Source organism: Saccharopolyspora soli, from assembly GCF_022678645.1.
Lineage (GTDB): Bacteria > Actinomycetota > Actinomycetes > Mycobacteriales > Pseudonocardiaceae > Saccharopolyspora > Saccharopolyspora soli.
This window is the reverse complement of record NZ_JALBWV010000064.1, coordinates 1-49,621: the sequence shown is the minus strand read 5'-3', so window position 1 is coordinate 49,621 and position 49,621 is coordinate 1. Positions and strand designations below refer to the sequence as shown.

Below are 49,621 nucleotides of genomic sequence, written 5' to 3'. Positions count from 1 at the left end.
GTCCACATGATGAACCCTCAACACCGTGTCGGACAGATTTCGACGACCTACGCGCAAAGATCACCCAGGAGAGGGTGACACGATCGTTCTGCGCTGCGGTTTCGAGGTGGACGCGGTAGTTGTCGCCACGCATCCAGATCCTCGGACCGTGCGCTACCTCGCCGAACGGGCTTCCCGCCGCAATGAGCGTCGCTTCGAGGCAGCGGTGGCTCAACCCTGACCTTCGACTACGTTCTCCCGGCAGCGGTCGGCTCCGCGACTGCGTGCCCAGGAGCCTTGGTCCGGGCGATCGAATCGGTTGGTGTCAATCGCCGGTGGGCTGCACTCCGGCTTGTTCGATCATGAGCATGGTCGTGCGTTCCGGCGCGATTGGCCGGTGCTGGAGACCTTGGGGAACGGTGACCCCTTGTCCTGGCAGGAGCTCAACGCTGTCTCGTCCGTCGAGTTCGATGATCAGCCGCCCGTTGACGACGTAGAAGAACTCGTCTTCCGCATCGTGCTGGTGCCAGTGGTACTCACCCTCGACGACCCCGAGTCGCACCAGGGAGTCGTTCACCTGGCACAACGTCTGGTTGAACCACGGCTCGGTGACCGCCCGTGCCAGTGCTGGGACGTCGATGTGGTCGAGCGGCCGGAATTTCGGATCCATGTGAATGGTGTACGGCGGTGAATCAGGCACGGTTGGCCTCCATGTCCCGTCGGATCTCGTTGTTGGCAGGTTCGGTGGGACGCTGGGCGATCGGGTGCACCCGCGGCTGGGCGATCCGGCGGTAGTCCTCGGTCGCTAGCGCCAGGGACCGGTCCAGGCGTGCGGCGTTGAAGAAGATCACGTCATGGCGCAGCAGCAACGGATCGACGACGAGTTCAAGTTCGTCAGTGAACGTCACGGGCAAGATCGTGCCGCTGACGCTGGTGGCCAGCCGTTCGGCGGTCGCGTTGTCGGCGAACCCGGCGTACCGCCCGTTGTAGAGCGCCTTGAGTGCGTCGAGGTCCACGCGGACGTGACCGGGTACGACGGCCAGCACGTACTTCCGTGTCTTCTTGTCCACTTTGACCAGCACGACGACGCACTTGGCGGCCTGTTCCACCGCATGTCCGCGCAGACGGCTGACCAGGTCCGTCCGCCCCTCCGGCGCATGGTCAATCGTCCGATACGAGGCGCCGTGATCATCCAGCAGGTCGATGAGCCGCTCATACGTACTCACATCAGCACGATCGATAGACACATCCACGTCCCATCACCAATCACGTTGGAAGGCTTGCTTGACTTCCCGGATCCGGTCCTCGTTGCGCCGGTAGAACACCCACTGCTTGATCCTTTTTCCCTCGATCAGCCCTGCTGCGACCAGCACTTTCAGATGCTCCGAGGCTGTCGGCTGACTGACGTGCAGCTTCTCGGCGATCAGAACCCCGCAGACACCGTCGGTTTCCAGATCCCCGTCCACCTGCGGCGGGAAGTGCGTGCCCGGGTCCCGCAGCCACTCCAGAATCTGCAGCCGCCGCTGGCTGGCCAACGCCTTGAGAACCTCAACCTCCATCACTTAGAGAGTTTCCTAAATCCCTAAGTCTCTCGTCAAGCGACGGAGTGCACGACCAGGCATCGGTCGCCGCGGCCGTGCCCAAGATCGTCGAGACTGCGGCGCGGCTGCGCGCCGACGGAGCCACCGCGATGCTGATCAGCTGTGCTTAGCAGCAGTCGGGTCCGCGCGATGCGGGCGCGGCCCGCCCTGTGCTGACCTCGAAACCGGGGAGCCGGACCGATGTGGTCGTGGCGGGCTGAGCGCACCTGGGTCCCGACCGCAAGCGGTGTTGCCTGCGGCTTGTTCCCGATCCGGACCCGGCGTTGTAGCGTGAGGACGCCGACCGCAGTCCGCAGGAGGTGACGTGCGTCCCACACTGACCTGGTTGCTGGGGCGTCGCGAGCTGGGGCTGCACAGCGCGGTCGACGTCGACCTGGCCCGTTCGGTCAGGTGGGTGCACACCAGCGAACTCGCCGACCCCACTCCGTTCCTCTCCGGCGGCGAGTTGCTGCTCACCGTCGGCATGGTCGATCCGGACGATGGTTGGGCCGAATACGTCCGTCGGCTCGCGGAAAGCGACGTCGCCGGGCTCGGGTTCGGCATCGGCCTCGGGCATCGCGAGGTCCCGGCCGAACTGCTCGAAGCCGCCCGGCGACACCGATTACCGGTGCTCGTGGTGCCGCGGACCACGCCGTTCATAGCCATCAGCGAAGCCGTCGCCGGGGCCATGTCCGGTGTGCAGGAGCGGGCGCTGACCGCCGCGGTGGAAGCGCAGCGCACGCTGATCATCGCGGCGCTGGGCAAGGGCGGGCCGCGGGCCGTGCTCGATGCCTTGGCCCGCGCCCTGGACTGCTGGTGTCTGGTGCTCGACGAGCGCGGTGCGCATCGGCACGGTTCGCCGCCGCACGCGCGGCGGCATGCCGACCTGGTGCGGCTCGATCTGGCGCGGCTCGGGTCACCGCTGCACAGCGCCTCGCTGAACCTGGGCAGCGAACAGGTCGCAATCCTGCCGATCGGCTCGGATGGCCGCGTCGACGGTTACCTCGCCGCCGGTCGACAGGACGCGTTGACGCCCGCCGAACAGTCCGTGCTGGCCAGCGCTGCCGGGCTCCTCTCGCTCGATCTCGCCGGGCAGAACGCGGTGGCCGGGGCGCGACGTAGTGCGCGGTCCGCGGTGTTGCGGCTGGCCACCGGCGAGCACGCGGAACTGACCGAAACCGTGGCCGACACGCTCGGGGTGCCGTTGCCCGCCGCGCCGGTGCGGGTCGCGGTGTTGGGCACCGACCGGCCAGACACCAACGACCTGTTGCGGGCGGCCGAGAACCACCAGGCGCTCGACCAGGCCAGCGCACTCATCGCGGCGCACGATCAGCACACCGTGGTCCTCGTATTGCCTGTCGCGGAAGGGGATTCGCAAGCACTGGAAGAGGTGCTGCACCAGATCTCCGGGGCACGCGGCGCGATCACCGACGGCGTCGCCTACAGTGCGCTACCGGATGCCCTGCGGCTGGCGAGATCCGTGTACTTCGGCAACGCCAACGGCGCCGCGCGGCTAGTACCGGCCACCGCCGTCTCCACGGCCGGGCTACTCGCCCAGCTCGACACGCCCGGCGCGCGGGGCTGGGCCGAGGCACTGCTGGAACCGCTCGATCGGCACGCCGCTCGGTCCAAACTGGACTTGATCGCCACGCTGCGGATTTTCCTGGCCAACAACGGGCACATCGACGCGTCCGCGGCGATGCTGGGAATCCACCGGCACACGCTGCGCTACCGGCTCGGGCGCATCGTCGAACTGCTCGGCGCCGACCTGGACGACCCGACCGCCCGCGCCGAGCTGTGGCTGGCGCTGCGCCTGCGGGAGAACCGGTGAGCCGCCCGGCAGCGCTGGGTACCTTCAACCCGCCGCACGGGCCGGTCGTGACCTACCGGCCCGCCGGAGACCAGTGCGTGTTGATGGAATACGGCAGTGCGGAACCGGATCTGGCGCTGAACTTCTTCGTGGTGCGCGCGCTGGCCGGGCTGACCGCCGATCCGCCACCGGGTTTCATCGAAGCGGCCCCCGGATTCCGGTCCATACTGGTGAAGTTCGACCCGACCCGATGCTCCCGCGCGCTGCTGCTCGACCACCTCACCGTGCTGCACGAGCGGCAGCCGGACATCTCGTCGCTGGTGGTGCCCAGCAGGCTCATCACGCTGCCCATCGCGTTCGACGACTCGGAGACCCGGCGTGCCGTCGAGCTGTACGCACGGACCATCCGGCCGGACGCGCCCTACCTGACCGACGACCGCGGTATCGGATACAGCAACACCCAGTACATCGTGGCGCAAAACAGGCTTTCCGGACCAGAAGAGCTCTACCAGCGAATCCTGGGCACTGAGTGGTGGACCGCGTTCATCGGGTTCGCGCCAGGGTTGCCGTTCACCTTCTCGCTGCGCGATCCGACCGGGCTGTCGGTGCCGAAGTACAACCCGACCCGGGCGTGGACTCCGGAGGGCGCGGTCGGGATGGGCGGTCCGTGCCTGGCCGTCTTCCCCGTCGAATCACCCGGCAGCTACCAGTTGCTCGGCCGCACGCTGCCGATCTTCGACATGCTCGGCCGCAACGCGGTGTTCCGGGACAGCCCGTTCCTGGCCCGCGCCGGTGACCGGCTGCGGTTCGTGCGGGTCGAGGAGGACGAGCTGGCCGACGTTCGCCGACAGGTGCTGGAGGACCGCTACCGCTACCAGATCGAGGACGCGCCGTTCGTGGTCGCCGACTACCTGGCGGGGACGCGGTGAGCATCGAGATCATCGAGGCGGCCGAGCAGATCGGCGTGCAGGACCACCCCGGCCGGATCGGGCTGCAGGCGCACGGTCTGTTCCCGGCGGGACCGCTGGACAACCTGGCCTTCCGGCTGGCGAATGCCCTGGTGGGCAACGATCCTTCCGCGGCGGGGTTGGAGATCCCGATGGGCCGGTTCACCATCCGCGTGCACTTCGCCGGGCTGGTCGCGCTATGCGGGGCGGACGGTGCCGAACCGACGATCAACGACCGACCGCTGCCGATGTGGGAATCGGTCGCCCTGGAGCCCGGCGACGTCCTGGCTTGCGGCGCGGTGAAAGGACCGGGTTTCCGTCTCTACCTCGCGGTTTCCGGTGGCATCGACGTGCCGCCGGTGCTCGGCTCGCGGGCTCTGCACACGCTCGGCGGCATCGGCGGACTGGATGGGCGGGCGCTCATCCGCGGAGATCTGCTCCCAGTCGCCAGCTCCGCCGGGCCGCCGCGCAGGCGGCGGGTGCCGCAGGCGCTGCGGCCCGGCTACCACCGGGACTGGGAGATCGAGGTGGTGCGCGGACCGCACGCCGATCCGGAGTTCCTGACCGCCGCGGACTGGCGGGAGTTCACCACGGCGCGGTGGCGGGTCAACGTCAACGCCGGTCGCCTCGGTGTGCCGCTGAACCCGCACCGGTTCCAGTGGGCGCGCGCCGGTGCCGGTCCGGCCGGGGACCACCCGTCGAACGTGCTGGACGCGAGCTATCCGCTGGGCGGGATCATCGTCAACGGCGACGTACCCACCATCCTCGGCCCGGACGGCCCGACCTCCGGCGGGTTCACCGTGATCGCCACCGTGGTGCACGCGGCGCTGTGGAAGCTCGGGCAGCTGCGCCCCGGCGCGGACACCTTGCGCTTCCGCGAGGTCGGCCTCGACGAGGCCGACGCGCTCGCCCGACACGTCGAATTTCCCTTGACCCACCTGGAGATCCTGCCCTGAAGTCAGGACAACCGCGGGTCATCCGCGCCGGGACAGGACCTCGGCGATCGGGGCGATGGTGACGCGGGCGGCGGCGAGACGCTCCCGGATGGCGTTGGCGATCTGGACCGCGTTCGGCCGGTCACCGTGCAGGCAGATGGTGTCCGCGTTCACCGCGATCCGCTTGCCGTGCACCGAGGTCACGCTGCCTTCCAGGATCTGCAGCACCCGGTCGGCGCAAGCCTGCGGATCTTTCGCCTTCGGCTCCGGCTCGATGATGATGTTGCCCTCGCCGTCGTAGTCCAGATCGGCGGATGCCTCCCGGGCCACCCGGAAACCGCCCGCCGCCACCCGATCCGCGGTCGGACCGGCCAGCAGCACCACCGGCAGCTGCGGATCCACCGACCGCACCGCCTCGGCCACCGCATCGGCGATCTCCGGCTGCCGCATGGTCAACCCGTAGAACGCGCCGTGCGGCTTGACATGCGTGACCGGCACCCCCAGCGCATCGGCGAATCCGCGCAGCGCCCCGTACTGGTACAGGCACGCGTCCGCGGCGTCGGCCGGTGACAGCGCCATCGACCGGCGGCCGAAACCGGTCAGGTCCGGCAGCCCGGGATGCGCGCCGAGTGCGATCGAGTTGTCCCGGGCGATCTCCACCGACCGCCGCATGGTCGCCGGGTCCCCGGCATGCCAGCCGCAGGCCACGTTCACCGAACTGACCAGCGGAAGCAGGTTCTCGTCGTCACCGAGCCGCCAGCGCCCGAAGCTTTCCCCGGCATCGGCGTTCAGATCGATCAGCGTCTTCACCTCGCCACCCTCCGGCCCGGCGGACGGGCCCGGCAATTCGCCGAGTTGGCCAACTCCACCGCCCGCACCTGTCCCGGATGTCCAATAGCCCCCCGGCCGGTCAGCGACGAGGGTGAGCACACCGTGAAACCGGGCGTGCCCCGAAGGGATCCCTCGAGTCAGGAGGCGTCGTTGACCCCGACAGAACTGGTGATGCCCGCAGCGCGCTACGAATTCGGCGGCGACGAGTTCGTCTTCGTCGAAATCGACCAGGCGATGAGCCTGGAAGCGAACTTCAAGGCCATGACGATCACCGCGGCGCTGCGGGAACGCGCCGTCGACGGCGTGATCGACATCTGCCCATCCAACGCGTCGTACATGATCCGCGTCGACCCGGACGTGGTGCACCCCGCCGAGCTGGTGGAACTGCTGCGGTCGCTGGAGAGGTCAGCGGCTCGGCTGTCCGCCGACTTGGTGCTGCCGACCCGTGTGATCGACGTTCCAGTGCTCTACGACGACCCGTGGACCCGGGAAACCCTGATGCGCTTCCGCGACCGGCACCAGGACCCGGAAGCCACCGACCTGGAATACGCGGCCCGGATCAACGGCTATCCCGGCGTGCCGCAGCTGATCGACGCGCTCTCCGGCGCGCCCTACATCGTGACCATGCTCGGTTTCGTGCCGGGACTGCCGTTCTGCTACCAGATGGTGCCCCGCGAGCGGCAGATCGAGGTGCCCAAGTACGTCCGGCCGCGCACTGACACCCCGGAGCGTGCTTTCGGCTACGGCGGCGCGTTCGCCGTGGTGTACCCGGTGCGCGGCGCAGGCGGCTACCAGCTGTTCGGGATCGCGCCGGCGCCGGTGCTCGACCTGTCCCAGACCTTGCCGGACTTCAATGAGCACGCGGTGTTCCCGAAGGCGGGCGACATCATCCGCTACCGCTCGATCGACCAGGCCGAGTTCGACCAGATCCGCGGCCAGGTCGAGACGGGCGAGTTCCGCTACCGGATCCGCCAATTCGAGTTCAAACCGGGCGAATTCCTCGCCGACCCGGATGCGGTGAACAACGAGCTGCTGGAGGTGCTGTACCGGTGAGCGAAGTGATCGTGCGATCGCCTGGCCTGTACACGACGGTGCAGGACACCGGCCGGGACGGGCACTACGAGATCGGCATGCCGCCATCCGGCGCGATGGACCAGTTCTCCTACCGCGCGGCGAACCTGCTGGTCGGCAACGCCGAGGACGCCGCAGCGCTGGAGGCCACCTACATCGGGCCCAAGCTGGAATTCACCGACGACCGGGTGGTGGCGGTGACCGGCGCGCAGGCTCCGGTGCGGCTGAACGGCGAGCCGGTGCCCGCCTGGCAGGCATTCCCGGCGCGCGCCGGTGACGTGTTGTCCTTCGCGATGCTCACCGCGGGGTGCCGTATCTACCTCGCGGTCAGCGGCGGTATCGATGTGCCGCAGTACCTCGGTTCCCGGTCCACCTACACGCTCACCGGGCTCGGTGGTTTCGAAGGCCGCAAGCTCGCCGAGGACGACCGGTTGCCGCTGGGCGACGGCACGGGTGTTCCCGGCCCTGGTGTTCCTGAGGAGCTGCGGCCGGAGTTCGCGGCGGTCACTGAGCTGCGCACGGTGGTCGGCCTGTGCTCCTACCGGCTCACCGAGTCCGGGATGGACTCGTTCCTGGGCACCGACTGGAAGATCACCAAGGACGCGGACCGGGTCGGCTACCGGCTGCGCGGCGGACGGCTGGACTTCGTCGAGCGCGAGCAGCCCTTCGGCGCGGGCGGCGACCCGGCCAACGTCGTCGACCTCGGCTATCCCATCGGCTCCATCCAGGTGCCCGGCGGCGACGAGCCGATCGTGCTGCTCAACGACGCCGTCACCGGCGGCGGTTACGCCACCATCGGCACCATCATCTCCACCGACCGCGACCGCATCGCGCAGACCAAGACCGGCGACAAGGTGCGGTTCGTCCCGGTCGACCTGGAAACCGCCCTGGCCGCCCGCCGCGACCGCCGAGCACGCCTGGAGAAGATCCGGGCTCTCGTGTCAGTTTCCTGAGCGGCGAAGGCGCTTTCTCCTTTCGCCACGTGACCGACTCGCACCGCCGCTGGCGAGGACAGCCCTGACGCCGTTGGCATACATAAGGAAAGATTCCCGCGGCCAGGGGGCCGCTGACGTTCCGCTACCACTTTCTTCGAGAGCAAGGAGAACCATCCATGCAGACGATCAAGGCGACCATGCCCGGTGTGTTCTACCGCCGTCCTTCGCCGGATGCTGACCCGTACGCCACCGAGGGCGGCATCGTGAACACCGGGCAGACCATCGCGCTGATCGAGGTGATGAAGACCTTCAACGAGCTGAAGTCCGAAGTGGACGGAAAGATCACCAAATTCCTGATCGAAGATGGGGACGAGGTGGAGATGGGGCAGGACATCGCGGAGGTCGAGGCGTGAGTTCGCTGCGCCGGGTGCTGATCGCCAACCGGGGTGAAATCGCGCTGCGCGTGCTGCGGGCCTGCCACCACGCCGGAATCGAGGCGGTCGCGGCCTATTCCGACGCCGACAAGGCCGCGCGCTGGGTCGAGCTCGCCGATGATGCGGTCCGCCTGGGCGGATCACCAGCTGCGAAGTCCTATTTGGACCCCGATGCAGTGCTGCGGGCGGCGCACGAATCCGGGGTGGACGCGGTGCACCCCGGGTACGGATTCCTCGCTGAGAACGCCGATTTCGCCCGCAAGGCGGGGGAAGCCGGGCTGGTGTTCATCGGGCCGCCGCCCGCCGAGGTGATCGAGCAGCTGGGTGACAAGGCCACCGCACGCCGGATGGCCGAACAGGCCGGGGTCCCGGTAGTGCCGGGCAGCGGCCCGCTCACCGATCTCACCGCGGCCACCGAGGCTGCCGCGAGCATCGGTTTTCCGCTGCTGGTGAAGGCATCGGCCGGTGGTGGCGGTCGGGGCATTCGCCCGGTGCGCAACGCCGCGGAACTCGCCGAGGTGCTGCCCACCGCGCAGGCCGAGGCCACCGCGGCATTCGGCGACGGCACGGTGTACCTGGAACGCCTGGTCACCAACGCCCGGCACATCGAGGTGCAGCTGCTCGCCGACGAGCACGGCACCGTGCTGCACGCCCTCGAACGGGACTGCTCGGTGCAGCGGCGCAGGCAGAAGCTCGTCGAGGAGGCCCCGGCACCCGGGTTGGCTCCGGAAACCCGGGCCGCGATCGCCGATGCGGCGGTGCGGCTGGCCCGGCACGTCGGCTACCGCAATGCCGGCACTGCGGAGTTCTTGCTCGGCGAGGACGGCGAGTTCTACTTCATCGAGATGAACACCCGCATCCAGGTCGAGCACCCGATCACCGAGTGCATCACCGGTCTGGACCTGGTCGCCGAGCAGTTGCGGATCGCAGCCGGTGATCCGTTGCGCGTCACGCAGTCGGACCTCACGCCGGACGGGGCGGCCATCGAGCTGCGGCTCAACGCCGAGGACCCCGACCACGGCTTCCGGCCCTCGCCCGGTGAGCTGACCCGGTTCGACCTGCCCGGCGGGCTGGGCGTGCGAGTGGACTCCGGATTCACCGCCGGGGACCGGATCAGCCCGTTCTACGACTCGATGCTGGCCAAGCTGATCTGCTTCGGCGCCGATCGCACCGAGGCACTGGCCAGGGCACGGCAGGCGTTGGCCGAGTTGCGCATCGACGGGCTGCCGACCACCGCGAGCATGCACGCCCGCATCCTCGCCGACCCGGAGTTCAACGCGGGCCCGGTGCACACCGGCTGGCTGGAACCCTGGCTCGCCCGCGAGCGCTGACTGTCGATCTTGCCGATGCCGAAAACGGCGTGTACTTCCCTGATCGTCGGCTTCGACCTGTTCGGCTGTGCCCGGCACGCCGCCGTCTACAGGGCCCAGCGGATCCGGTGAGGATTTTGGGATCGGGTGTCGAGATACGGTCGGTCCGTTCGTCATCCTCTTCGACCGACCGTGACCCGGGTGAGTGGAGGACGAATGCAGTACATGCTGTTGATCTACGGTTGTCAGCGGCCCGAGCCGGACGATCCGGGTTTCGCCGAGGCCCTGGCCAGGGTGAACGCGTTCGCCGACGAGTGCCGCCGACGCGGCGTGTTCGTCTCCGGGCATCCCCTGCAGGCCGAGCACACTGCCACCACTGTCAGCGTGCGGGACGGTCGGACGCTGATCACCGACGGTCCGTACGCCGAAACGCACGAGCACCTCGGCGGTGCCTACGTCCTTGACTGCCGCAACCTGGACGAGGCCCTGGAGTTGGCCGCGATGTGCCCGATGGCCGAGCAGGGCGGGATCGAAGTGCGGCCGATCGCGGGTGTGCCCGGCCTGGACCACCGTCCGGCGAACCTGGGGGCCACCGGCGAATGAACGCCGCGCCGGTCCTGCAGCAGGTCTACCGCGAGCACCGGGCCCGGATGCTCGCTGCCCTGATCCGCGTCCTCGGCGACTTCGAACTCGCCGAGGACGCGCTGCAGGACGCGTGCGCGCTCGCGCTGCGCACATGGGGAGAACCGGTGCCGGACGACCCGGTGGCGTGGCTGCTGACCACCGCCCGCAACAGCGCGATCGACCGGCTGCGGCGGGCCCGGCTCGGTCGGGAGAAGCTCGCCCAGCTCAGCGTAGCGTCCGAGGCGGTGACGACGATGACGAACTTCGGCGAGGACAGCCTGCTTAGCATGGGTGACGAGCGGCTCAGCCTGATCTTCACCTGCTGTCACCCCGCCCTGGCCGAGGACGCGCGGGTCGCCCTGACCCTGCAGGCCGTGGCCGGGCTGACCGCCGGGCAGATCGCCCGGACGTTTCTGGTCAGCGAATCGACTCTGGCCCAACGCCTGGTGCGCGCGAAACGGAAGATCCGGGATGCCGGCATCAGCTTGGAGGTCCCCGCCGACCCGCTGCTGCCCGAGCGGCTTTCCGGCGTTCTCGCAGTGATCTATCTGATCTTCACGCAGGGCTACACCGCCGCCCACGACCGGCCCGAACACCGCACGCTGCCCCGGGAGGCGATCAGGCTCGGTAAGCTCGTCGCCGCTCTCATGCCCGACGAGCCCGAAGCGCTCGGCCTGGTCGCATTGTTGCTGCTGCACGACTCGCGCAGCGCCGCCCGCTACAGCGCCTCCGGTGATGTGGTGCTGCTGGCCGACCAGGACCGGTCCCGCTGGGATCACAAGGAGATCATCGAAGCCGTCGGTCTACTGGACCGAGCGCTGCGCCTGGGCAGCCCGGGCCCGTACCAGTTGCAGGCAGGGATCGCCGCGCTGCACGCCCAGGCTGTTTCCGCCGATCAGACGGACTGGCCCGGCATCGCCGCTCTCTACGCCCAACTGCTCGTGCTGACCCCGTCGCCGGTGGTGGCGCTCAACCACGCCGCCGCCGTGGCTATGGCCACCACCCCGGACGAGGGACTGGCGCTGATCGACCGGATCGATGGGCTCGACCGCTACCACCTGCTGCACGCCACTCGCGCGGACCTGCTGCGCCGTCTCGGCCGCACCGTGGAGGCGGCGTCGGCGTACCGGCGTGCCCACGAACTGGCCACCAATCCCGCCGACCGGCGATTCCTCGCCCACCGACTGCACGACCTCGACGTGACGGAGTCCCGATGAGACTGTCCATCCTTGACCACGGCCACCGCCGCCGCGCCAAGCTGTTCCTGGCGCTCACCTCCGCGATATCACGTGTGGACAGCCCGGACATCGTGAAAATGCTGCTGTACCGGCCTGGCTTTCTCACCCGTCCGCTGCTGGAGCTAACCGCCGACGCGATGCGCGGGCCGTCGTACTGGACCGCGGGGGAGCGCGAATTCCTCGCGATGTGCACCGCGCAGCTTCACCAGTGCCCGTTCTGCATCGACTCGCACGCCGAGCTCACCCGCATCGCTGGCCACGGCGAAATCGACCCGGACGATCCCGCGTCTGCCCGGCCGCACCTGCGCGCTGTCCGGGAGTTCCTCGACCTGACCAGCCGGACGCCGGACCGCGCGAACGCCACCGAGGCCACTGCCGGGGTCGCCGACCTGCCCGAGCACGCGTTGCACGAAGCGCTGCGCGTCAACCTGGTGTTTAACATCGTCAACCGCCTAGCCAACGCGTTCGGCTTCACCCTCCGCGAGGGCCAACTGCACAGCGGTACACGCGCGCTGCACCGGTTCGGCTACCGCTTTCCGTCCTTCCTGCTCGCCGACGGCTCTGCCACCGATCACGGTGACGTGGTGGCCAACCTGCGCCACGCAGTGCTGGACGCGCCCGCCATCACCGACCGGGGGCTGCGCGCCGCCGCCGCGGTGGGTGAAACGCTTCCCGAACCGTGGCAGTCCTACGCCGCGACCGTCCGCGACGCCTCGTACCGGATCACCCACACCGACATGGACCGGCTCACCACTGCCGGATACTGCGAAGACGAGATCTTCGAGGTCACCGTCGCGGCGGCGGTCGGCGCGGCGCTACGTAGCTTCGATGCCGGCCAGAACGCACTGAAGCGGAAAGCCACAGGCTGAAGCGAACGGGCCTGTCGAGAACGGCTACCGCTGTTCGTCCTCCGGTGCGTCAACCGACGATCCACCGAAAGGACCAAGCAATGCCTGGACAGATCAACTGGGTCGAACTCCCCGCCACCGACACGACCAAGGCCCGTACCTTCTACAGCGGCCTGTTCGGCTGGGGCACCAGCGAATTCGGCGGCGACTACCACGTAATCGACAACGGACCCGCAGGCGCGATCGCCCCCCGCGAGGATGGTTTCATCCACCCGCGGGTGTACTTCGGCACTGAAGATATCGACGCCTCGGTCAAGCGTGTCCACGAGCTCGGCGGCACCAGTGAGGGGGTCCACACCGTTCCCGGTGTCGGGCGGATCGCGCACTGCCACGACGATCAGGGCACCCCGTTCAGCCTCTACGAACCCGCCCCGCAGAGCTGACCGACCCGGTGTGGGAGAACCCGGTCAGGTTCTCCTACACCGGTGCTCTCACGCCGGTACCGGCTGCGCCTAACAACGCGCCAACATGTCGGCGAGTGCAGCTTTCTCCGTCGGATCAAGGGTCAGCTGGTAGTGGTGCTTGACCTGGATCCACGACTCGGCATACGTACACCAGTAGGACTCCAAGGGCGGTCGCCAACTCCCCGGGTCTTGATCACCCTTTTCTTGGTTGACATTGTCGGTAACGACGAGAAGCTGCGGATGTTCCAGGTCGTTGGCGAACGCCTCACGCGCGTCCTTCGACCACTGCGCCGCACCGGAACGCCAAGCTTCGGCTAGCGGAACCACATGGTCGATGTCAACGTCGGACGACTTGGTCCACGTCGCACCGTCGTAGGGACTCCTCCAGGACCCATCAGTCACGGCACACGTTTCCGGATTCACCGTGGCGCTTCCAGGTTCAGCTGCGCGCTTGAGCGCCTCCTCCCGGGTGTCGCATGAGCCCGCCACGGTTTCCCAGTGCGGGAAGGCATCCCGGTCGTATCCGTCGGCGGAACCTTCTGGCGCGACCGCCAGTTCGTCGAGGAGGCGTCTGCCTTCAGCAGGCGCAGGGGTCGCACCGGTCGGGTCCGCGACGTCAGCCGAAATACCGCAGGCCGAGACGAGGACGGCCGCAGCAGTAGCCACTGCAACGGATAAGAACGGTTTCAGCGTCGGGTGTTTCGGTTCGCCCAATGTCGTTCTCCTCGGTGTTGATTCAGCGACTCACCCCGGCTAGCCGCACACAGCCCGCAGCAGGTAGTCACGCGCCGCTGCCTTCTTTGACCAGAACATCAACATCTCCGATGTATTTCAATGTTCCGCGTTGTCGAAGTCCCGACGAGCACTTGCCCCGATCATCACCAGCAGACAACGTTTCTCCTGGTCCACAGGCACCCTTCAGGTGGATGCCGCCGACCCGCTCGCGGCAATGTTCGGCGACCCGCACGACGCAGGCAGGTGACGTATCAGCGCCCGGATGATCTCCTTGAACCGGGGGCGGTGGCGCACTTCGTCTCGGCCAGCACCGCCGCGGTGAGCTGCTGCTCGTCCTGGATGATCACTTCGGTCTTCTCGCCCGGCAGTGCGTGCTCAGGCCAGCTCGACGCGGACCGGGAGCGATTCCCCGGCGCGCAGCGTGTTGTTGTGATGGCGTTTGACCGGTCCGACGGTGTCGATGCGTTCGGCCCGGTTGGCGAGTGCCGTCAGCAGTGCCTCGGCTTCCAGCCGCGCGACGTGCTGGCCGACGCATTGGTGCAGCCCCATACCGAACCCGACATGACCGGAGGGATCGCGGGAAAGGTCGAAGGAGTCCGGATCGGCCCACTTGCGAGGGTCACGGTTCGCGGCGCCGAGGAACATGAGGATCTTCCTGCCTTCGGGATGACGGTGCCACCGATCTCGACGTCATTGGGTTCTCGATCGGCTTCGTACGGGTACAAGAACGGATGTGGCGAAGCGGGTGATGTCTTGTGGGCCGAGTGGCCGGTACGCCTACGACGCTACGGTACCCGCGCCTGAGACAGGTTTCCCGGTCGCGCACCTGCTGGTCTCGGTGACACGCCGGGCATTCAGCATGACCTGGCCGTCTTCAGCGACGAGTTTATCCACTTTGGACATTCCCTGGCGGTCGACCACAGCTCGGTCATAGCGTTGGAGCTGTCGATCATTTGCTCCAAGTCGCACGGCCAGCGCTGCCAGCGATTCGGCGGCCGTCGGAGTAGCCGATGAGGACGGTGCCTCCGGGCAGTTTCGCGGCGATGTCTCGCGGAAGAAGGGCAGCACGACCACGCACACCGGCCCAGTGCTTCACCATTGTTGCAGCAGGAGACCAATTGCCGTGGCGGCGGTCGCGGTGCCTGCCGCGATCATCCAGCCATGCGGCAGCAGCGGCCTGGCCCCGAAGAAGTGGCTCAGGCCGGGCGTCTGGACGACGGCCGCCAGCGCCACGAGGGAACCGAGCGCACACCCCACGACCAGCGGTGTCCGCCCGCGCACCACGAGTGTCTGTCCTAGTTGGGCGGCGACCAGTGCCACGAGTGCGACAGTGTTTGCCTGGCGCAGGGTTCCGGTCGCGCGGCCCAAGACCCACGCCACGATCGCAGCCCCAGCGGTCACCGCGGCGCGCCGGTAGATGTCCCGGGTCAGTGCCGTTCCCAAGGAGGCTTCGGGGCCTTCGGCCAGCAGCATCTCCGCAGTGATCATCGGAGGCGGGCGCACCGCGATCGCCATCGCGGGCAGCACATCGGTGAGCAGGTTGACCAGCAGCAACTGGCGGGCGTTGAGGCTACCGCCGGCGCTGATCAGCCCGGAGACGACGGTGAAGCCGATCTCGCCGAGGTTGCCGCCGAGCAGAATGGCCAGCGCGTCCCGGACCGACGCCCACATGGCGCGGCCCTCCACGATGGCGTCGACGATGGTTTCGATCCGGTCGTCAGTGACGACAAGGTCGGCGGCCTCCCGAGCTGCTGGGGTGGCCCGCTCCCCCAACGCGATCCCGATGTCTGCCAACCGGATCGCCGGAGCGTCGTTGGCACCGTCTCCGGTCACCGCGACCACGCGGCCATTGCGCTGCAGAGCGTCGACGATGCGTGCCTTCTGCGACGGGCTCACCCTCGCGAACACCGCGACGGAGTTGACTTCCGCCTCCAGTTGGTCGGCGTCCAGCGAATCCAGTTCGGTACCGGTCATGACGCGGCGACCGTTGAGCGCGTTGAGCTCCGCGGCGATCGCCTCGGCAGTGCTCGGATGATCACCGGTTACCATCACCACCTCGACCCCCGCCTGCTGCAGCTGCGCCACAGCAGCGGCTGCAGTGGGACGGACCGGGTCGGCCAGCGCGACGAACCCGATCAGCCGCAGGTTCCGGATCCGGGACTCGTCCAGATCGCGGCGGTCCGAGGCGGCTCGCTCGGCGACCGCCAGCACTCGATATCCCTGCCTGGCAAGGTCTTCGGCGACGCGCTCGACATCTCGACGAGCGGTTTCGTCCAGCGGGATGTCGCCGTCCTCCCGGCGCCAGCGGTTGCACTGGGCCAGCACGATCTCCGGGGCGCCTTTCACGCTCAGCAGGTTGCCGCCGTTCCAGTTGCCGAGCACCGCGTGGTAACCACGGGAGGGTTCGAACGGCATCTCGTCGATCGGCATCCAACCCTCCTTGCCTTCGTCCGGGTTCGCTCCGGCGCCGCGCGCACCGTCGACCACTGCGCGATCGGTCGGATGCGGCAGCAGTTCTCCTTTCTCCACCAACGGACTCGCCCGCAGCACACCCGCGAGCACTCGACTCTCCACTGTGGACCTATCTTCCAGCAACCGGCTCGACGCGCCGTCCGACACCCGCCGCAACGCGATCCGACCTTCGGTGAGGGTGCCGGTCTTGTCGAAGCACAACACCTGCGCGCGGCCCAGCGTTTCGATCGTCGCTGAATTGCGCACCAACGCACCGCGTTTGGACAGCCGCCGGGCGGCGGCGAGCTCGGCGACGGTCGCAACGAACGGCAGCCCCTCCGGAACGGCCGCCACCGCCAGGCTCACCGCCCGTCCCAGGGACGTCCCGAACGGACGCCTCCGCAGCAGATCGGTGACCAGCAGCACCCCACCCGCCCCCACGCAGATCGGCACCGTCACCTTGGCCAGCGACCGCAGGCGGGCTGCGACGCCGTCGCCGTACCTGCGGACGTCGGAAACCACCGCGCTGCTCGCCTCGGTGTCGGGGCCGGTCGCGACCACGACGCCCACGGCCCGTCCCGCGGCTACCGCCGTACCCCGATAGATCATGCACGTCCGGTCTGGCACGGCCACCGCCGGAGTCGCCGTCACTTCCTTGGTGACCAGCAGCGACTCGCCGGTCAGGCTGGACTCGTCGACTTCGAGCCCGTCGGCCTCCAGAAGTCGGCAGTCGGCCGGAATCGCGTCTCCGGCCAGCAACTCCACGACATCGCCCGGCACGAGCTGGTCAGCGGGCAACTGCGTCGTCTTTTCCCTGCGGCGCACCGAAACCCGAAGGGCGCTGGCCTCGAGCAGCTTGTTCAACGCGCGGTCGGCGGTGACCCGTTGCACGCCACCGATCAGCGCGTTCATCGCCAGCACCCCGATGATGATCGTCGCGTCGGCGACGGCACCGATGCTCGCCGACAACGCGGCCCCACCGGCCAAGGCGGGCGTCAGCGGACTCGCCAGTTCGTCCAGCGAAGCCCGCAGCACTCCCAACCGGTGACGATCCGCTCCCGCATCCCCGTCCTGGAAACGCTGTCGCGCCGCATCATCCGTCAGGCCCTCCGGCGAACTGGCGAGCAATTCCAGGACCGTGCTGGGAGACATCGCGTGCCAGGGAGTACGCGGCATGGCACGCGGAACCGGGCGCCAAGCGGCCTGCATCCCCCACCAGGTCCCAGCGCCGAGGGCGATCGCCGCGCACGCCGCGACCGGGACTCCCGCGCGGAGCTGACTGCCGGCCTCCGGTCCGATCGCGGCGAGCACCGCGCCGCTCACCGAGCCGATCACCGACAGCTGTGCGCTGCGCGTGCTGACGTGGCGAGCCATCCGAACGGAGCTCAGCAGCGCGCTGCACTCGCCCAGGCTGGGGCCGCAAACCAGATCCGCACCCCACGGTGTCTCGACGCCGCGCGTCACACCGAAGCCGATGTCGGCGCTCACCAGCGCCGCTCGTGCATGCGAGGACACCAGGGCGACGACGCGGCCCTCCTGTTGCATCTCCCGCACTGCCGAAGCCAGGTGCGTTCCGCCGGGGACCACGCGATCGACACCAAACCGCGCCCCCAACCCGCTGTCCCGGCCAGCGAGGACCACCGATCCGACCGCGCGGGCCGCCGAGACCAGCTCGTCGGCGAGGGGATCCAATTCCTCGGTGGCGAGAACCCACGCGGCGGTGCGCGAATCGTGGCGGAGCGCGAACACCTCAATGCCCTGCCGCGCGGCATCGCGCACTTCGCGGGGCAACTGCGGCCGAATCACCGGCGACAGCGACCAACCGTCCCGCGCCGTGCCGTCCGCTCTGGTCACGCCGACCAGTTCGTGCGCGCGCTCCCACAGCTCGACGACCGTTCCAGTGCCATCAGCGGGAATCACATCGTCCACGAGCCGGGCACCGGTCCGCAGTACCCCGGCGTCGATCACCACGGTGTCGACCCGGTCCAACCGCCGCAACACCTGGGGTTCGAATACGAGGGTGGTGCGCTCGGACAGGCCGTACCCGAGCTGAGCCGCGAACGCGTCCCGTCCCATCCGCGCGGCACGCGGAGCTCCCGCGACCAACATCGCTTGCGCACGCTGAAGGCTCCGGGTCAACCCGAACGCACCCGCGAACGCCACCGGTCCGGCGAGGGCAGAACCGTTCGCGACGCGCTCGACCGGACCTGCAGGCAACGGCCGCGGGCGCGGCCGGACCTGCACCGGGGAACTGCGGTGGCTGGCCGGGTGCGCTCCGGCCGAGGACTCCCAACGAGACCAGCTCCGCTGCGCAGCCTGCGTCTCCCGCAACAGGCAGAACCGGTACGCCGACTCCGCCAGCAAGTTCATGGGACGCTGCGCAAGGGTGTTCGCCGCCGCGCTGGTCATCCCGAACAACAGATCGGTGGCGGTCTTCCCGAGCCGCGCTTCCAGCGGTTGCCGAACCCGTGCGACCGATTCCCCGGTCGACACCACGGCCGGAACCGACGGCGGCACGGCAGGCAGCGACAGCAGTCGGGCGCCGCCCGCGAGCACAGCGCCAGCCAGGTTCGCACCCAGCATCGTCACCTCGGCGACCACCTTGACCGGGTTGTCCGGGTGGGTCGCGCTTACCGCGGCGAACGGTTCGTCGTCCAGGCCCGCTTCCGCTTCGGCGCCCTCAACCGCGCCCACCAGCTCGGCGACCCCGACGAGGTCCGGATCGTGTCCGATGACCACCCGGCCCATGACGGCGTTGATCTCGGCCCAGTCGACTCCCGGCACCTTCTCCAACCGCCGGACGATCTGTTCCCCAGCATCCTCGGTGCCGGGCTGGTGAACGCCGCGCAACTCGATGTGCGCACGACCGCCCGACGACCACGCCCGCCGACCGCCGTCCAGGCACGCGAAGCTCTTCGCGGCGTCCGCGAGCGGGGCCACGATCTGAGCAGCCAACGCGCTCAGGCCGCGGAGCATCGAACGCGCTCAGTCGGGCTGTACTGGCTGCGCGTCTGCACATTCGTGGCCACGACCTGCCTCCCGCCCCATTTTGCACTTCGGTGAACCACGAGCGTAAGGCAAGCGAACTCGAAGCGAATCTCAAAACAACCCGAGTGGGTCGTACTGGTCGCGACGGGGAGCCCGCGCTCCCGCTGGAGATCGAGAACTCAAGACCAACAACTGACCCCGAACCAAGTGGTCAGGGCCGCCCGAAGAGAGTCCCGATCCGGTTGGGCGGCATCCGAGGCCCAGGCGACGGAGCCGTCCGGGCGCAGGAGCATCGCGGTGGTGGAGGTTCCGGCGCGGGCGCTGATGACGTCCACCCGGTCCGCCCAGCCGACGACGTCTTCGGCGAGCGCGTCGGTCAGGTCCAGCAGCAGCGGTCGTGCGCCTGCGCCGCAGCCAGCAGATAGTTGTACCGGGTCGTCTCCGGGTGGTTGGCCGAACGCAGGCTGCGGTCCCAATCCCGCAGATACCCCGCCCACACCGTGGACAGGCCCACACTCAGGCGATCAAGATCAAGAAGCGGCATCGCGAACCTCCGAAGTCAAGGTGTCCAACAGCGGCGTGCTTGACTCCGAAGAACCGACCCACAACATCAAAAAAGGGCCTCCGCAGGCAGTGACCTGCGAAGACCCTTCCGACCGTCGGGACGATAGGATTTGAACCTGCGACCCCTTGACCCCCAGTTCTGTCCACAAGAGACACCCGACCGCGAAAACTCAGAAACCGCAGGACAAACCAGTGCAACTCACTACCGTTCGGCGCAGTACAACGTGGTCGTGCCAACAGGATCCTCCCGATATCCTCCCGTCGCAAAGTGTCAAAACGGTCCGTCTGAACCCGGGGCGTGGTCGAGTCATCCGGCCTCAGAGTTCATCGCGGTCGCAGCCTTTGGGCTCGGCTCCCTTCACGCAGGCCTGCCGGGTGTGCCACGGGCCGCGCCGACAATCGAGTCAGGCGCGGCGTGCGCGCTCGACGACCTCAGCCTCCTGCAGCGGCCCAGTATGGTGGCTGAGGCAGATGGGCACCTGGATCTTGATGAATCTGGTTCCCTCAGCTGCGGCATGGAAAACACCGCGAGAAAGTCCTCCGAGGTTATCGAGGACTGAATTGCGCGACTGCGCCATGCCCTGGGCCGCGTCGATCTGAGCGTTTGCGGGGCTCACGAAACGAGCTGATCCTTCGCCGGAGAGGCCTACGAAACTGATCACCGAGACACGCGCGGCCTTTCCATGCCGGTGCCCAGCGGACGGTGCAACCTGATCTTTACGCCTGCGTGAGCCGACGCGTCGTCCTACTCTGAAAACTCGTTTGCATGGCTACGGTCGTCACCAACGTCGTCCTCGATGGCATCGCGACCGATGCCGACCTCATGCGGCTCGGCGTCCCGGTCCTCGGCACCCGCTTGGTGCTCCCGACCGAGGTGGGCGCGGCGTGCGGCTGCCACCTCTCGGGGGCCGAGCACCGGCCCCTCGTCACGCGGTGGTCGGGTGCGACCGTTGGCGGACGCACCGGGGACAGCGGCAGCGTCTTTCGATCTCTGGCTTAAGGCTGTTCAACACGACGTCATCGCCGCCCCCGCCCCGGTACACCATGCTTTGCGCGCCTCCGACAACGACACGACCCGGATTGGCATTTCTCTCATGAATCTTGCGGCCCCAACCGGTCTGCCCCACGCGGAATTGGTGATCCGCAGTGCTCGCTTGCGAAACCAGCCCGGCCTGGTCGACATCGCCATCAGCAGCGGAACGATCGCATCGGTCACCCCGAGCAACGACGCAGTCCCAGGACTATGGACTCAGGCGCTGGACGCTGACGGAAAGCTCATCGCCCCGGGCCTGATCGAGTCGCATCTGCACTTGGAGAAGGCTTATCTCCTGGACCGTTTACCGTTCGACGCAGCGACCTTGGATGACGCGATCATGTTGACCGCGCAGCTGAAGAAGGAATTCACCCCGGCGGACATGCGCGAGCGCGCACTCAAGGTGCTGCGCAAGGCCGTCACGCACGGCGTGACGCACGTGCGGTGTCACGTCGAGATTGACGACACGCTCATGATGAGCGCGATTGAGACCATGACCGCCCTGCGCGCCGAGGTCGCCGACTTCATCACCTTGCAGATCGTCGTCTTCCCGCAGGACGGCATTACCACCCAGCGACACGGTCGAGACTTGATGCGGCAGGCCGCATGCGAGGGCGCCGACGTGATCGGTGGCATTCCCTACAACGACCCGGACAAAGAAGCCCACCTCGACTTCGTCTTCGATCTGGCTGTCGAACATGGCATGCCGTTGGACTTCCACATCGACCTGTCCGACGACCCGCAGCAACGGGACATTCTGCTGGTCATCGAGCGAACGATCGCCGCTGGCATGCGTGGGAGCGTGACCGCGGGGCACCTGACCTCCCTCGGCTCAATCCCTGCGGCCGAGGCGAGCGACATCTGCGCCCAGATCGCCGAAGCCGGCATTAACGTCGTCGCACTGCCGGCCACGGACGTCTACCTCAACGGCCGTGGCGATGCCCAGGCCGCTAGACGAGGCTTGACGCCAGTGCAGATGCTCCGTCAGGCCGGTGCCAACGTGTGCCTGGCCACCAACAACATCCAGAATCCGTTCACGCCCTTCGGGCGCGGCAACATCCTGGACACCGCCCTCATGCTCGCCGAGATGTGCCACCTGGGTACCGCCGAGGACGCCAACTATGTCTTGGACATGATGACCACCAACTCGGCCACCACCCTCAAGCTGCCCCACCACGACATCACGGTGGGGGCACAGGCCGACCTGGCCATCTTCGACGCCACCACTGCCAGAGGCGTCCTGAACGACTGCACCCGCCCGGACATGGTTGTCAAAAACGGCCGTGTCGTGACCGCGGAGGCGATGCCGCGATGACCGCGCCCTCCAGCGTGACCATGACCGAGTCGACGGCCAACGCAGTCTTGGTCATCGCCGGAGGTGATGCCTGTTGTTCAGCGGGCTTGCGAACTCGCATATCGCACCCAGGCGATCGGCTTCGTCGGCGATGCTCCGTCCTCACCCGCCTTGGACCGCTGAGGCTGGTCGCGTTGTCGTGGTGCTCGAGGCTCGCACCACGAGTGTGGGACGCAGGCGCTCGGACTGGCCGTCCTCGCCCTTCATCAGGCGGACGAGCAGCTCGAGCCCGCGTCGTCCCATCACGTGCATGGGTGATTTCACCGTGGTCAGCGGCACCGGGAGTTCCGCGGCCAGTGGAGTGTCGTTGAAGCCGACCACCGCGACATCGGTGCCGGCCCTGAGGCCATGGTCGCGCAGTGCGCCGATGGCGCCGATGGCGGCGAAGTCGTTGACCGCGAAGATCGCCGACGGAGTCGGTCCGCCGGCCAGCAGGTGCTCCACGGCGGCCCGGCCGCCCGGCGCGTCGAAGCGGGAGTGGACGACCCACTCCGACGAGATCTCGATTCCGGCCTCGGCGTAGGTGTCTATGAATCCCCAGCTGCGGTCTATAGCGGTGCTCGTGTACGGCTCGCCCGCGATGATGGCGACACTGCGGTGGCCCAGAGCCAGCAGGTGCTCCGCGGCCAGGTGTCCGCCGAGGTAGTCGTCGCAGGTCACCGACGGATGGTCACCGGCGCGGCGGCTGACGAGCACGAACGGGACTTTCCGCGCGGCGAGGGCGTCGAGAAACCGCGAATCGATGTAGGCGTCGCCAAACATGAGCCCGTCGACACGCCGGCCCAGCACCATCTCCGTCCATGCACGCTGCACCTCGGGCTCGTCCCGGGTGTTGGTGACGAACGTGGACAGCCCGTGCTCGGCGGCGGCCTCCTCGATGCCCTCGTAGATCGTGGCGAGAACGATGTCGGATAGCCGCGGCACCAGAACGCCGACCAGGTTGCTCCGCCGCGTGCGCAGGCTAGTCGCGGCGGATTCGGCTGGTAGCCGAGCTCGTCGGCCAGTTTGCGGATTCGCGGCACGGTCGCGCCCGACGCTGCACGCAGGCTTTCATCGGGCTTGGCGTGCAGCACGCGCGACACGGTTGACACATGCAAGCCCAGCTGGTCCGCGAGGGTCCGGAGCGTGACCGGTGACCTGTTCCGGGTGTCCGCGGCTTCGCTCGCCCTCCAACAGTCCCACGGTCTTTCCCGAGCGTAACAGCGCGTTAATTGACTCTGTCCGCCCGTCATGACCAGGACACCCAAACGTTTGGTCCAATCTTTAGGGTAACGATTGGTCCCACTCCCAACCTCCAGAAGCCCGATCGACTACATCAGCGGCCACGAGGGCGTGCGCAGGTCGACCTTCGACGAGATCGCCGAGGATTTCCTTTGCTCGTTTCCCCCGATCCTGACCGGAATTCTCCCTTGAGAAGGGAAGCAGACCATGTCCACTGTGTCCTCGGCAGGCACGCGCTCATTCCCCCGAGTGAGCGTCAAAGCGACCCGCCAAGCGACCGTCATCGCGTTCCTCGCGTGGCTGCTCGCCGTCTACGACTACATCCTCTTCGGCACCCTGTTGCCGGAGATCGGCGATCACTTCGGCTGGAGTGAAGCCACCGCATCGCTAGTGTCCACTTTGGTCTCCGTCGGCACCGCGATCGTCGCGCTGGCGGTGGGTCCGATCGTCGACCGGATCGGCCGCCGCCGCGGCATGATCCTCACCGTTTCCGGCACCGCGCTCGCTTCAGCCGCCAGCGCGGCGACACCCGGCGCCGGCTACCTGGTCGGGGTCCGGGCGTTCGGTGGGCTCGGCCTGTCCGAACAGGCCGTCAACGCCACCTACCTCAACGAGATCTACGCGGTTACCGAGGACGAGAAGATCAAGAAGCGCCGCGGTTTGGTGTACAGCGCGGTGCAGGGCGGCTGGCCGCTCGGCGTGCTGCTGGCGGCGGCCTTCGTCGCGATCTTCCTGCCGCTGGTCGGCTGGCGCGGCTGCTTCCTGCTCGCGGTGTTCCCCGCGGTCGTGATCGCGCTGGCCCGCCGCGGGCTCAAGGAAAGCCCGCAGTTCCAGCTGGAACTGCAGATGCGCGAACTCCGCAAGCAGGGTCGAGCCGACGAGGCCGCCGAGCTCGCCCGGGAATACGGCGTCGAAGAGCAGCCGTCGGCCCCGCTCCTGTCGATCTTCAAGGGCAGCGCGTTACGCAACACGCTCGTGCTCGGTTTCGCCTGGCTGGTCAACTGGTTCGGCATCCAGGTCTTCGCCGTGCTCGGCACGACCGTGCTCACCGAAGGCAAGCAGGTCAGCTTCACCGGATCACTGATCATGCTCATCGTGATCAACGCAATCGGTTATCTCGGCTACCTCTTCCATGGCTGGATCGGCGACCGGTTCGGCCGCCGGAATGTGATCGCGGTCGGTTGGCTCATCTCGGGTGTGCTGTTCGCGCTCACCCTGACCGTGGCCAGCGGGACCGTGGCCGTGGTGACGCTGTACTCGCTGGGGATGTTCTTCCTGATCGGCCCGTACGCGGCGCTGCTTTTCTACATGGGTGAGTGCTATGACACCCAGTGCCGGGCGACGGGCACCGCGTTCCTGAACGCGCTTTCACAGCCCGGCGCGATCCTCGCCGGCGTGATCACCACCGCGATGCTGGCCTCCGGTTCGAACTGGAGCTCGGCCGCCCTGATCGTCGGGGCCGTGGGGACGTTCGTGTCGGGGCTGGTGATGTTCGCCGCCCGCAAAGTGCAGACGCTGCAAGGGTGAGCGGGAAGGCTGCTCACCGGCGCGCGGCGCGCCGGTGACAGCTGAGCGCGGCCTGCCGGGGGTCGCGTGCACTACCGCACCAAGTCGAAAGGGGTCCGAAATGGACAGCGACGTGGCGATCATCAGTGGGGCGGCCAGCGGGATCGGCCGCGCGCTCGCCGTCGCCTATGCCGAGCGGGGCATCCGCTCGGTGGTCGGTACCTTCCCCGGCGACCCGCATGATCCGCTGGAGACGGCCGCCGCGGTGAAAGCCGTGGGTGGGGAATGCGTTGTGCACGAGGTCGATGTCCGTGATTCGTCCCAAGTGGACTGGTTTGCCCAGCGGGCGGTCGAAGAGTGGGGCCGGCTGGACATCGCCGTGGCGAACGCCGGAGTCCTGCGCAAGGCCGCGCTGGCCGAACTCGACGACGAGGCCTGGGACGACTTGCTGCAGGTCGATCTGACCGGCGTGCTGCGCGTGCTGCGCTCGGCGGCAGCGCGAATGTCCGGGCCTGGCGCCATGGTGGCGATCTCCTCGATCGCCGGCGGGGTCTACGGCTGGGGCGAGCACGCGCATTACGGCGCCGCCAAGGCCGGTGTGTTCGGGCTCTGCCGCAGCGTCGCGGTCGAGCTCGCCCCGCGCGGGATCCGGGTGAACAGCGTCGTGCCCGGCTACGTCGTTACCCCGCAGTCGCTGGACCCGGTCAATTCACTGGGCCCGGAGGGGCTGGAACGAGCCGGCCGCGACATCCCGCTCGGCCGCACGGCTCAGCCCGAGGAGATCGCCAGTGTGATCCGGTTCCTGACCTCGTCGGAGGCCTCCTACGTGACCGGACAGTCGATCGTCGTCGATGGCGGGCTCACCGTCCGGATGCCCGCCTGAGGAGGAATCCCTTGTCACTGCTGGAAAACCGGACCGCGTTGGTAGTCGGGGGCGCGAGCGGGATCGGCCGCGCCATCGCCGAGGCCTACGTCAAGGAGGGCGCCAAGGTCGTCGTCGCCGACCGTGCCGAAGCCGGCGGGATCGGTGTCGGCTCGGTGCCGATCGACGTCACCGACGAAGCTTCGGTATCCGCGGGCGTCGCGGCGGCGACCGGGCTGGTCGGCGACATCGACATCCTGGTCAACTCGGCGGGCATCCTCACGGAGGCACCGCTGGTCGAGATGGATCTGGCGACCTGGTCGCACACCCTGGCTGTCGACCTGACCGGTGTGTTTCTCTGCTGCCGGTACGTCGTGCCGCGGATGGTGGAACGAGGACACGGCCGGGTCATCAACATCTCGTCACAGCTCGGTATCAAGGGCGGGCACGCGCTCTCACACTATTCGGCGGCGAAGGCCGGGGTGATCGGGCTGACCAAATCCCTCGCGCTGGAGGTGTCCGGTCGCGGTGTCCTGGTCAACGCGATCGCCCCCGGGCCGATCGAAACGCCGATGGTGGCGGGCATTACCGAAGAGTGGAAGACCGTCAAGCGGGCGGAGTTGCCGCTCGGGCGCTTCGGCCGGGCCGACGAGGTCGCGCCAACCGCCGTGCTGCTGGCGAGCGACCCGGGCGGGAATCTCTATGTCGGGCAGACGCTCGGGCCCAATTCCGGTGACGTGATGCCCTGACGACAGTGCTTGTCGCGAATGGACAGTCCTGATGTGTGGCGGTGCGGCGAGCGGGCCGGTTTTTAGCCTAGTTGTCGTATCAGGGTTTGGGAGGCAGTGTGCGACTCACAGTGGCCTGGTTACTCGGCCGCCGGGAGCTGGGGCTGCGCTCGCTGGTCGACACCGACCTGAGCCGCCCGGTGAGGTGGGTGCACGTCAGCGAGCTGGCCGATCCCACCCCGTTCCTCTCCGATGGCGAATTCTTGCTTACCGTCGGACTGCGCGAACCGACCGGCGGCTGGGGCGAATACGTGGAGCGCCTCGTGAACCACGGGCTTGCCGGGCTCGGTTTCGGAGTGGGCTTCGGCCACGACGAGGTGCCACCGGACCTGATCGACACCGCGAAGCAACAGTGACGCCGTGCTCGACGCCGCGAAGGCCTCCGGTGCCGACGCGATCCATCCCGGCTACGGCTTCCTTGCCGAGAACGCCGCTTTCGCCCGCCGGGTAACGGAAGCCGGGCTGGTGTTCATCGGCCCCCCTGCCGAGGTCATCGAGAAGATGGGCGACAAGGCGACCGCGCGCAGGCTGGCCGTAGAAGCCGGGGCGCCGGTGGTTCCCGGCAGCGGCCCGCTCCTCGATCTGGCCGCCGCCGAAGCGGCCGCCCGAGAAGCCGGCTTTCCCTTGCTGGTCAAAGCCGCCGCGGGTGGCGGTGGCCGCGGAATCCGGTCGGTCGCCGACGCGAGCGAGCTCGCCGACGTCCTGCCCACGGCCCAGGCGGAGGCCGCGTCCGCGTTCGGCGACGGGACGGTGTATCTGGAACGCCTCGTCGAACACGCGCGGCACATCGAGGCCCAGGTGCTCGCCGACGAGCACGGCAACGTAGTGCACGCCTTCGAGCGGGCCTGCTCGGTTCAGCGCCGCAGGCAGAAGCTGATCGAGGAAGCGCCGGCGCCCGGACTGGATCACGACACCAGGTCCGCGATCACCGCAGCCGCGATCCGGCTGACCGGGCACGTCGGCTACCGCAACGCCGGAACGGTCGAGTTCCTGCTCGCCGACGACGGTGCGTTCTCCTTCATCGAGATGAACACCCGGATCCAGGTCGAGCATCCGGTCACCGAATGCTTCACCGGGCTCGATCTCGTCGCGGAGCAGCTCCGGATCGCCGCCGGCAGCCGCTCAGCGTGTCGCAGAAGGACATCGCGCCGACCGGCACCGCGATCGAACTACGCCTCAATGCTGAAGACCCGGACAACGGGTTCCGCCCCGCACCCGGTGAGCTCTCCAGGTTCGACCTGCCCGGCGGGCCCGGGGTCCGGGTGGACACCGGCTTCACCGCCGGCGACCGGATCAGCCCGTTCTACGACTCGATGATCGCCAAGCTGATCTGCTGGGGCGCTGACCGCGATGAGGCTCTCAACCGGGCGCAGCAGGCGCTCACCGAGCTTCGCATCGCCGGAATCCCCAGTACGGTGGGATTGCACAGCCGGAACCTGGCAAACGCCGACCTACGCGCGGGTGCCGCGCACACGCGCTGGCTCAAGCGTCTGCTCGGACCATCCTGACTCGGAAGCCGCAGCTTGGATTGTCCTCTATGGACGACTGGTCCAGCAGGCACACTACCCCTACGCGATCCTTGATCGTCAACATGCGCAATCGGATGTTTACGATCCTACTCCAGACCGCAACAGCCGACGGCTAGATTCGGTGCCATAGCCCGACGGGCGCAGTTGCCCTACCCGTTCTCGCCCTTGGTGATCGAACGGCGGCACCCCGCACGGCACATCCCCAGCCCGATGAGGAGCGATATGGACATCGGTGTGTTCATCCCGATCGGCAACAACGGTTGGCTAATCTCGAAGAGCTCCCCGCAGTACCTGCCCAGCTTCGAGCTGAACAAGGCGGTTGTGCAGAAGGCCGAAGAGTACGGGCTCGACTTCGCACTGTCGATGATCAAGCTCAGGGGGTTCGGTGGCGAGACCGAGTTCTGGGACCACAACCTTGAATCGTTCACGCTGATGGCAGGCCTGGCCGCCGCCACGAAGAAGATCAGGCTCTACGCGTCGACGCCGATCCTCGTGCTGCCCCCGGCGATGGTCGCGCGGATGGCGGCGACAATCGACTCCATCGCCCCGGGGCGGTTCGGCGTCAACATCGTGACCGGTTGGGCGCCGGGCGAGTACACGCAGATGGGCGTGTGGCCGGGCGACGAGCATTTCGGCAACCGCTACGCCCGTGCCGCGGAGTACGTCACCGTCATGAAGCAGCTGTGGGCCGACGGCGTCAGCAACTTCAAGGGCGAGTTCTACCAGATGGACGACTGCGTGCTCTCCCCGCGACCGGCGAACGGGCGCATCGACGTCGTGGCCGCGGGCCAGAGCAAGACCGGGATGACGTTCGCGGCCGAATACGCCGACTTCAACTTCCTCTTCGGCGCCGGGGTGAACACGCCGTCCGCGTTCGCCGGCTCCGCGGACACCCTGGTCGAAGCCTCGAAGAAGTCCGGTCGGGATGTCGGTGCGCTGCCGCTGTTCATGGTCATCGCCGATGAGACCGACGAAGCCGCACAGGCGAAGTGGAAGGACTACCACGACAACGCCGACCTGGACGCGCTGGCGTACATGGCGGGCGAGTCGGCGACCGACAAGACGGCCGACGACGCCTCCACCGCCAAAACGATGGTGCTGGCCGAGGGCGCGGTGAACTTCAACATGGGCACGCTCGTCGGCGCCTACGCCACCGTCGCAGCCATGCTCGACGAGATCGCCGAAGTCGAGGGCACCAAGGGAATCATGCTGGTGTTCGACGACTTCCTCGAAGGCATCGAGAACTTCGGCAAACACATCCAGCCGCTGATGAAGTCCCGCAACCGCGACGCCGTCGCAGTCTGAGCGAACTGGCGGGCCACGGAATTCACTGCCGCCACAACAGTTTTCGCTAGCCTTCGCCCGCCCGGCTCATGACGGAAGCCCACGATGCCGACCGCACCTTCCCTCGGATCCGCACCGGGGCGGCGGTGTTTAGTGAGGCATGAGGAGTTCGTATCGAGCCGACTGATTTCCACCAGGACGCCGAGTAACGTCCCGGCAACCGTCGAGCCCGTGCTACAGGCACTTTCTCTCCCGATCGACCCATTTTCCCTGTTCAGAAGCCTGCTGATGGCGTCTCGTGCCCGCGCAAAGCGGCCGGAACAGCGCGCGACCGCTGACGAAACACGAAGCGGGTTTGCTCGATACACCACGGACCGTTCGGGAGGACTCGATGATCGAACTGCACCCCATCACCCCGGATCCGGCAGTGCTCAAGCAGGCCTACGGTTGCTTTCCCAGCGGCGTGACCGCGGTCTGCGCCTACCGCGACGGTGGTCCGGTCGGCATCGCGGCCAGTTCGTTCACCTCGGTGTCCATCGATCCACCGCTGGTCTCGCTGTGCGTGCAGCGGACGTCCACCACTTGGCCGAGGCTGTCGAACGGGCCGCGGCTAGGCGTCAGCATGCTTGGCGAGACACACGACGCGGCCTGCCGGCAGATCTCCTCCCGAACCGGTGACCGCTTCGCCAGCATCGAATGGGAGCGCACCGCAGAAGGCGCGGTGCTGCTGCGCGACGCCGCCGCCTGGCTGGACTGCTCGGTGGACACGGTGGTTCCGGCCGGTGACCACGAGCTCATTTTGCTGCGGGTGCATGCCCTTCAAGTGCGGACGGACGTTGCGCCGCTGGTGTTCCACGGCAGCAGGTTTCGGCAGCTGGCCGCCTGATGGCCGCTCCCCAGATGCCGAATGGCGGTTCCACCGACCCAGCCTCGGAGGCGCTCGCCGTGCTGCGTTCCGGGCGACCGGTGCTGGTCGTCGACAAGACCGCCGGCCAGGTCGTGCTGCCAGCGGCGCTGGCCACCCCACGCTGGACGTCCTGGATGGTGCGGCACACCTCCGGCCTGCTCTGTGTGCCGCTACCGGCAGAGCGCGCCGACCGGCTCGACCTGCCGCCGATGGTGCCGGGCAGCGGCGCGGCCTACGCCGTTGCGGTGGATGCCCGCAGCGGGGTGAGTACCGGTATCAGCGCGGCCGACCGGGCGCACACGGCCACGGTGCTGGCCGACCCTGAAACCACACCCGACGATCTGACCCGGCCGGGGCATGTGTTGCCGGTGCGAGTGGCCGAGGGCGGGTTATTGGAACAGCACGGCCACGCGGCGGCGGCGGCGGATTTGTGCCGTCTGGCGGGCCTACCTCCGGTGGCGTTGACCGCAACGATCGTCCACGACGAGGGTGCTCTCGCGCACGGCGCCGAGGTTGCCGATCTCGGTCGTCGCACCGACCTACCGGTCCTCGACATTTCGCGGATCGTGTCGTACCGCCATTACCACGGTGACGGTGATAGCCGCCGGGTGCGCCGGGTTACGCAGACCCAGCTGCCGACCCGGTACGGCCGGTTACGCGCGATCGGCTACCGCGATGAGGCCACCGGTGCCGAACACCTAGCCCTGGTCAGTGAGCCTGCTCCGGTATCGGTGCCACTCGTACACGTACACACCGAATGCCTTGCCGGCGAGCTTCTCGGTTCGCTGCGATGCGAATGCAGTGCGCGATTGGATGCTTCGCTGGACAGAATTTGCTCCGACGGTGGTGCCGTGGTGTACCTGCGACGGACCAGGCACCTCGGCGGCTTCGAAACGCACACCACTCCCACCTGTGATCACGGCGCCGCTGCGGCCGTTCTCACCGACCTCGGCATGACCACGATTCGCTTGCTGCCGGGCACCGCGACGGCCACCGGACTGTTGCCGGGCGGCGTTAACGTCGTCGGCACCCGAACGCCTGAGATGCCCTCGCCCACGTCAAGGACCGTTTCGACCAAGGAGCGCACGTGAGCACAACCGTCGTCGCCGGCAACCCCAAGCCCGCATCCCGCACTCTGGACGCCGGGCGGCTGCTCGCCGAGGCGCTCACCGGCGGGCCGGTCGATCACGAAATCGACGTCGTCGAGTTCGGCCCCGGCTTGCTCGGTTGGGGGGACGAGGCGGTGGCCGCCGCGGTACACACTGTGCGGGAATCGACTCTGGTCGTCTTCGCCAGCCCGACTTTCAAGGCCACCTACACCGGCCTGCTCAAGCTGTTTCTCGACCAGTTCGCCGGCGGCACCGGTCTTCAAGGCGTGGTGTCGGTGCCGTTGATGCTTGGCGCGGGCCCCGGCCATGCGATGGCACCGGACATGCTGCTCAAGCCAGTGCTCAGCGAGCTGGGTGGAACCTGCGCGTTACCCGGCCTCTACCTGATCGACGCCGGCTACGCCGACGACCCGAAGCTGAAGGAGTACGCCGAGCGCTGGTCACCGACCGTCGCAGCACTCATCGGGTAGCCGCAAATTTCCGCCTTGGCGGATACGCGGGTTTTTTTGCGTGGCGGTGTGGATGACGGAACCTCAGACGCCGCCTCGACTGCAGGATCCCCGACTCAAAAGGGGTCGTGAGTGTTGATGGTCGCTATATAGCAGCCTTCACCACCCACGACACACCACGTCGGGGCTGTCCACGTGAGACGACGCCTGAAGACCCGAGGCGGTGCGAGCTGCTTGCGCGTTAGAAGCGGCTGCGCCGCGTACCTGGCGCCACCGCACAAGTGAGTACGAGTACTCCCCATTCGCGCAATCCCTCATACATAACAAAACCCAAAGGGACGCACATGTCTGATTCCCCATTGCGCATCGTGGCGGCGACTCCGCCTGCCTCCGAACTAAGCGACCTGGTGAAGGCAGTGGATTCGTCGATTGAATTGGTCATCGACCACGAACTGCTTCGCCCGGAACACTACGCCGGCGATAATCCGACCGACCCGCGATACACCCGCACCGCCGAGCAGCAGCAGGCTTATGAAGACCTACTGATCAGCGCGGACGTCATCTTCGGCGTCCCCGACCAGAGCCCGCGTCTACTCGGCCATGTGGTGCGCACCAATCCAAGGCTGCGCTGGGTTCACACGATGCCGGCCGGCGGCGGTGCGCAGGTGCGGGCCGCTGGGCTAAGCGCCGACGAGCTGACGCGGGTCACGTTCACCACATCGGCGGGCGTGCACGGCGGTCCGCTCGCGGAGTTCTCGTTGTTCGGACTACTCGCGGGCGCGAAGGACCTGACCCGACTGCAGGAATTGCAGTCCCAGCACGTGTGGGCGCCGCATTGGGCGATGCGTCAGCTACGCGAGCAGACGGTGCTGATCCTCGGACTCGGCGGGATCGGCATGGAAACCGCACGGCTGGTCAGCGCGCTCGGCGCCCGGGTGATCGGGATCAAGCGACGACCGGAACCAGTGCCCTACGTGGATTCCGTGCACGGCATCGAGGAGTTACCCCGCCTGGTCGCGCAGGCCGACGGGATCGTGATCACGCTGCCCGGCACTCCCTACACAGAAAAGCTGGTTGACGCCGACCTGATCGCGGCCATGAAACCGGGCACGGTGATCATCAACGTCGGTCGAGGCACCGTCATCGACGAACCGGCGCTCATCGACGCGCTGCGCTCCGGCCACATCCGCTCTGCCTGCCTCGATGTCGCCGCCACCGAACCACTTCCAGCCGATAGTCCACTATGGATGATGCCGCAAGTGCTGATCAGCCCGCATACGGCGGCGGAAGATCCAGGCAAGCCTCGTCGCATCGCCACGCTGTTCGCGGCGAACCTGGAATCCTTCGTCCGCGGCGAGCCAATGCGCAATGTCGTCGACACCAAGCACTTTTACTGAGCTGGCGGGCGCCCCGAAACGGGAGCGACCGCCACATCGGACATGACCGGTCAGGATCCGGCGGATACCTTCAGATTCGCGAAATCCACCGCGTTTTCAGAGCGATAAGTGTAGCCCTGCACGGTATTCCGGTAGACCTGCGAGGGTTGCAGGTTCGCCACGAAGATCTCCGGTGCGGAGTTCAGCTCGATGGCCATCGCCTGGTTCCAGAATCGGCCGGCCTCCTCGCTGAGCGAGTCCGGCACGGCGATACCGGCGTCGACCGTGCTGTAGAATTGCTGGTTCTCCCAGCGCGAAGGATTCGAGCTGTCGTTGTTCGGCTTCCAGAAGATCGTCAACGCATATGTCGGCGACTGGGTCTGCGACCGGTTGCGGTACATCAGCGCCTGGTAACTCGCCTGCGAGCGGCCCTGGGCGAAGGCCGCCGCCGACTGCTGCGAAATGTTGATGTCGAACCCGGCGTCGGCGGCGAAGGACCGCATCATCACCGCGACGTCGACCAGGTCGGGCACCGCGTTGGATACCGTCAAGTCGAAGGAGATCCCGTTCGGGAAACCCGCCTCAGCAAGTAGTTGCTTGGCCTTGGCGGGGTCGTAGTTGAAGGTGGGCAGACCATTCGTGGTGTAGCCCTTCGTCTTCGGGTTGATGCTGCCCACCATGCGCGTGGCGCGTCCGGCGTAGATCTGCTGGATAATCTGGTCGTAAGGAATCGCCAAAGCCATTGCCTGGCGCACCTTTTCGTTGTTGAACGGCACCTTGTTCGTCACCAGCGTCAGGTCGATGAATTCGATCGCGTCGTCCTGCTGCGGCACCACCACACCCGGCGCATTGCTCAACTGCACCTGATCCACGGGCTTGATGCCCTCGGCCAGATCGACGTCACCGCGCATCACCAGGCTGGCCCTGGTTCCGGCGTCCGGCACCACGCGCAGCGTGACCTTCTTGACGCTTGGCTCCCCGAACGCATAGTGCGGGTTCGCGGTCAGCACCATCTCCTGCCCCGGGGTCACCGAGGTGATCGAGTAGGGACCGAAACCCCAGCCGGAATTCGTGCGGCTCCACGCGATGGCGTACGGGTCATCGGGCGCCGCATGCTGCTTGAGGAACTCCATGTCGTAGATGTGGCCGTTCAGGTTGGCCAGCAACCCGAGGAAGGTGAACATGTAGCCGGGCTGGTTGATCGTGAAGGCGACGGTGTGCTCGTCGATCTTGCGTATCTGCGTCTTTGGATCGGTGAGTGCCGGGGCATAGATCGAGGCGGATCCGGTCGGCGAGGCGAATTTCCGCTCGAACGACCACAGCACGTCGTCGGCGGTCAGCGGATTGCCGGACTGGCTCAGCAGATTCTGCCGCAGGCGGAAGGTGACCGTCTTGCCGTCCGGGCCGACTTCATAGGATTCCGCGAGATATCCCTGGTAGTTGTTGAAGTCCTGCATGACGGCCGCCGGGGACTTGCCGGGGATGTACGGGTTTCGCACCAGGCCCGCCTGTGTGTTGGCGTTGATCTCGAACGCCTCCAAGGACAGCGCGTTACCGCCGTCCTGGCCACCAAAGGTCGGGGTCAGCGCTGGAACCGCGACGACGATCTCCTGCTTCAACGGCCCGGCGTCACCCTGGACCGCGCCGACATTGTTCGGGGTGCAGGCCGCCAACGCGAACGTGACCGCCGCAATGGCAGCTGCCATGCTGCGAGTTCGATGTCGGCGCGCGAACCATCGGCCGCGCCCCCCTGGCCGGGCGCCACCGAACCACTTCTCTGTTGCCACGACGTGCCTCCTGAGATTTTCCTTGTCGAGGTGGGAAAATGAGCTCAGCCCGCCGCCGCCCCACGGCTGAGCCGGGTTATCGTGCCGGCGGCGCCGGCCGCGCTGGCCACCGCGACACACAGCGCGGCGGCCGGGAAGAGAGCGGTCCACCAGCGGCCGAGCATCACGTCCGACACACCGAGTGCGACCATCGCTCCCCATTCCGGCGTGGGCGGGCGCAAACCGAGGCCGAGAAACCCGAGCGAGGCCGAGACGATGATCGAAAGGCCGAACACGAAGGAGGCGTTCTCCAACGCAGGCCGACAAGAGTTCGGCAACACGTGCCGGAGCGTGATCCGCCCCTCGGAAAGGCCGGCCATCCGCGCCGCGTCCAGGTAGGCGTCGTGGCGGACCTTGAGCACCTCGACTCGGGTGAGGCGGATCTGGTTCGGCATCAGCACCAGGGCGAGTGCGACCGTCAAGCTGAGCAGCGAAGCGCCGAAGAGGCCGACAACGACGACACCGACGATCAGCGCGGGCACCGCGTCGGAGAGGTCGACGATCCGGTTTCCGCCGCGGCCGAGCCAGCCTACCGGGCCTCGGCGCGACTCGTTCATGCCGATGATCAGGCCGAGCAGCACCCCGAACACCGTCGCCGACAGCGTCACCAGCAACGCCAGCAACAGATTGATCCGGGTCGCCCCGATGGTGCGGGAGAAGACATCCATCCCGGTGGCGTCGGTGCCGAACAGGAAATCGCCGCCCGGTGGTTGGCTGGCCGCACCGGCGACGCGCTCGGGGTCGAAGGGGATCAGCATCGGGCCGACGGCGGCGATCAGGATGAGGAAGGCGAACGGGATGAACGGTGCCCAGCCGAGTCGAGTCTTCACGATCGAGTCCTTTCCACCGGTCGTCAGACCTCGGTACTCGCACCGGGACGCCGCCGCGGATCGAGCAACATGTTGACGATGTCCACGATGAAGAAAGCGACCATCGAAACGGCCGCCAGAACAACTAGAAAGCCTTGCAGGCCAAGGAAGTCGATGGAGTTGACCGAGTCGACGGCGAACTGGCCGAGGCCACCGAAGCTGAACAGTTGCTGCAGCACCACGACGCCGCCGACCAGAGCGCCGAACATCGCGCCGACCATCACCACCGCACTCGCTGCCGCCCTGCGCAGGATGCTGAGGTAGATCGCCGCACGGGTGGCACCGGAGGCGATCCGGAACAGTGTCGCGGCCGACGCGGCAGCCTCATCCAGCCCGAGGGCGAACTGCTTCCAAATGATCGGGGTATAGACCGCGATCATCACGCCGACCGGAAGCACGAGGTGGCCGAGCATCGACCCGAGCACCTGCCAGTAGCCGGTCAGCACGCAGTCCAGCAGCGGGAAACCGGTCACCTCGGGGATCACCATCCCGGCGTCCACCCGACCGATCGGTGCTGGCACCACCTGCAGGAGGCTGTAGAACAGCACGAGCCCGAGGATTGCCAGTGCGAAGTCCGGGATCGCACCGGCCATCCGCGCGTAGCCGCGCAAGGCCTTGTGCAGCACGCCGCTCTGCACGTGCAGCAGCACCGCGGCGAGCACCAGCGACAGCGCCACGGCACCGCCGAGGCCGAGGAACACCAGCTCCAATGTCGCAGGCAGTCGGGTCCAGATCTCTTCCCAGATCGACCGGCCGGTCACCACCGAGATGCCGAGATCGAGTCTGATCAGGTCGCTCCAGAACCGGCCGAGCTGCTGCCAGATGCTGCCGTCGAGCCCCATCGAGGCGGCCACCCGGTCGTAATCGGCCTGGGTGATCGTCTGGGTCGTGTCCAGAGAGCTGAGCACCGGGTCGCCCGGCACCAGCCGCACCATGAAGAAGGCGAAGGTCGCGAACCCAGCCACATGCACCGGCAACGCCAAGGTCCGCGTGATCCACCAGCGGTGCCGGTTGAAGAACTCGTTGTTCATCGAGCCACCTCCGCGCCAGAGACGGCGATCCGCCGGTTGCGGCGGTGCGCGTCCAGCAGCCGGGCCGTGTACGCGTGTTGCGGGTCGTTCAAAACCTGCTCGGTCTCGCCGCGTTCGACGATCTCGCCGTGCTGCATCACGACCAGCTCACGGGAGACGAACGCGGTCGCCGGGAGGCCGTGTGACACGAATGCGAGGCCGACCTGGTTGCTCTCGCAGTAGTCCTTGAGCATGTTCAGCACCGCGCCCTGCACCGAGACGTCCAGCGCCGAGACCACCTCGTCGCACAGCAGGATTTTTGGCCGTACCACCAGCGAGCGGGCCAGTGCGAACCGTTGCCGCTGGCCACCGGACACCTCGCCGGGATAGCGCTTGAGATGTTTGGGATCCAACCGCAACAGCCGAAGCACCTCGGCGATGCGGTCCTCAGCCTCGCTTCCCGTGCTGTCTCGAAGCACGCGCAGCGGCGTCGATACGGCGTCGGCGAGCGTGCGGCGCGGGTCGAAGGAGGACGAGGTGTCCTGGGCGACGAACTGCACAGCCCGCCGGAAATCGATCCGGCCGGTGAGGGATCGGGTGAAGCCGGCGATGTTCGCGCCGTTGCAGGTGACAGCGCCGGAGGAGACGCTTTCCAGCCCGACCAGCATCCGGCTCAGTGTCGACTTGCCAGACCCGGATTCGCCCACGATACCGATCGCCGAATCGGAGTTGACCTCGAAATCCAACGGCTTGACCGCGGTGAACCGCGCCCTCCGCGAGCCGTATACCCGACTGATCCCGTCGCCGCGAAGGGCGACGTACCCGCTCGTCTCGCTCATGCCGCGGCCGATCCCGAGCTCGGGTCGCGGACGAACTGCTCCAGCGTCGGCAGCCGGTCGAGCCCGACCGAGTTGAGCGTGGGCACGCACGCGAGCAGCGCCCGCGTGTAGGGGTGGGTGGCCTCCTGCTCGATCCGCTCTGTGTGGCAGATGTCGACGATCTCGCCGCGGTACATGACGATCATTCGGTCGGCGTACTGCCGGCACAGTTCGATGTCATGCGTGACGATCAGCAGGCTCGCGCCTTCCTGATCGGTCATCTCCACCATCAGGTCCATCACGTCGCGGCTAACCGAGGCGTCCAACGCCGAAGTCGGCTCGTCGGCGATGAGCAGCTGCGGCCGACCGCACATGGCCAGCGCCACCATCACCCGCTGCCGCATGCCGCCGGAAAGCTCATACGGCCGCAGGTTCATCACCCTGCCGGTGTCCGCCATGCCGACCCTGGCGAGCCATTCGGCGGCGCGCTCACCAGCCTCGCGGCGGGAGATCTTACGGACCCCGCGCAGCACCGACCGGAATTGGCTGCCGATGCTGGCCACCGGGTCGAGCGAGGTCATCGCGTCCTGGAACACCATCGACAGCCCCGGTGTGCGGAAGGGAACCTTGCGCGGCCGTTCCCGCTTGAGCTGCTTGCCGGCGAACACGATCTCCTCGGTCGTGATCTGCGCCGACCCGGCGGTGAGCAGCCCGGCCACGGCAAGGGCCATCGTCGTCTTCCCGGAACCGGATTCCCCGACCACCGCCACCCGCTCGCCTCGGCGGACGTCGAAACTGGCCGCTTTGACGGCCGCGCTCTCGCCGTCGCCGTAGGTGACCGTCAAGCCACTCACCTGGAGCAGCCCCTGCTCCGGATCCGACGACGCGGCGCCGCTGCCGCTCTGCTTGCTGAGAACTGCGAGGTCGGTCATCAGGCCTCCTGTGTTGAATGGTCGATCCCGGCCGGGCCGTGCTCGCTGGCGCCCGAAGCTCGCGTCGCCTTCATCGCCCTGGAGTGTCAGAACTCAAGCAGGTTGTCCCGGAACAGGGTGTGCGTGTATTCGATGCGCACCAGGCCACGTCGCTGTAGCGCCGGCACGAGACCGTCGGTGATCTCACTGATGTAACGGCGGTTGAGATCGAAGTTGGAGATCAGGAAACCGTCGCCACCGACCTCCTGCATGATCTCGTCCATCTGGGCCGCGACCGTGTCCGGCGACCCGACCATCTCCACCGCACCCTGCGTACGGCGGAGGAATTCGCGTGGGGTCAACCCGATGGCCTGCTGGAGCATCTGCTGGTGGCCGTTGGTTCGGACGTTGTCGGGGATGGGTTCGTCCAACGGGAACACCGAGAAGTCGATACCGCTGTGCCGGGAAAGGTGCAGCAGCCCCAATTCTGGGTGCGACTCGGAGAAGGCGGTCTGCCGTGCCCGCTTCTCCTTCGCCTCGGCGTCGGTCTCCGCGACGACCGGGGAACACATAAACAGGACCTTGCACCCACTGGTCGGCCTGCCGAGCCTGTTCATCCGCTCGTGCACGTCGTCGCGAAACTTCTTCATGCCCTCGATACCGCCGCTGGTGCCGCAGATGATCGAGTCCGCGGTTCCGGCGGCGAACTCGCGACCCCGGTCAGAGCCGCCGGCCTGGGTGAACACCGGCCGCCCTTGCGGCGAGCGGTTGCCGTTGAGCGGACCGCGGGATGAGAAGAACTTCCCCTCGAAGTCGACGGTGTGGACCTTGGTGTAATCGGCCCAGACACCGTTGTCCTCGTCCATGACGACAGCATCGGGGTCCCAGGAATCCCAGAGCTTGCAGGCCAATTCGAAGAATTCGTCGGCCATGTCATAGCGAAGGTCGTGCTCGATCTGCTGATCCCGCCCGTAGTTTTGGGCGGCCCGGTGACTGCTGGAGGTCACGATGTTCCAGCCAGTTCGCCCGCCGGACATGTGGTCCATTGTGTTGATCTTGCGGGCCAGCATGTACGGGTGGTACTCGGTGACTGACAGTGTCGGCACGATCCCGATCTTCGAAGTGGCCTGCGCGAGCACCGGTGCCAGCACGGTCGGGTCGAGCTTCGGCGTGGCGGTTGCGCTGGCCAGGTAGGCCTTGGAATTGCCGCCGTATGCGTCCGGGACGTAGGAGGAATCCTCGATGATCAGGTAATCGAAGCAGGCTCGTTCCAGTGCCCGGGCGAGATCGATGAACAGTTGCGGATTCGTCCAATCCTTACCGCCATTACCGGACCATGTCTTCCGCCAGGATTTGACGCCGAATCCGCCCGCACCGAACCACGCTAGGTGGAATCGATTCGCTGACATTGGCAAGGCTCCTCACCGGCCCGGCGGGCCGTACGACGAAGGGGGTCAAAAGGCGAGCAGGTTGTCGCGGAAGTGTTCGTGCTCGTAATGCGTGCGGGTCAGATCGCGCTTCTGCAATTCGGGCACCAGACCGTCACAGATCTCCATCACATACCGTCGGCTGAAATAACTGTTGACCATGAGGAATCCGTCGCCGCCGACTTCCTGCATGACTTCGTCCATGACCGCGGCCACGTCCTCGGCGGTACCGACGAACAGATCCGAGCCGAACCGCTGCGCGCGCTTGAGCATGTCGCGCAGGACCTTGCCTTCGAGTGCCTTGACCATTGACTGGTGGCCGTTCGATTTCAGTTTCGGCAACGGCTCGTCCAGGTCGAACTTGGAAAAATCGATACCGCTGAGGCGGGACATATGGGCGAGACCGTACTCGATGCGATCATCGGTCAACGTCAGGTCCGCGGTGAGGCGGGCCTCCGCGTCGGCACGGGTGTCGCCGATGATTGGGCAGGCCAGGAACAAAACCTTGATGTCGTCCGGGTTCCTGCCGGCATCCGCGGCTCGCGCGCGGACGTCGTCACGGTAGGCCTTCATCTGTTCCGGCGTTTCCGCATTGGCGATGATGGTTTCGGCCCATTGCGCGGCGAACCGGCGACCTCGAGCCGACCCGCCCGCCTGACAAATCACCGGAGAACCCTGCGGCGATCGCGGAGAACTCAACGGACCCCGACACCGAAAATACTTCCCCTCAAAATCGACCGGGTGCACCTTCGAGCCATCGGCAAACACCCCGGCTTCCAGATCGAGTACCACCGCATCCGGCTCCCACGCATCCCACAACCGATGCGTCAACTCCAAGAACTCGTCCGCCATGTCATACCGCTCATCATGCGGAAACTGCCGCTCCCTCCCGTAGTTCTGCGCACCCCCATCATTCGACCCGGTAACCACATTCCACCCGATACGCCCATCCGACACGTGATCCAAGGCATTCATCTTCCGTGCCAACATAAACGGGTGATATTCCGTAGTCGAACACGTCACCACCACACCCAAATGCTTCGTCGCCGCCACCAAAAACGGCGCCAACACCGTTGGATCCAATTTTGGCGTATCCACCGAATTCCTCAAATACGCATCATGCGACCCCTGAAACGTATACGGCACATTCGACGAATCCTCAATCATCAAATAGTCAAACCCAGCGCGCTCCATCGCCCGAGCCAGATCCACCGCCATATCCGGCTTCGTAAACCGATCCACAGCGGACCCGGCCCACGGATGCTTCCACGCCTTCGGACCGAACCCCTTCGAATAAAACCAACCCAGATGAAACCGATCAGCAGACAACGACTTCACACCTCCGTGGGTGGCGGTCTCGGCGCTCGGCCTCGTGCGCGTACGACCATGGTGGACGGAACGTGTTACATGCGGCGCGCGCCACATCACTCACCTATTGCGCCGTCATGTGCCTGTCGAGCCGATCTCAACGACATCGCGCTGACCTGTGATGACGCCGCATCGGCTAGCTGGGGGCGACGCGTGTTGCGCCAGCTTTCACGGCGACGTCGATCACGAGGCCGACGGCGGCGATTCCGGCGATGTAACGGGTGCGAGGCCGAGGTGCTCGCGGACCGTGGCACCCTCGTAGTCCTGCCGGACCAGCCCGCGACGCTGCAACTCCGGCACGACCTCGGCGACGAATGCGTCAATCGTCTGCGGCAGCATTGGAGCGACAACCGCGAAACCGTCCGCCGTTCCCGCCTCGAACCACTTCTGCATTTCATCAGCCACCTGAAGACTGGTTCCGGTGACCACCCATTGCATATTCGCAAGGCCGCCGACATAGGACCGTCGCGCGGTTTCCGCGATGCTCAACCCCTCCTCCCGAGCCATGCGGGTGAACAGCGTCGCTTGGCTGACGCTGGCCGACTTAACCTCGGGCAACTCGTCGAGCGGGAGCGGTCCATCAGGGTCATAGCCGGACAGATCGAATTCCAGCAGGCCACTGAGATGCCGGATGACATCAGCCCCTTCGAGGTGGTAGTCATCCAGCATGCGGTGCAGATCGTGGGCGGCTTGCTCGGTCTCACCGATGAACGGCATGACGCCCAGCAGGATCTTGATGCTGCTCGGGTCCCGTCCGTAGGCCGCAGTCCTCGCCTTGACGTCCCGGTAGTACTCCTGTGCCCGCTCCAAAGTCGAACCACCCGCATAGATGGCGTCCGCCCAGCGCGCCGCGAGGTCCCTGCCGTCCGGCGAAGACCCGGCCTGCACGATCAACGGGCGGCCACCGTCCGGTCGCAGCACGTCTAGCGCTCCGCGCACCTCGAAATGCGGTCCAATGTGGTCGATGGGTTTCGGCGGTACAAACCGGTCGCCTGCGCCCTCCCACAGTTCGGTGACCACCTCAAGGAACTCGTTGGACCGAACGTAGCGCTGATCGTGTGGCAACTGGTGGTCCAGGTTGAAGTTCCAGGCGGTGGCGTCGCCGCTGGTGGCGACATAGTTCACGCCGAGGCGACCCCCGGAGAGCAAATCGAGCGAGGCCGCCCGCCGTGCCAGGTCGAACGGCTCGTTGTAGCTGGTGGAAATTGTCGCGATCATGCCGATGTGCGAGGTCTCGGTGGCCACTGCGGCCAGCAGCTCCAACGGGTCCAGCCGGGTACCGGTGACCATGGTTCGACCGGCAGCATGTGACGGGGTGTCGGCAATGAACACCAGGTCGAACTTGCCACGCTCGGCCGTTTTGGCGAACTCCACGTAGCGATCGATGCTCGGCACGCCGGATACGTCGCTGTCCGGATGCCGCCATGCACCGGAATGCCGGCCGAATTCGGAAAGGTTCAGGCTCAAATGCATACGTGGACCCGGTTCGTAGGTGCTCATGCCGCGCTCCGATCCAGCTCGGCCGCCCTGCTCAGCCCCAAGTTGTCAGCCAGCGTTGCCCCAGGACGAAGCGGTGTGAGCAGGCCACGCAGTTCCGGGAGCACCTCATCGGTGAGTCGCTCCACCCAGTCGAGCGTGCCGTCACCGACGAGCGTGACCCCGTCAGCGCTGCTGTGTCGCACGAGTTCGCCCAGTCGCTGCGGCATGTCCGCACCCGCCCCAACCGCAAACCCGTCCAACCCGGCGAGTACGCCGACCGCCGGGAGCACGACGAGCTCGGCGGGGTCCCGACCGGCCTGCACCGCCTCGGATCGCACCCGCGCCACCGCCTCGGCGAAGTCCGATTCGCTAATGCACCAAGGCACGACGACCTCGGCGAACCGGCAGGCCAACGGAAGTTCGTCGGGGGCCTGCACGGCCTGAACGACGACTGGCTTGCCCTGCGGGCAGCGCGGCACATCCAGCGGGCCGCGCACGGTGTAATGGGTGGAGCGGTGTTCGATCGGGTGCACGCGGGTGTCGTCCTGGTAATCGCCCTTGGTCTTGTCCGGCACCTCGGCGCCCGGCTCCCAGCATTCCCACAGCGCGCGCACGACCTCGGCGAACTCCGTCGCGCGGGCGATGCGCGCACTCGCGTCACCGACCACGAGTCCGTAGCGGGCCTCCGCTGCCGGATCAGCCGCCGGTACCACCAGCCAGCCGGAGCGTCCGCTGGTCAGGTGGTCTAGGGTCGCCAGCCTGCGGGCGGTGTTGTACGGGTGACCGAACAGCGCCGAATCCGCGGCTATGAGCCCAATCGTCGAGGTAGCCCTTGCCAGCGCGCCGGCAAGGGTGAGCGGTTCGAAGGTGGCAACAGAATCCGGCTCGGCGGGCGCGAGTACCACCGCCGTGACGCCCGCATCCTCCAGCGACGTCACCGCCGCGGTGAGTCGGCTGAGCATCCGCGAAGGCGTGTCCCGCCCAGTGTCTACTTCGGATGGTGGTTTAATCACAACGTTGAGTCTCATCAGGATGCACACATCCTTTCTCCCCACCGTGCACGTCAGAAGGCAAGCAGGTCGTCAATGAAACCGATCAGCAGACGACCGCGACGCTTTCACTCACCCTGACAAGCGGGTGTTACCGGATCCGCGCACATCGGTGAAGCGACCATTGCGCCGGTCGAACGGGTCCGCTGAGCCGGGAAAACGCACCGACAAGCGGTGACTCAAGCCTTGTCGGCGGGCAACGGCTCGCTGGGAAACACCGTCGTCGTCCGCAGGGACACCTTGGCACCGGGGAAGAATGTGTGGTTGCACTCCCGCGGATTCCCGTCGGCGTCGATCATCAACCGTTCCCTGAACAACAGCGGCGATCCAGGTTCGACGCGCAGTGCGCGGCCGGTGCGTTCATCACAGGTCAGTGTTTCCACCGTGGTGTCGATCCGGCGTAGCTCACAACCGTAGGTACGGCGAAAGATCGCCTGCAGCCCGTCCGAGGACGAATCGGTGCCGAGTTCACGCGCGCTGTCACCAAGCGAGTAATTGATGTAGATGCAGAACGGTTCACCACCACGCAACGTGATCCATTCCGTCAACCAAACCGACGATACGTTGGTGCGCAGCCTGTTCTGCAACAGCGGGGTGATCGGGATGCGGGTCGTTTCGACCTCGATGTTCTCGAAGTCGTCGGGATTGTCGAAGTCCGCGAGGCTGCCGCGGCGCGGCGACATGTCTTCAAGCGCCAATTCACGGATCATTCCGACGATCACCGTGCCGCGACGGGGCCGACGGGAGACCAGCCCTTCCTCGGCGAGCAGCGACATTGCTTCCCGCACGGCGTTGCGGCTGGTGGCATAAGCGTCGATCAGCTGTCCCTCGCTGAGTTGATGCCGGCTTGGTAGCAGACCGAGCCTGATGGCCGAGCGGATCAAACCGTGTAGCCGCAACGAGGAGCGCTGGCGAACCGTGCCTGCAGACCGCGCCCGCTCACGTACTCGTGCCATGTACTCGTGTTCGTCGATGCGTCCCAAAGTCACGGCGCGCCTCCGTACAGACCGAGTCCGCCGCGAACTCGAACACGACACAGCGACGGCGGAGCATCCCCAGTGTCACCAGAAAACGTTGCCGGTGTTGGCGATGCACGTAAACGATCGATTGCGCTGCCGGACGGGGCCGGCCTGCTGCCAGCTCGACTGGCTATCTGATCTTCGGCGCGCCTTCAAGCTAAGCCCGGATCCACCGATTCAGTTTGGTGTTGATCTTTGGGATTGCGTGTGGGGTTCCAGAAGTTTCTCCGCGTGTCCGACCTGCGGTGCTGGGTGCGCTCGGCGGGCAGGGAGGGCATGATCGCGAGCTGTGTCACTGCGTCTGGTTTATCTGATCTTCGTGCGGATTGCGGGCTGGCTGGTGTTGCTCGGCCGTTCGTCGGCGTCCAAGGACGTCGAACTCCTGGTACTGCGTCACGAGGTGGCCGTGCTACGCCGAGCCAACCCGAAACCTCGGCGTGCGAACCAGTCTCGGGCGTACCGGGGTTTGCTGGGACAACGCGGCCGCCGAGTCGTTCTTCGCGAGCCTGAAAAACGAGTGCTACCACCGCGAACCGTTCGCCACGCGTGCCCGTGCGCGTTTCGCCGTCGCCGAGTACATCGAGGTCTTCTACAACCGTAAACGGCTCCACAGCAGCCTCGGCTACCGCACCCCCGCCCAGGTGCTACATGACCACCACAACGCCGCTACCGCGGCCTAACCAGCCGAAACCAAAAGCACTGTCCAAGATCGTTGACACAGCTCAGACCAAGACCTGCCCTGTGTTGGGCGGCTTGATCAACGAGTACGAACGCGTCGCTTAAACTGCTGGTCAACGACCCTGACCGACTTCTGGAACCCCACAGGCTATTCGGCTACCGCAGGCTCACCATCCGCTACGAACGCCACGGCACCCTGTTCTTCGGGTTCCTCACCCTCGCCGCCGCGCTCACCTGCTACAAGAAACTCACCAAATGAGAGACACGCTCTTAGCGTAGTCCCTGACCCCGCATCCGGTGACTATGATCCTCCAGCGGCGGGTAACTCGTCGTTGATCGACCAGACGACCCTGCGGTGGACTCCGAAATCGAGCGCATCCGTACCGAGCAAGGTGCGATCGATCCGAACCCGGCGGAGTTCCTGCGCGACGCCGTCGGAGAGCTCGACACTCGCCAGTCGATGACGAACAGACGGGTGGGTGCCAGTTCCTAGGGCTGCTCGTGTGGTCACTGTTCTGATCGGGTGTGGAGTTCCACGCTTTCCATCGCCGTCCAGTAGCGACCGGCATCCTTGACCGCCTGGGCGAGCAGATCATCCAGCCGCGACATGTGCATCCCCGCTACGCGGAGCTTGTCGACCGGGTCGTCACTGACTGCGGCCTGTTCCACCTCATCCTCGTCGAAGGTGCCCACCTGGTGGCTCAGGACTGTGCTGAGTTGGCCTAGTCCTGCCAGCGTGGACACGATCGCCGAGCCGAAGGCATGAAGCTCACTGAGTAAGGGCTGTCGCGTCTTGGCTTGCATGCTGGAAGCTTCATGCACCGCGTCACGCGCCCGATACAGCGCTTCCAACGCGCGCTGGGCCTCAGTCATCGGAGACCCCCCTTTTTTGTTCATGCAACATCCGGCTTATCGGAGATATCCGACGGTAACCGGTACGGCGCCGCACCGCTGAACTCCACCGCCCTCACCACGGCCACCTGGAAACAACCAGAGACGGGTGATTCGGGGGTGAACGCGTGTGCCAATAGCCCCGACGAGACCGGCGACCATGTGATCACCCCGTAGAGGGCCGAAACAAGCTAGCGCCGCCGCGAGCTGGCGACCGCGAACCCTGCTATGCCGAGCCGTTGTCACCTTGGCGGATGCCGCGCGACCCAGATGAACACCGGTGCTACGACTGGCAGATGCGCGAACAACGCGCCCTCGGCCGCGTGTGGCAGAAGGCGCACCGCAATGCGATCGAGGATTAACGCACGAACGATCAGCGACTCACATAGAGCCGACGATATTCGGCTGGCAGGCTCGGCAGAGCGGCCGGGAGCTCCGCGCCCCGAGGTCACCAGTTGCAGCTGGCCGGTATCCGGGAATTGCAGGCCCCAGTAGGTCCAGCTGGTTGCTAGCCGCGAAGCGGAACGCGCGCTCGGCGAGCCAGGCTCGACGGCATCAATTGCAATCTCCAAGACAGGGAAACACTGCGATGCGTAGGACTTCAGTGATCCGGCTCGCTGGTCGTGCTCGGTGGCGGCGGTCGCTGCTGCGCTGCGGATGCAGGGCGATCGGTGCGGCGGGGCGTTGTGCCCTGTCGCACTTCGCGGGATGCCCCAGCATCGATCTGCCGCGTTGCCTGGGGGCTCCTGCGCAAGGCTTGTTCCGAGCAAAAGGTCTACCGGCGACACGCGATTGTTGGATGAGCGTGCGAGGCAGTGCGGCTCACATGGCTCGTCCGTTGGCCCGATGGTGGGCTGGAGTTTCGGATTGGAACCCGCTGCCGCAGTACGAGATCCTGCTGGAACGCACAGCTGTCGGTTGGCTGGCTTCCTACTTGGTCTACGGTGAGCTCCACGCCCGCATCGGTTTCGACACCGAAGATGAAGCGTACCGCAACATTAAGTGGCTCAAGACGAAATGCCCGCCGCAACACCGACCCTGGCATGAAGTCGACCTATCTCCCAACGGCGGTCGCGCCGCTGCGCACGACAACCGTCGGCGGTGGGCAGATGGCTGATGGGGCGTTTCAGCGGGCGCCGCGACGAGAGCGGCACGCTTCCGCACATATCCGCCCGACCCCGTGGACCGGTTGATAATTGCGCACGGGCTTGCTGGGGGCAACGGGCTGCTCAGTCCAGCATTCCGGCTGACCACATGAGCGCGATCAGTGCCATCCAGATCACCAGCGCCACTAGCAGGCGCAACCACAGCCGTTTGAGCACGGATCAGAGTCCTAGCTCGTCCATAACGAGGAGGACCGACAAGAATCCGAAGAAGAGGAAGGAGACCGCCAGCACGGCGAGGCGTGTCCAGCCGATCTTCAACTCCTTCGGAAGGGCCTTCCTGTTGAGCATCATCAGCAGTCCTGAGTAGATGAACATCTGCACGCCCGCGATGGAGGACGAGATCACGACGAGCACGAACGGTTGGTCGACACCCACGATGAGGATCAACGAGCCCACGATGATCATGAGCCATACGAAAGCGGCGTAGATCTTGCTCTCGGACCAGAACTGGCTGTCGCTGAGCGCGTTGATCTTGAGTTGGTCGGCGATCAACCGGCAGGTGTAATCGATGATCCCGAGATTGGTCGAGAACAGGGCGACGGTGGCGGCAGCCCAGAAGGCGGTGCCGAACCACGGTGCCACAGAACCCTGCAAGACCTGTCCCTCCAACAGCAGGAAGGCGAGATCTTCTTGCTGCACTTGGCCGACCGGCAGCGTCGAATAGGCCAGCACCGACAGGATGATGAGCGAGAGGACTCCGATGACGAAGAAGGTGATGAACTGCTCCCAGTTGGCGACCCTCCACCAGCCGCGCCATCGGCGCATATTCTCGTCGTCCGTCGGGACCATGTACCCCAGCGAGGGTCGCGCCTCTTCATGCCCGGTGATGGGGGAGACGATCCGGGGCATGCGTTGCCCCATGCCCATGCGTTTGTCCCGGATGTAGTTGCTCTGCACGAGGTTGTTCGCACCGCCGGCCCCGGCGAAGGCCAGCGCCCCGAGAAGCACGGCGACGCTCAACCCTTCGTACCCGATTGGGAAGCCGATGTCGCCGACGCCTTGGGTGAACAGCGCGCTCCAGGCGTCTCCCGTCGTGGCCACGGGGATGGCGACGATTACGAAGAGCATGATCAGTGCCACCAGCACACCTTGGATCTTCTCGACCCATTGGTAGACCACGGGCGAGAGTGTGAGTGTGATGCCGATGGCCACCAGGGCCGCGATCGTGATGGGCACGACCGGGGCGTCCTCGCCGAGCCCCAGTGCGAACGACACCGTCGTGGAAGCGCCGGTGGCCCAGCCGGGCCAGAAGTTCTGCAGGAGCGCGAAGACGATGAACAGCCACCACCATGGCTTCCAGTACCTAGTGAAGCCGGTGATCGCAGACTCCCCCGTGGCCAGCGTGTAGCGTTCGATCTCCATGTTCAGGAAGAACTGGATCCCGAACCCGGCGACCGCGGCCCACATGAACACGAACCCGATCTGGGCGGTGATATAGGGCCAGAGAATCACCTCCCCGGACCCGATAGCGGTCGCCAGAATGATGACGCTCGCGCCCGTGACCCTCCACAGTGGTACCGGTTCCGGCAGGTCCCTGAATTCAACCGGCGGCAGGTACTTGCTCGGAAGCGTCGTTTGGCCCCGCTGGGCGCCACTGGACTCCGTCATCCGACTGCCCTCATCTCACCGCGGCCAATGAACCTCTGGCCGTGACGCAGCCGCCCTCCAGAGTGATTCAGGTCACTTGTCGTGTCAATCCCTGGGCCATAATCGCCATTGAAGGACCGCCGGGGCCAGGCGGATCGATGAACCAAAACACACTCGCCGCACCTGGTGCGCTCGATCGGTCTCGACGAGGCGGACGCACCGGGAGCAACGCCGCACCCGAGAACTCAACTCCGCTGGCACCGCGGTTCGAGTGGGAGTGTCAGGGAATCTGGCTCTGGCCCATTTTCGGTGGTGGCGGTCCGTTTCGGTCGGTCACGGTGCGTGTGCCATGGTGAGGCCG

45 protein-coding genes and 4 pseudogenes are annotated in these 49,621 nt (G+C 66.7%); 26 read left to right on the top strand and 23 right to left on the bottom strand.

Annotated features, from left to right (window positions below; translation table 11 throughout):
• Positions 1-304 precede the first annotated feature (304 nt).
• From MOQ72_RS35055 to MOQ72_RS35045, 3 genes are read right to left on the bottom strand one after another with little or no spacing between them, the layout of a single operon-like run.
• A complete protein-coding gene (locus MOQ72_RS35055) occupies positions 305-649 on the bottom strand; it encodes a cupin domain-containing protein (protein ID WP_242190127.1) in 345 nt (114 codons plus the stop codon).
• Positions 650-671: 22 nt separating this feature from the next.
• Entirely contained in the window at positions 672-1,205 is a 534-nt protein-coding gene (locus MOQ72_RS35050; protein WP_242190126.1) for a YbaK/EbsC family protein, read from the bottom strand.
• A 33-nt stretch (positions 1,206-1,238) separates the two neighbouring features.
• A complete protein-coding gene (locus tag MOQ72_RS35045) occupies positions 1,239-1,538 on the bottom strand; it encodes an ArsR/SmtB family transcription factor (RefSeq protein WP_242190129.1) in 300 nt (99 codons plus the stop codon).
• A gap of 346 nt (positions 1,539-1,884) precedes the next feature.
• On the opposite strand from MOQ72_RS35045, the gene MOQ72_RS35040 reads away from it, so the two are divergent.
• Genes MOQ72_RS35040 through MOQ72_RS35030 form a run of 3 tightly spaced genes read left to right on the top strand, consistent with a single transcriptional unit; the run spans position 1,885 to position 5,272 of the window.
• Positions 1,885-3,390, top strand: a complete 1,506-nt coding sequence (locus MOQ72_RS35040) for a PucR family transcriptional regulator (protein ID WP_242190125.1) — start codon at positions 1,885-1,887, stop codon at positions 3,388-3,390.
• Entirely contained in the window at positions 3,387-4,298 is a 912-nt protein-coding gene (locus tag MOQ72_RS35035; RefSeq protein WP_242190124.1) for a 5-oxoprolinase subunit B family protein, read from the top strand. Before MOQ72_RS35040 ends, MOQ72_RS35035 begins: the two co-directional genes overlap by 4 nt.
• A complete protein-coding gene (locus MOQ72_RS35030; RefSeq protein ID WP_242190123.1) occupies positions 4,295-5,272 on the top strand; it encodes a 5-oxoprolinase subunit C family protein in 978 nt (325 codons plus the stop codon). The genes MOQ72_RS35035 and MOQ72_RS35030 overlap by 4 nt, the downstream gene beginning before the upstream one ends.
• Before the next feature lie 18 nt (positions 5,273-5,290).
• Here the strand turns inward: MOQ72_RS35030 and MOQ72_RS35025 are convergent, their stop codons facing one another.
• A complete protein-coding gene (locus MOQ72_RS35025; RefSeq protein ID WP_242190122.1) occupies positions 5,291-6,061 on the bottom strand; it encodes a LamB/YcsF family protein in 771 nt (256 codons plus the stop codon).
• A gap of 171 nt (positions 6,062-6,232) precedes the next feature.
• On the opposite strand from MOQ72_RS35025, the gene MOQ72_RS35020 reads away from it, so the two are divergent.
• The 8 genes from MOQ72_RS35020 to MOQ72_RS34985 all read left to right on the top strand — a co-directional run bounded on the left by MOQ72_RS35020 (position 6,233) and on the right by MOQ72_RS34985 (position 12,985).
• Positions 6,233-7,135, top strand: a complete 903-nt coding sequence (locus tag MOQ72_RS35020) for a 5-oxoprolinase subunit B family protein (protein WP_242190121.1) — start codon at positions 6,233-6,235, stop codon at positions 7,133-7,135.
• The gene (locus tag MOQ72_RS35015; RefSeq protein ID WP_242190120.1) at positions 7,132-8,106 is read left to right on the top strand and encodes a 5-oxoprolinase subunit C family protein; all 975 of its coding nucleotides are present in this window, start codon (positions 7,132-7,134) and stop codon (positions 8,104-8,106) included. Before MOQ72_RS35020 ends, MOQ72_RS35015 begins: the two co-directional genes overlap by 4 nt.
• 158 nt (positions 8,107-8,264) lie before the next feature.
• A complete protein-coding gene (locus MOQ72_RS35010) occupies positions 8,265-8,501 on the top strand; it encodes an acetyl-CoA carboxylase (RefSeq protein ID WP_242190119.1) in 237 nt (78 codons plus the stop codon).
• Positions 8,498-9,853, top strand: a complete 1,356-nt coding sequence (locus MOQ72_RS35005) for an acetyl-CoA carboxylase biotin carboxylase subunit (RefSeq protein ID WP_242190118.1) — start codon at positions 8,498-8,500, stop codon at positions 9,851-9,853. Before MOQ72_RS35010 ends, MOQ72_RS35005 begins: the two co-directional genes overlap by 4 nt.
• A 195-nt stretch (positions 9,854-10,048) precedes the next feature.
• A complete protein-coding gene (locus MOQ72_RS35000; protein WP_242190117.1) occupies positions 10,049-10,435 on the top strand; it encodes a YciI family protein in 387 nt (128 codons plus the stop codon).
• The gene (locus MOQ72_RS34995) at positions 10,432-11,673 is read left to right on the top strand and encodes an RNA polymerase sigma factor (protein WP_242190116.1); all 1,242 of its coding nucleotides are present in this window, start codon (positions 10,432-10,434) and stop codon (positions 11,671-11,673) included. Before MOQ72_RS35000 ends, MOQ72_RS34995 begins: the two co-directional genes overlap by 4 nt.
• A complete protein-coding gene (locus tag MOQ72_RS34990) occupies positions 11,670-12,563 on the top strand; it encodes a carboxymuconolactone decarboxylase family protein (protein WP_242190115.1) in 894 nt (297 codons plus the stop codon). The genes MOQ72_RS34995 and MOQ72_RS34990 overlap by 4 nt, the downstream gene beginning before the upstream one ends.
• Before the next feature lie 80 nt (positions 12,564-12,643).
• Positions 12,644-12,985 (top strand): VOC family protein, encoded by a 342-nt coding sequence (locus MOQ72_RS34985; RefSeq protein WP_242190114.1) that lies wholly within the window; start codon positions 12,644-12,646, stop codon positions 12,983-12,985.
• A 69-nt stretch (positions 12,986-13,054) separates the two neighbouring features.
• Here MOQ72_RS34985 and MOQ72_RS34980 read toward each other — a convergent pair whose 3' ends face one another.
• The 5 genes from MOQ72_RS34980 to MOQ72_RS34965 form a co-directional block, all read right to left on the bottom strand.
• Complete coding sequence (locus tag MOQ72_RS34980) at positions 13,055-13,720, bottom strand: HNH endonuclease family protein (RefSeq protein ID WP_242190113.1); 666 nt, start codon at positions 13,718-13,720, stop codon at positions 13,055-13,057.
• 396 nt (positions 13,721-14,116) lie between these two features.
• The gene (locus tag MOQ72_RS34975) at positions 14,117-14,386 is read right to left on the bottom strand and encodes a cytochrome P450 (protein WP_242190112.1); all 270 of its coding nucleotides are present in this window, start codon (positions 14,384-14,386) and stop codon (positions 14,117-14,119) included.
• A gap of 447 nt (positions 14,387-14,833) precedes the next feature.
• Positions 14,834-19,147 carry an HAD-IC family P-type ATPase gene (locus MOQ72_RS34970; protein WP_242190111.1) on the bottom strand — a complete coding sequence of 1,438 codons (4,314 nt, stop codon included), beginning with the start codon at positions 19,145-19,147 and terminating at the stop codon, positions 14,834-14,836.
• 212 nt (positions 19,148-19,359) lie between these two features.
• Entirely contained in the window at positions 19,360-19,560 is a 201-nt protein-coding gene (locus MOQ72_RS45815) for an aromatic-ring hydroxylase C-terminal domain-containing protein (RefSeq protein ID WP_372495610.1), read from the bottom strand.
• Positions 19,557-19,724, bottom strand: a complete 168-nt coding sequence (locus MOQ72_RS34965; protein WP_242190110.1) for a hypothetical protein — start codon at positions 19,722-19,724, stop codon at positions 19,557-19,559. The genes MOQ72_RS45815 and MOQ72_RS34965 overlap by 4 nt, the downstream gene beginning before the upstream one ends.
• 786 nt (positions 19,725-20,510) lie before the next feature.
• Here MOQ72_RS34965 and MOQ72_RS34960 point away from each other — a divergent pair.
• Together MOQ72_RS34960 and MOQ72_RS34955 are read left to right on the top strand one after the other, a co-directional pair.
• Positions 20,511-20,744 carry a hypothetical protein gene (locus tag MOQ72_RS34960; RefSeq protein ID WP_242190109.1) on the top strand — a complete coding sequence of 78 codons (234 nt, stop codon included), beginning with the start codon at positions 20,511-20,513 and terminating at the stop codon, positions 20,742-20,744.
• A gap of 94 nt (positions 20,745-20,838) precedes the next feature.
• Positions 20,839-22,092, top strand: a complete 1,254-nt coding sequence (locus tag MOQ72_RS34955; protein WP_242190108.1) for an amidohydrolase family protein — start codon at positions 20,839-20,841, stop codon at positions 22,090-22,092.
• A gap of 141 nt (positions 22,093-22,233) precedes the next feature.
• Here the strand turns inward: MOQ72_RS34955 and MOQ72_RS34950 are convergent, their stop codons facing one another.
• The gene (locus tag MOQ72_RS34950) at positions 22,234-23,055 is read right to left on the bottom strand and encodes a substrate-binding domain-containing protein (RefSeq protein ID WP_242190107.1); all 822 of its coding nucleotides are present in this window, start codon (positions 23,053-23,055) and stop codon (positions 22,234-22,236) included.
• Positions 23,056-23,165: 110 nt separating this feature from the next.
• A pseudogene (locus MOQ72_RS46090) lies at positions 23,166-23,363 on the bottom strand (RNA polymerase factor sigma-54); the annotation flags it as partial.
• A gap of 238 nt (positions 23,364-23,601) precedes the next feature.
• On the opposite strand from MOQ72_RS46090, the gene MOQ72_RS34940 reads away from it, so the two are divergent.
• From MOQ72_RS34940 to MOQ72_RS34890, 11 genes and pseudogenes are all read left to right on the top strand, one after another.
• A complete protein-coding gene (locus MOQ72_RS34940) occupies positions 23,602-24,879 on the top strand; it encodes an MFS transporter (protein WP_242190106.1) in 1,278 nt (425 codons plus the stop codon).
• Positions 24,880-24,979: 100 nt separating this feature from the next.
• A complete protein-coding gene (locus tag MOQ72_RS34935) occupies positions 24,980-25,741 on the top strand; it encodes an SDR family NAD(P)-dependent oxidoreductase (protein WP_242190105.1) in 762 nt (253 codons plus the stop codon).
• A gap of 11 nt (positions 25,742-25,752) precedes the next feature.
• Positions 25,753-26,469, top strand: a complete 717-nt coding sequence (locus MOQ72_RS34930) for an SDR family NAD(P)-dependent oxidoreductase (RefSeq protein WP_242190104.1) — start codon at positions 25,753-25,755, stop codon at positions 26,467-26,469.
• Between the two features lie 98 nt (positions 26,470-26,567).
• Entirely contained in the window at positions 26,568-26,864 is a 297-nt protein-coding gene (locus MOQ72_RS34925) for a PucR family transcriptional regulator ligand-binding domain-containing protein (RefSeq protein WP_242190103.1), read from the top strand.
• A gap of 4 nt (positions 26,865-26,868) precedes the next feature.
• Positions 26,869-27,567, top strand: a pseudogene (locus MOQ72_RS34920) (ATP-binding protein); the annotation flags it as partial.
• A gap of 5 nt (positions 27,568-27,572) precedes the next feature.
• Positions 27,573-28,016, top strand: a complete 444-nt coding sequence (locus tag MOQ72_RS34915; RefSeq protein WP_242190102.1) for a biotin carboxylase domain-containing protein — start codon at positions 27,573-27,575, stop codon at positions 28,014-28,016.
• A gap of 243 nt (positions 28,017-28,259) precedes the next feature.
• Complete coding sequence (gene rutA, locus MOQ72_RS34910) at positions 28,260-29,342, top strand: pyrimidine utilization protein A (RefSeq protein WP_242190101.1); 1,083 nt, start codon at positions 28,260-28,262, stop codon at positions 29,340-29,342.
• Between the two features lie 370 nt (positions 29,343-29,712).
• Positions 29,713-30,207 carry a flavin reductase family protein gene (locus MOQ72_RS34905; RefSeq protein ID WP_242190100.1) on the top strand — a complete coding sequence of 165 codons (495 nt, stop codon included), beginning with the start codon at positions 29,713-29,715 and terminating at the stop codon, positions 30,205-30,207.
• The gene (locus MOQ72_RS34900; protein WP_242190099.1) at positions 30,207-31,319 is read left to right on the top strand and encodes a 3,4-dihydroxy-2-butanone-4-phosphate synthase; all 1,113 of its coding nucleotides are present in this window, start codon (positions 30,207-30,209) and stop codon (positions 31,317-31,319) included. Before MOQ72_RS34905 ends, MOQ72_RS34900 begins: the two co-directional genes overlap by 1 nt.
• Positions 31,316-31,807, top strand: a complete 492-nt coding sequence (locus MOQ72_RS34895; RefSeq protein WP_242190098.1) for an NADPH-dependent FMN reductase — start codon at positions 31,316-31,318, stop codon at positions 31,805-31,807. The genes MOQ72_RS34900 and MOQ72_RS34895 overlap by 4 nt, the downstream gene beginning before the upstream one ends.
• A gap of 347 nt (positions 31,808-32,154) precedes the next feature.
• Positions 32,155-33,183: a D-2-hydroxyacid dehydrogenase gene (locus MOQ72_RS34890; RefSeq protein WP_242190128.1), complete on the top strand. Its 1,029-nt coding sequence runs from the start codon at positions 32,155-32,157 to the stop codon at positions 33,181-33,183.
• A 50-nt stretch (positions 33,184-33,233) separates the two neighbouring features.
• Here the strand turns inward: MOQ72_RS34890 and MOQ72_RS34885 are convergent, their stop codons facing one another.
• The 10 genes from MOQ72_RS34885 to MOQ72_RS34840 all read right to left on the bottom strand — a co-directional run bounded on the left by MOQ72_RS34885 (position 33,234) and on the right by MOQ72_RS34840 (position 44,908).
• Positions 33,234-34,781 (bottom strand): ABC transporter substrate-binding protein, encoded by a 1,548-nt coding sequence (locus MOQ72_RS34885; RefSeq protein ID WP_242190097.1) that lies wholly within the window; start codon positions 34,779-34,781, stop codon positions 33,234-33,236.
• Positions 34,782-34,993: 212 nt separating this feature from the next.
• Positions 34,994-35,818: an ABC transporter permease gene (locus tag MOQ72_RS34880; protein WP_242190096.1), complete on the bottom strand. Its 825-nt coding sequence runs from the start codon at positions 35,816-35,818 to the stop codon at positions 34,994-34,996.
• A 23-nt stretch (positions 35,819-35,841) separates the two neighbouring features.
• Positions 35,842-36,888: an ABC transporter permease gene (locus MOQ72_RS34875; protein ID WP_242190095.1), complete on the bottom strand. Its 1,047-nt coding sequence runs from the start codon at positions 36,886-36,888 to the stop codon at positions 35,842-35,844.
• Positions 36,885-37,706 carry an ABC transporter ATP-binding protein gene (locus MOQ72_RS34870; protein WP_242190094.1) on the bottom strand — a complete coding sequence of 274 codons (822 nt, stop codon included), beginning with the start codon at positions 37,704-37,706 and terminating at the stop codon, positions 36,885-36,887. Before MOQ72_RS34870 ends, MOQ72_RS34875 begins: the two co-directional genes overlap by 4 nt.
• On the bottom strand, positions 37,703-38,617 hold the full coding sequence (locus MOQ72_RS34865; RefSeq protein WP_242190093.1) for an ABC transporter ATP-binding protein: 915 nt from the start codon (positions 38,615-38,617) through the stop codon (positions 37,703-37,705). Before MOQ72_RS34865 ends, MOQ72_RS34870 begins: the two co-directional genes overlap by 4 nt.
• A gap of 86 nt (positions 38,618-38,703) precedes the next feature.
• Positions 38,704-40,005 (bottom strand): NtaA/DmoA family FMN-dependent monooxygenase, encoded by a 1,302-nt coding sequence (locus MOQ72_RS34860; RefSeq protein WP_242190092.1) that lies wholly within the window; start codon positions 40,003-40,005, stop codon positions 38,704-38,706.
• A 45-nt stretch (positions 40,006-40,050) separates the two neighbouring features.
• Positions 40,051-41,361: an NtaA/DmoA family FMN-dependent monooxygenase gene (locus MOQ72_RS34855; RefSeq protein ID WP_242190091.1), complete on the bottom strand. Its 1,311-nt coding sequence runs from the start codon at positions 41,359-41,361 to the stop codon at positions 40,051-40,053.
• 213 nt (positions 41,362-41,574) lie between these two features.
• Positions 41,575-42,891 (bottom strand): NtaA/DmoA family FMN-dependent monooxygenase, encoded by a 1,317-nt coding sequence (locus MOQ72_RS34850; protein WP_242190090.1) that lies wholly within the window; start codon positions 42,889-42,891, stop codon positions 41,575-41,577.
• Complete coding sequence (locus MOQ72_RS34845; protein WP_277955142.1) at positions 42,888-43,898, bottom strand: LLM class flavin-dependent oxidoreductase; 1,011 nt, start codon at positions 43,896-43,898, stop codon at positions 42,888-42,890. The genes MOQ72_RS34850 and MOQ72_RS34845 overlap by 4 nt, the downstream gene beginning before the upstream one ends.
• 200 nt (positions 43,899-44,098) lie before the next feature.
• Positions 44,099-44,908 (bottom strand): GntR family transcriptional regulator, encoded by an 810-nt coding sequence (locus tag MOQ72_RS34840; protein ID WP_242190088.1) that lies wholly within the window; start codon positions 44,906-44,908, stop codon positions 44,099-44,101.
• A gap of 440 nt (positions 44,909-45,348) precedes the next feature.
• On the opposite strand from MOQ72_RS34840, the pseudogene MOQ72_RS34835 reads away from it, so the two are divergent.
• Together MOQ72_RS34835 and MOQ72_RS34830 are read left to right on the top strand one after the other, a co-directional pair.
• Positions 45,349-45,618 (top strand): annotated as a pseudogene (locus MOQ72_RS34835) (integrase core domain-containing protein); the annotation flags it as partial.
• A gap of 146 nt (positions 45,619-45,764) precedes the next feature.
• A pseudogene (locus tag MOQ72_RS34830) lies at positions 45,765-45,875 on the top strand (IS5/IS1182 family transposase); the annotation flags it as partial.
• 248 nt (positions 45,876-46,123) lie between these two features.
• Here MOQ72_RS34830 and MOQ72_RS34825 read toward each other — a convergent pair.
• Together MOQ72_RS34825 and MOQ72_RS34820 are read right to left on the bottom strand one after the other, a co-directional pair.
• On the bottom strand, positions 46,124-46,489 hold the full coding sequence (locus MOQ72_RS34825) for a hypothetical protein (protein ID WP_242190087.1): 366 nt from the start codon (positions 46,487-46,489) through the stop codon (positions 46,124-46,126).
• Between the two features lie 1,343 nt (positions 46,490-47,832).
• Positions 47,833-49,281: an Nramp family divalent metal transporter gene (locus MOQ72_RS34820; protein ID WP_242190086.1), complete on the bottom strand. Its 1,449-nt coding sequence runs from the start codon at positions 49,279-49,281 to the stop codon at positions 47,833-47,835.
• Positions 49,282-49,621: the final 340 nt, after the last annotated feature.

What these genes read in the sequence shown, in the direction of transcription:
- MOQ72_RS35055 (WP_242190127.1), bottom strand. Translation starts at nt 649, where the DNA reads ATGGATCCGAAATTCCGGCCGCTCGACCACATCGACGTCCCAGCACTG.
- MOQ72_RS35045 (WP_242190129.1), bottom strand. Translation starts at nt 1,538, where the DNA reads ATGGAGGTTGAGGTTCTCAAGGCGTTGGCCAGCCAGCGGCGGCTGCAG.
- MOQ72_RS35010 (WP_242190119.1), top strand. Translation starts at nt 8,265, where the DNA reads ATGCAGACGATCAAGGCGACCATGCCCGGTGTGTTCTACCGCCGTCCT.
- MOQ72_RS35000 (WP_242190117.1), top strand. Translation starts at nt 10,049, where the DNA reads ATGCAGTACATGCTGTTGATCTACGGTTGTCAGCGGCCCGAGCCGGAC.
- MOQ72_RS34995 (WP_242190116.1), top strand. Translation starts at nt 10,432, where the DNA reads ATGAACGCCGCGCCGGTCCTGCAGCAGGTCTACCGCGAGCACCGGGCC.
- MOQ72_RS34990 (WP_242190115.1), top strand. Translation starts at nt 11,670, where the DNA reads ATGAGACTGTCCATCCTTGACCACGGCCACCGCCGCCGCGCCAAGCTG.
- MOQ72_RS34985 (WP_242190114.1), top strand. Translation starts at nt 12,644, where the DNA reads ATGCCTGGACAGATCAACTGGGTCGAACTCCCCGCCACCGACACGACC.
- MOQ72_RS34975 (WP_242190112.1), bottom strand. Translation starts at nt 14,386, where the DNA reads ATGTTCCTCGGCGCCGCGAACCGTGACCCTCGCAAGTGGGCCGATCCG.
- MOQ72_RS34965 (WP_242190110.1), bottom strand. Translation starts at nt 19,724, where the DNA reads ATGCCGCTTCTTGATCTTGATCGCCTGAGTGTGGGCCTGTCCACGGTG.
- MOQ72_RS34960 (WP_242190109.1), top strand. Translation starts at nt 20,511, where the DNA reads ATGGCTACGGTCGTCACCAACGTCGTCCTCGATGGCATCGCGACCGAT.
- MOQ72_RS34955 (WP_242190108.1), top strand. Translation starts at nt 20,839, where the DNA reads ATGAATCTTGCGGCCCCAACCGGTCTGCCCCACGCGGAATTGGTGATC.
- MOQ72_RS34935 (WP_242190105.1), top strand. Translation starts at nt 24,980, where the DNA reads ATGGACAGCGACGTGGCGATCATCAGTGGGGCGGCCAGCGGGATCGGC.
- MOQ72_RS34915 (WP_242190102.1), top strand. Translation starts at nt 27,573, where the DNA reads ATGCTTCACCGGGCTCGATCTCGTCGCGGAGCAGCTCCGGATCGCCGC.
- rutA (WP_242190101.1), top strand. Translation starts at nt 28,260, where the DNA reads ATGGACATCGGTGTGTTCATCCCGATCGGCAACAACGGTTGGCTAATC.
- MOQ72_RS34905 (WP_242190100.1), top strand. Translation starts at nt 29,713, where the DNA reads ATGATCGAACTGCACCCCATCACCCCGGATCCGGCAGTGCTCAAGCAG.
- MOQ72_RS34900 (WP_242190099.1), top strand. Translation starts at nt 30,207, where the DNA reads ATGGCCGCTCCCCAGATGCCGAATGGCGGTTCCACCGACCCAGCCTCG.
- MOQ72_RS34875 (WP_242190095.1), bottom strand. Translation starts at nt 36,888, where the DNA reads ATGAACAACGAGTTCTTCAACCGGCACCGCTGGTGGATCACGCGGACC.
- MOQ72_RS34870 (WP_242190094.1), bottom strand. Translation starts at nt 37,706, where the DNA reads ATGAGCGAGACGAGCGGGTACGTCGCCCTTCGCGGCGACGGGATCAGT.
- MOQ72_RS34865 (WP_242190093.1), bottom strand. Translation starts at nt 38,617, where the DNA reads ATGACCGACCTCGCAGTTCTCAGCAAGCAGAGCGGCAGCGGCGCCGCG.
- MOQ72_RS34860 (WP_242190092.1), bottom strand. Translation starts at nt 40,005, where the DNA reads ATGTCAGCGAATCGATTCCACCTAGCGTGGTTCGGTGCGGGCGGATTC.
- MOQ72_RS34850 (WP_242190090.1), bottom strand. Translation starts at nt 42,891, where the DNA reads ATGAGCACCTACGAACCGGGTCCACGTATGCATTTGAGCCTGAACCTT.
- MOQ72_RS34845 (WP_277955142.1), bottom strand. Translation starts at nt 43,898, where the DNA reads ATGAGACTCAACGTTGTGATTAAACCACCATCCGAAGTAGACACTGGG.
- MOQ72_RS34825 (WP_242190087.1), bottom strand. Translation starts at nt 46,489, where the DNA reads ATGACTGAGGCCCAGCGCGCGTTGGAAGCGCTGTATCGGGCGCGTGAC.
- MOQ72_RS34820 (WP_242190086.1), bottom strand. Translation starts at nt 49,281, where the DNA reads ATGACGGAGTCCAGTGGCGCCCAGCGGGGCCAAACGACGCTTCCGAGC.